This window comes from Heliobacterium mobile (assembly GCF_009720735.1).
GTDB lineage: Bacteria > Bacillota > Desulfitobacteriia > Heliobacteriales > Heliobacteriaceae > Heliobacterium > Heliobacterium mobile.
Genome location: NZ_WNKU01000001.1, coordinates 403,701 through 461,371, shown reverse-complemented (window position 1 = coordinate 461,371; position 57,671 = coordinate 403,701). Strand labels below are relative to the sequence as shown.

Here is a 57,671-nt window from a genome sequence, read left to right as displayed (position 1 = left end):
TGCTCTAACGTAGCTCGGGGGTCCCGCGTGTCTGTGTTGCACATGGATTGGACCGATACAGGCGCTCCGTCTCCGATGGGAACATTGCCGATGTAGATGCGGCGAGTCGACCGGCGAGGCAAGGTAATTTCCACTTTCTAATCCCCTCCTCCCATCAATTTCAAGACATCCAAGTAAGCGACGATGAGCATAAGACCGAGCAGCAAAGCGAACCCGACAAGGTGAATCATGCTTTCTTTCGAGGGATCGAGCGGACGGCCCCGTAAAGCTTCGAGCCCTAAGAAAACGAGACGACTGCCATCCAGGGCTGGAATCGGGAAGAGGTTGATGATGCCCAAGTTGATGGACAAGACAGCGGCCAACATGAGCAGCGAATTGAGTCCCACTTGTGCAGCCTTACCGATTTCGTTGACGATCATGACTGGTCCGCCTACTTCCGGTGGCGCTGCTCCGGTGATCATCTGGATGATGGATTGCAGGATCAAGCCCGTAATCGCAAAGGTGTTGGCCGTACCCAGCTTCAACGACTCAAATAATCCCTTTTTCTCATAGATCATACTTTTGTCGTCGACGGTAATACCCAACTGGCCTACGTTGCGTTCCGGATCGAGTGCCGGCGTAACCGTCACTTCCTGAGTTTCCCCTTGCCGCTCAATGCGTAGATTCAATGGTTGATTGGCATTCGGGTGAATTTGACTGATCATCTCAGGCCAGTTTTTCACCGGTTGATCATTTACGGCTAGCACACGGTCTCCCGGTTGAATCCCAGCCATTTGGGCCGGCTTTCCAGCGAGTACATTACCGATGACATTCGAGTAAGTGGGAACGCCGATGATCATGTAGATATAGAGAAAGAGGAGAAAGGCCAAGATGAAATTCATGAAGGATCCAGCAAAGATCACTGCTGCCCGCTGCAGGACTGTTTTGTTGTTAAAGTTACCTGGATCATAGCCTATTGCAACGGCATTCTCTTCCGGGTCCATCCCGGCCATCCGAACGAACCCTCCGATAGGCAACAAACGTAAGGCGTATAGGGTCGGACCGCTCCGAATACCTGCCAGTTTCGGTCCCATGCCAAGACTAAACTCCAGAACTCGGACACCAGTAAATTTAGCGACGGCGAAATGCCCTAGTTCGTGAAAGAAAATCATCAGGCCGAAGACGAACACGGAGGCTAAAAAGGTGAGCAATCCGAGACCTCCCTTCCATGGTTGACACGCATTTCAGCAAAAGTACGAGCCCATTCATCAGCCCTGCGGATGGTCAGCAAATCAGGTTCCCTCATCCATTCATGGGCCTCCATAGCGTCCTCGACGATCTTCGGGATATCCATGAACCCGATCTTTCGATCTAAAAAGGCGTGGACAGCGATTTCGTTGGCAGCGTTCATGACAGCCGGTAAGGTCCCTCCGGCCCGTCCTGCCCGTATAGCCAGTTTCAAGCAAGGAAATCTTTGCAGATCAGGCGCTTGGAAAGTGAGCGAAGACATCTTGGTCAAGTTCAGACGAGGCCAATTCGTCGTCCAGCGGTCCGGATAGGATAGGGCGTATTGGATGGGCAGGCGCATGTCAGGTAAACCCAGTTGGGCGATGACTGAACTGTCGGTGAACTCTACCATGGAGTGAATGATGCTTTGAGGGTGAACAAGCACCTCGATGTCATCAAAATCCGTATCAAAGAGCCAACGAGCCTCGATCACTTCCAAACCTTTGTTCATGAGGGTCGCTGAATCGATGGTGATTTTGGGACCCATGCGCCAGTTCGGGTGCCGAAGGGCGTCGTCAGCGGTGACATGGTAGAGTTCCTCGACACTTTTATCGCGGAAAGGACCACCCGATGCGGTCAAGATGAGCCGGGCATGGCGTCGATCCTGTCCTTGCAGGCACTGAAAGATCGCTGAGTGTTCACTGTCTACGGGCAGTATGGAGATTCCCTTGTTTCGTGCTGCCGCCATGACGAGGGCTCCAGCGGCCACGAGGGTTTCTTTGTTCGCCAAGGCGATATGTTTGCCCGCCTCGATCGCTTGCATCGTCGGTCCCAATCCGATGGCACCACTGACGGCAGTTACCACCGTATCCACCTCGGGATGACAGGCAGCTTTCACCAGTCCGTCCTCGCCGGTGCAGACGGGGATATGGATGTCCTCTTTCTGTAGTGCATCGGCCAGTTTCTCCGCAGCGACTGAGTCCATCATGGCGACGAGACGAGGTCGGTAGCGACGAACCTGCTCCAATACTCCTTGCCAGTTGGTTCCCGCTGCAACAGTGCCCACTTCTAAGCGGCCTTCACTTTGATCTACCACATCTAAGGTCTGCCGTCCGATAGAACCAGTAGATCCCAATATGGCTAGCCTTTTGGTCAATCTGTTCACCTCGTTTGGATGTTCTTAAATACGCCAGCCCGGTACATGGATATGAGCAGTAAAACGATGGTCGGCCCTATAATGGCCCCGATCACTCCAAAAGCTTTCAGACCCACATAAAGGGCCGTTAAGGTGGCTAAGGGATGAAGGCCGATCGAATCGGCTACAATTTTCGGCTCAATGAATTGGCGATTGAGAACAAGTACCCCGTAAAGAATGCTCAAGTTAGCGGCGAGTGTGTATTGACCAGTGATCAGTTCCCAGATGATCCAAGGCAGAAAAACGAGACCGGGCCCCAAAATAGGCAGAAGATCCATTAACCCTGTCAGAATCCCTACCGTAAAGGCGTATTCGTTGCCCAAGAAGTACAATCCGATGATCGTCAGCAAACCTGTAATGGATACAAGAATCACTTGGGCACGAACAAAGCCGATAAAAGCTTCCCCCAGTTCCATGATGATCTGTCGAGCTTGACTGGCCCTGGCATCAGGAAGGACACCGTACAAGAGATCCAGAATGGCTCGCTTGTCCCGGCTGAAAAAAAAGCTGGCTACCAAGGTGAAGATCAGGATGGTAAAGAAGGACGGCAAGGAGGTGATCGTGTCTAGGAGATAGTTTGACCCAGAAACGGCCAAATTTTTAACAACGATTAAGCCTTCTGCAGCAATTCGCTCCACCGTGGCGTATACTTCCGGTGAGGAATGGAGCGCGGCGTAATAGGGCGCAGCCATCTGCACGAGATTGGCAAAATATTGTGTCATAAACTGTGGTGAAGGCAAACTGGAAGCGATCTTGACCATTTCAATGACGAGACGGCTGATGATGACTACAAGGCTGACACTGACAAAACCCAAGAAGACGATAAGAGTAAAGAATGTTGACAGTCCTCTCGTCAAGTTCATCCGCTTGGTCACATACTCTACGACCGGCTCGATGAGCAAGGCGATCATGATTCCCAGCAGAAAAGGCAAAAAGTACGTAGTCAATCGCCCAAATACGTCGATGGTCATCGGCAGCGCATATTCAATTGTAAAATAGGCCAAGGCCAGCGCAAGAGTGATGACAGCCAAACGCAGAAATATCGCCAGCCAGTATTGCCAATCTCTCATCGTAGAAACCTCTCACAAAACAGGAGAAAGTAATAGGTCGACGGCGCTGTCCAGAGAATGCTGTCAAAGCGGTCCAGAACGCCGCCGTGGCCTGGGATGAGATTGCCCGAGTCTTTGACCCCGGCTAGACGTTTGAGCGCCGATTCGGCCAAGTCTCCAAACTGTCCCAGAGCAGAAATCAGCAAGGTCACCCCGATCCATAGCCCGAAAGGGATATGGGGAAACCAGAGGGGACCTAAATAAGCGCCGACCACGGCCGCTGCGACCAGCCCGCCCATAGAACCTTCCAGCGTCTTTTTGGGGCTGAGCTTCGCAGCTAATGGGCGCTTTCCCAAGGCTCGGCCCACAAAATAGGCGCCTGTATCGGTGGACCAAGTGATCAGGAAGGTGAGCAGGACCGCTTCGATCCCGGCGGGAAGCTGGCGCAAGAGGATCAAGTGGCCCATCAGCCACGTGATCGTCAGGGCTCCGGTGATCGCTGCAGCACTTTCCTGAGGTTTACCGTTAGGGTAGGCAAAAACGAGATGAGCCAGCATGGCTAGACTTGCCGCTGTAAGGACCCAGCTTACCTGTTGCCCGCCATAATGAGCCGCTAAAACAACGGCAATAACTAGAGGATAACTTATCCACGCCGGCGGCTCCGTCTCTAATTGTAAAAGCATTTGCCGGTACTCGTAGATACCTCCCAAGGCAAGGAGGCCTACGGCCACGGTCATGATCCATCCGCCATAGTAGATGATGGCGACAGCCAGAGGAATTCCTATCATTGCGCTTATCACACGTTTCCAGAGCATGATGGATACTTCCTCCTAGACTTTCACTCCACCGAACCGGCGGTCCCGTCCTTGATAATCGACAATCGCCTGGACCATTTCTTTTCGACCGAAATCGGGCCAGAGGGTAGGCGTAACCCAGATCTCCGTGTAGGCCGATTGCCAAAGCAAAAAGTTAGATAGTCGCAGTTCTCCAGAAGGACGAATCAATAAGTCCGGATCAGGCACATCGGCTGTGTACAAGTACTGACTCATATATTTTTCATCGATTTGATCGGGATTGACCTTACCTTCCGCTGCCAGGCGAGCAATCGATTTGACGGCTTCGACGATCTCGAAACGCCCTCCATAGTTGAGTGCCACGTTCAGAACTAGTCTTGTATTGTTGGCCGTTTTCGCGATGGCTTTTTCTAATTCCCGGCGAGGTCCTCCCGGCAGGTCTTCGATTTTGCCGATGGCGCGAATTCGCACCCCTTTCGAATGGAGTGTGTTGAGTTCGCGATGCAGGTATTCGACCAGTAAGTCAAAGAGTGCGTTGACTTCATCGGCAGGCCGCTTCCAGTTTTCCGTGGAGAAAGCGTAGACCGTCAGATAGGCTATGTTGTAATCTTCACAGACTTCAAGGACGCGACGGAGCGATTCGACACCTGCTCGGTGTCCGGCCACTCGGGGCAAACCTCTGCGCTTGGCCCAGCGCCCGTTGCCGTCCATGATGATGGCAATATGTTTAGGGATGCGGTGGGGGTCAATTTGCTCGCTCAATGCCTGCTCGTCGGCAGATGTTTTTGTTTGGCCGAAGGGCCATAAACGTCGTGGCAATCAGACCCCTCCTGTCTGTTCCGCTTTTTTACGCTAAGAGTGATGAACCCCCTCGGGGCTCCGAGGGGGTAAATTGTGTTTTAGTGGTAGCGGGGAAAATGCGCGTACACGATAATCATCGGTTTACCGCTTCGGATTTGGAGCACTCTTGGTTCTGTCGGGGTGGATTCCCCTGTCCTTCCGACGGGCTGAGTCAGAAAATCTATGCCGGAGTGCTTACAGTAATCAACTGTCTCCTGCAAGGTTTTACCAACCCATGCCTGTTCTACGTTGTCTAGACTCGGTGTTGACAACGGTTACACTTCCATAATTTCGGCTTCTTTGCGTTCAGCCACTTGATCGATTTCTTTGATGAATTTATCGGTCAGTTTCTGCACCTCATCTTGTGCCCGTTTCGCTTCGTCTTCAGATATAATGTGATCCTTTTGCAAGGCTTTGATGTCATCGTTCGCTTCACGGCGATGGTTACGCAAGATGACCCGATATTCTTCTGCCCGTTTCTTCACTTGCTTGACCAGCTCGTTCCGCCGCTCTTGTGTCAGTTGGGGAATGATGAGTCGAATAACACTTCCGTCGTTCGATGGCGTCAGACCCAGGTCAGACTTGAGGATAGCTTTTTCGATCGCCGAGAGCAGCGACTTCTCCCAGGGCTGAATCATGAGTAGACGTGGTTCTGGTGCCGAGATGTTGCCCACTTGGTTGAGGGGAGTCGGAACACCATAGTACTCCACCATGACCTTATCTAGGATAGCGGGGTTGGCTCGGCCGGCACGAATAGACTGGTATTCTTTGCGTAGAGCTTCGATGGATTTCTTCATCTTGTCTTCGGTTTCATTTTTGATTTCTTTAATCACTTTCTTTCCTCCCAACCACCGTGCCGATCTTTTCTCCCATGACGGCACGTTCGATGTTTCCCGGTGTCTCTAGGCCAAATACGATGAGGGGAATATGGTTATCCATGCACAAGGACGTCGCTGTAGAATCCATGACGCCGAGGCCCTGATTCAGTACATCGATATATGTTAACTCGTTGATTTTTTTCGCTTCTGGATTTTTGCGGGGGTCTGAGTCATACACTCCATCGACACCCCGTTTGGCCATGAGGATCACGTCTGCCTCGATCTCAGCCGCCCGGAGGGCAGCTGTCGTGTCGGTTGAAAAATAGGGGTTGCCTGTTCCGGCGGCGAAGATGACCACACGGCCTTTTTCTAGATGGCGAATGGCGCGGCGACGGATGTAAGGTTCAGCCACCTGCCGCATTTCAATCGCCGTTTGTACCCGAGTATCTACATCCCGCTTTTCCAATGCGTCTTGTATGGCGAGGGAGTTCATGATTGTGGCCAACATCCCCATGTAGTCGGCAGTGGCCCGGTCCATCCCTTTGGCGGAACCGGCAACGCCACGCCAGATGTTTCCACCCCCAACGACGACGGCAACTTCGACACCGATTTTTTTAACATCTTGGATCTGGTCGGCGATGGAGTTCACCACATCCGGATCGATACCGTAGCCCTTGGTGCCGGCCAAGGCCTCACCGCTTAGTTTCAGAATCACTCGTTTATATTTTGGCTGCAATGGGGTCCTACCTCCCCTTATCTCTTTATCCCTTTTCTACAAGCGGGAAGAAAATCCTTTTCCTATAAAAAAGAGAACACCCATGTGTCCCCTTTTTTCGTCTTTCGATACGCACCGAAATGTCTATTATTTATTGATTTCAGCCATGACTTCGGCAGCAAAATCGTCTTGTTTTTTGGCTAAGCCTTCGCCCAGTTCAAAACGGACAAAACGGCGAACGCTGATGTTTTCTCCGATTTTCGCGACCGCTTCGGTGAGCAGTTGTTGAACAGTGACGTCCGGGTTTTTGATGAACGGTTGCTCCAGCAAGCAGGTTTCTTTATAGTACTTTTCAACGCGGCCTTCCACCATTTTATCGACGATCTTTTCAGGTTTGCCTTCGTTGAGGGCTTGGTTGCGGAGGATTTCTTTTTCTTTTTCGATGACTTCCGCCGGAACTTCTTCGCGACGGACGTATTCCGGTTTGGAAGCGGCGATTTGCATGGCGATGTCGCGGCAAAGGGTTTTATAAGCATCGGTTTTGGCCACGAAATCGGTTTCGCAGTTTACTTCGACGAGAACACCGATACGGCCGCCACCATGAATGTACGATTCAACGAGACCTTCCGCGGCGATCCGGCTGGCCTTCTTAGCAGCGGCAGCGAGGCCTTTTTCACGCAGGTAATCAACGGCCTTTTCCATATCACCGTTCGTCTCACCGAGAGCCTTCTTGCACTCCATCATGCCGGCGCCAGTGCGCTCGCGCAGTTCTTTCACCATGGCTGCTGTAACCACGTTGATACTCCTCCTATCATATGACCTCATTCGGGTAGTATATCCGTATGTTCTGGGGGCTAATCAAAAAAGGGTGACAGCGGGGTCTCCCCCGGTCACCCCTGTTGGACTATTGGGCGTCCGATTGTCCTTGGTTGCCTTCCAGCACACCATCAGCCATTTTCGCCGTCAACAGCTTGACAGCACGGATGGCATCGTCGTTGCCAGGGATAACATAGTCGATTTCATCGGGATCACAGTTGGTATCCACGATGCCGACGAGGGGAATCCCCAGGCGACGGGCTTCAGCAACAGCAATCCGCTCTTTCCGCGGGTCGATGACAAAGATGGCTCCCGGCAGGTCTTTCATGTCTTTGATACCGCCGAGGAAGCGCTCCAACTTTTCCTTCTCGTGCAGGAGCTTGGAGACTTCTTTTTTCGGCAGAACATCAAAGGTACCGTTGGCTTCCATCTTCTCAAGCTCACGCAGACGAGCGATACGCTTTTGAATCGTTTGGAAGTTGGTGAGCATGCCGCCCAGCCAACGCTGATTGACGTAGTACATGCCGCAACGCTCAGCTTCTTCTTTAACAGAATCTTGAGCTTGCTTCTTCGTCCCTACAAAGAGAATTTTCTTCCCTTGGGCTGCAACCTCGCGAATGAAGTTGTAAGCCTCATCGACTTTACGAACGGTCTTTTGCAGGTCAATGATGTAAATTCCGTTCCGTTCAGTGAAGATGTAGGGGGCCATCTTGGGGTTCCAGCGCCGGGTTTGGTGTCCGAAATGTACACCTGCTTCCAGCAGTTGCTTCATAGAGATAACCGCCACAACATCCACCTCCTCTCAGGTTTTTGTTCCTCCGGTTGAATCATCCCGGCCCGTTACCCTGGCCATGCCAGGGAACCGAACGTTTCGGTCTTCAACCGTGTGTACTTAACACACCGATGAAAATGATATCATATTACGGCGGATTATGACAAGATCTAAATGAAAAAATTATGGTGCTGTCACAAGTATTTTGGCGATAGCCTCAGCATCCATTCCTTTCGATAGGATTTTCTCACCGTTCTGAAGCCGCCTAGCGTAGCCCTGATTGATCAAGAAGTCGTTAAAATGATTTGCATCTTCGATCAGACCGACTGCTTGCAGTTTCTTTGCCACCGTTTCGGACGTGTCACCGCCGTTTATCCAAATCGTCCTGCTATTGATATCTGAATCAGTTGGGGCGGCAGGAGTTTTATTGTCGCTGCTTTGTCCGCTTTCTGCGTTGTCTATTGGTGATTTTTCGTTGGGAACAGAGGGAACGAACTCAGGGGGATTGCTAGGTGTTACTGGGTTGACCGGCTCATCCGGTTTAGCCGTCTCCATGGGTTCTTGTACTATCGATACAGGTGGATTCTTCAGGGAGATTCCTTGAAGAATCAATCCAGCACCAAAGAATATCACGCCCAAAGTAAAAAGAACCCTTCCATCGCTCACCCATCGGATAGCTATAGAAAAGGCTCCTTTCGCTTCAGGTGAACGCTCTTTGTTCACCCTTTACGCCCTCCTGCGAAGCTGGCATACAAGTTGGACTTCACCTTTGCCGATGTGTAAGAACTGGGCGACCTCCTCGTCCGATAATCCGAATTCATACAATACCGGTACTTGTTCGTACCGTTTGCTTTTGCTCCATTGTTTCGGCTCGCCTTCTCCGAGGGCTTTAATATAGGCTTCAGCCCGTGTGATCGGCGAAACCGGAATCGGGGGAACGGACGAATTCGGGGAAGTGGTTGAGGGTGCTGGTCTTTTTCCCCTCACTTCATTATTTCGCAGGTATTCCTGAATATAAAAGGGACGAGGCGGTTTCGGCTGTTCAACAAGTTGGCTATCTCGGTCCATTGATTCTGCCATAGTCCCTACCATAGCTGCTATACGTTGAGTCTCCAATTGTTTCAGGATTTTTTGCGCTTGAACAACTTCCTGCCGCAGATCGTTGACGATTTCTTCGCCCGTCTTCGCTGCTACCGTCAGTATGGCTTCCATATCCTCTTTGACTAAACGGGCATCCGCGACTTGTCCTTTGATATCATCCATTTCGATTCGTTCCTGTTGCTGCTGTCTCCGCTGCCATAATGAAGAAGCAAGCCCTGCCCCCATCAGCAGGCATCCAATTCCTGTGAGCAATGTTCCCGAGTCCAAGGCGGTTCCTCCTTGATTGGGTCAAATTTTTATATCTAGTAATCTCCCACGAAGTGGATCCTGCGGTACCGATTCCTCTTGTTCGTCCTGTTCGCTACGGCCCGATTTGCTCTTTTCACGATGGCTGCCTTGTTTGTTTTGCTGTCGTTCTCTGATTCGTCCTTCTTCTGATTGCGGCGATGACTGGACCGTCTTTTGCCGATGGTCGGCCTCTACTTGGCCTTGTTGGCCTAAAAAGTGCTGTTGCTGGTCAGGCGCCAGATTTTGTACCTGCTGCTGCTTACTGACTTCCGTCACTTTTGGCACGATCACCTGCATGTCGACGGGACGTAATGTCATGGTCATCCCCCCCTATGTCACCTGGGAAAGTATACTTTTTTAGGAATAGGGGCCAAAACGGAATTCTCCATTGTCAATATAGACGGTAGTAAAATCGATCGGATCGCGTACTCTAGTGCTAAACTGGCCGATGCGGATATTGACACCAGGATATATTCTCAATGAAACACGGATTCGACCATTACCAATCTGTACAAATTCAGCATCCATAGATTCTTTTTCCCGGTTGAGTGACTCTACATCTTTTTGGATTTGAATTTGGGCTTGTGCCAGTTTGAACAGAAGAATCTGTTTTTCGGAGGGTAATTTCCCCTGTCGTCGTTCCCATTCTTTGAGAACATTCACCGCTTTCTCTGTTTTATCGAGATTGACGGTAGCCTCATTTAGCTTTTTCACGAGTTCGTTATAGATTTGACGTTTTTCCGGCCGAATTCCTACTTCTAACTCCGTCAAGGTGGAGTGAGGAGAACCGATATTTTTGGCCATAATCTCTTCGCCGGAACGGCATTGGCCGCCAACGATCAATCCCTTTTTTCCACCCACAGCGATAGATCGTCCAGCATCGATATTCGAATGCATGATGCCTTCACCGACGATGACATCACCGCCGGACTTGACGGTAGCATTTTCGATAAAACGCGTGATCACATTACCCTTGACATCAATGACGGATTTTTGTTGGCCTTGAATTCCCTGACGTACAGTAAGATTTCCGCCGACAAAGACGGAACCGCCGTCAATCGATCCCATCACTTCCAAGTCTCCGTCGCATTTGACCTGAAAGCCGTAGGTGATGGAACCGCGAACAATGATCGTTCCTAGAAAGTTAAGATTGCCGGAGGAAAAATCGACATCGCCTTTACGTTCAAAGACGGGGTCAATCATGATTTTTTCGTTGACAATGTGAACATGACCCGCAGTGGAAGCCATCAAAATCGATCCATCTTCACTTATCGATGTATTCTTCCCTGCTGGGATGCGTATATCCCTGCCTGGTTTCGGACGAAGCTCTCGTCCTGTCACGGTTTTTCCGGGAACACCTTCTGTAGGGGGTGTGCGAATCGCCAAGATCTCTCCCGGTTGAACGTTTTTGATTAAGTTTAAATTGTAAAAATCGACCCGTCCATTTTCAAGCTCAGCAGGTCGAATACGCGTGTCTGTGTTAAATCTATATTCGATTTTGGCGTTTATACCGTCCTTAGCAGGTTGTCCTTCGGCGACCATCACTCGTTGGCCCGGTTGAACATTATTTAGTGCGATCTGAACGAGTTGTTCATTGATCCCATGGACGACTCCAGCCTGTTCCAATGCCGTCATAGCCACATCAAATGTGACTGCCTGACCCCCTCGAGGCGGAAAAACGATCAGATAAGCCTTCATTCCATCTCGGTCTGTTTCGACTTTAACTTGTCCGTCTCGGATGACTTCTTGCTGAGGTTCGGCGATGAGTATGTTCTGTTCTTGCCGGAGCACGATGTGACGGATATGGTTTTGATCAAAGCCTCGGACTTCCCGATCTAAAAGCTCAGCGAGTACTGTTTCTGCGGTAACAACACGTCCGGAACCTACTGGTGCAAAAACGGATAAAAAAACACCATCTGTTCTGTATTCAATGCGATAAAACCCGTCCCGGTTACCCATTTCTGAGTTGATGTCACTCACAGTATCACCTCCGTTTTTACAAATCACACTTTTAGAAGATTTTTTTCTTCTGTCTGGCTAGCTGGCCTCGAAGCCGTAAGATGGCTTTTGTATGCAGTTGTGATATACGGGACTCAGAGACGCCGAGGATAGTGCCAATTTCCTTTAAGGTAAGTCCTTCATAATAGTATAAAGCGATTACGGTACGTTCTTTTTCAGGAAGCTTATCGATAGCACCAGCCAAAAGCTGCTTCGTCTCTTCAAATTCTAAACCGGCTGTCGGTTCTTCATTTTGTTCGTCAACCAATGTATCGAGGAGTCGTACAGACTCAGACTTATCATTTTCCGCTAACCAGTATTCGTCGAGAGACATGATCGTGGTCGCCCGAACATCCTGCAATGTTTTTTGGAAATCGGTTTCGCTCACGCCTAACGCCTGGGCAACCTCTTCATCGGTCGCTTCCCTGCCCAATTGTTGAGCCAGTGCTAAGTATGTCTTTTCAATCTCTTTCGCCTTTTGGCGAATCGACGCCGGTACCCAGTCCATCGCCCGCAGTCCGTCGAGAATGGAACCGCGGATTCTCGAAATGGCATAGGTTTCAAATTTGAGGCCACGACTGAGGTCAAACTTTTCCAAGGCATCCATGAGGCCAAAAACTCCGTAACTGAGAAGGTCATCTCTATCAACATTGGGCGGTAGGCTGATGGCCAACCGTCCCGCTACGAACTTTACCAATGGGGTATATAAAAGGATTAGCTCTTCGCGGGCTGAGGAATCCTTGTGCTCTTTATACCGTTCCCAGAGTATGCCTGCTCTGGCGATATCTTTTGCTGATATAATTATTTTCGCCACCTACCCCGCGATCCCGTAGTTTGCGAACCCTAAAGGCGCATTAACTCTCTAACTGCATTTTCCGCATAATTTCGGCTGCCCTCGTCGGATCTGACGCCAGAAGTTCTTCGATGTCTGCTTCGATTTGTCCTGGGACAAAAGGGCTCGCAGCAGGTACTTTTACGTCGAATTGGCTTCCCTTGTGGGCCTCATTTCCAAAATCGCTTCGAGCGATGTTCCGATGGTTCTCGTTTTGCGTCAATAGTTTATCGAGATAGAATAGGGTAACACAAGTGAGTCCGCCAACAACAGAGGCGGCAGAGAAACTGCGGATGAATAATGCGCCCCAAGAGACCGATGCGTTTAAGGCAACAACCGCGGTGATGAGCCAGGTAAATGAAGCCAAAGCAAGGGGAACCCAAATTTTGACACGGCCCAATTTGTCTCCTCCCTATAGCACCTTTTCACCACGGTCTATGGTACGTATGAGTAATTTTCCATTGGTTGAGTCCAACTCGATGGTCCTTCCGTAATTACCACCTGTTTCCTTCACCAGGAGGGGGATGTTTTCTTCTCTCAACTTGAGAACTACAGCCTCAGCATTTCGTTCTCCAATACGCATCACGTCAGATGCGCCGGGAAACGAAAACATTTGCGCCCCTCCAGCGATCTTGGCGACAAGCCGGCTTTTTACAGCACCTAATCGAATCATATCGTCTAATAGAACAGGAATCGCCGTATCGGCGAATTTGGCTTTGTTTTCCGAACTACGAGCCTGGGCGGAATGGGGCAGCATGATATGGGCCAAACCACCGACTTTGGCAACGGCATCGTAAAGACAAATACCTATACAAGAACCAAGACCTGACGTCATCAAGTTGTTTGGTGCTTTGGTCGCTTTCAAGTCGGCCATGCCCACCTTGATCAGCATGCCTGCATCATCCCTTCACTCCCAGCGCTACCATTTTAGTCAATTCAAGGCCTAGGTCTGGCAGCGAAAAAGAAATGCTCCTTGGCCCACTCGAGTTCTCTATTCCTCTTCGGCGAGCGCTTCCAAATCGATCACTTTCTCGATGTTGATGAGGATTAATAAGCGGTCATCCATCTTGCCGACACCACGAATGTAATCAAGATCAACACTTCCATAGAGCCCCGGAGGCGGCTCAACGGCAGAAGATTGTATGCGGATGACTTCAGATACACCATCAACGATGATGCCTACCGTAATATCCTTAACCTTTATGATGATGATGCGCGTCCGATCGGTTGTTTCCCGTGGTGGAAGTGAAAAGCGTTTCCGTAAATCGATGACTGGGACCACATTTCCCCGAAGATTGATGACCCCTTCTACGTAATAAGGAGCCTTCGGTACTCGGGTGATGTTCAACAGACGATTGATTTCCTGTACATAGTGAATATCTACGGCATATTCTTCGCCAGCCAGCGAAAAAGCCACCAACTGCAATTCATCGGAGAAATCGACCTTTTCCACTACCCACACCTCCTAGAAAAGTGTTCCAACGTCGAGAATTAAAGAAACGTGGCCGTTGCCAAGGATGGCCGCTCCGGCGATACCACTGATCCCTTGGAGTAATTTTCCGGGCGACTTGATCACGATTTCCTGTTGCCCGATCAAGGAATCGACGATTAAACCTGCCTTTTTCTCACCCTTACGCACGACAACTACATAGAGTTCTTCCGACTCTTCGATGGTTTTGGGAACTTCAAGCACATTATCCAGGCGTACGAGAGGCAGCACATTGCCACGGAGCAGTACCACTTCTTGATTTTGAACTTTTTTGATATGGGAGGGAATGATACTTGTTGTTTCGTCGATCGTACCTAAGGGAATCGCGTAGATTTCTTCGCCCACATTCACTAATAAGGCCTGAATAATCGCCAAGGTCAATGGCAGGCGAATTTTGAACTTCGTACCCTGATTGATGCGGGTTTCAATTTCTACGGAACCGCTCAAGGATTCAATCTTTGTCCGAACAGCATCCAGGCCGACTCCGCGTCCCGATACATCAGAGACTTTTTCCGCAGTGGAGAAGCCAGCCATGAAAATTAGGTTGATCGCAGCTTGATCATCCATCTGTTCGGCTTCCCTTGCGCTGATTACGCCTTTTTGAACGGCTTTGTTCTTTAAAGCCTGAGGGTCCAGTCCCCTACCATCATCTTCCACTTCGATGACGACGTTGTTACCTTCATGTTTGGCTACCAGACGAACGACCGATTCCAACGGTTTGCCTTTTTGGCGGCGAATCTCAGGCATCTCAACGCCATGATCGATGGCATTCCGAATTAAGTGGACGAGGGGATCGCCGATTTCGTCGATCACGGTCCGGTCTAGTTCTGTTTCTTTTCCTTCCACGATGAGGTTGATTTCCTTGCCCAATTCCTTCGCAAGATCCCGAACCATTCGTGGGAATCGGTTGAAAACTTGTTCAATGGGAACCATGCGAACTTTCATCACCACGTTTTGTAAATCCGTGGTGATTCGGTCGATATGTTCAATCGTTTCGTTCAGTTCGGTCACACTATTGGTGGTGGAGATCTGTTCCAGCCTTGTCTTGTTGATGACCAGTTCTCCCACCAGGTTCATCAAATTGTCCAGACGTTCAATATCAACCCGAACGGTCTGGCTTCCTTTTATTTTGCTTTTTGCTTCTGTAGTCGTCCGATTTTTTAATAAAGCTGCATTCTCATTTATTGGTTCGCTCGGCTCTTTTACTGCTTGCGGAACATCGTTATCTTGCGCTTCCTGTGCTTTTACCTCTTTTAGGTTTACCGGCGTAATCGACTTGACACGGACTTCAGCGATCGAATCGACAGCATGTAAAACTCGTTCTTGCTCTTCCTTGGTCACTACAACGACTTCAAAAGACAGATCAAATTTCTCATCTTCCAATTCCTGCGAAGACGGAACGGATTTAATGATCTCACCGAACTCCTCAAGGTTGCGAAATACCATATAAGCTCGGGCCGACTTCATGACGCAACCGGGATCGAGTTCAACTTGAATATGATATGCGTCGTATCTTTTCCGTTGTGCTTCTTGAAGCAATGTCAGATCGTATTGATTGATTTCAAAAGATCTTAATACCTCGATTCCATCGACAACCGTGGGAAGATCGGGTTGAACAGGTTCGCTCACTTTGCTCGCCTCCCGGATCGATTCTTTGGGTTTATCGGCGGCAACCAATTCACCTTGGCCAGCTTTACGCAACAGCGTGGTCAGCTCGCTCACATCGGCATTCCCTGTATCACCGCTGCTGATCGAATCGACCATGCTTTCCAGGGAATCTAGGCATCGAAAGAGGAGATCTACGACGGCTGTGTTCACAGCTACTTGAGCACCGCGCAGTACGGAGAGGACGTTTTCCATCTCATGGGTCAATTCGGCGATGCGTTCAAAACCCATGGTGGCCGACATCCCTTTCAAGGTATGGGCCGAACGAAAGATTTCGTCTAAGATTCCCAAGTCATGAGGATTGTCTTCCAGCTCTAAAATTTTTTGATTTAGTGCTTGCAAATGTTCTCTTGACTCTTCCATAAACATGTCCATATATTGGGACATATCCATCTTAATCACACCTCCGCAGTTGCCAGACTATCGGTCCTGCAGTAATTTTACAATTTCATCTGCCACACCGGTTATGGGAACCACCTTATCGACACATCCCGACTCGATTGCTACTTTCGGCATACCGAATACTACACAGGAGGATGCATCTTCCGCGATCGTGCGGCCTTGGAGTTTCTTTATGAGTTTAATGCCTTCCGTTCCGTCACTGCCCATTCCTGTGAGAACGACACCCACCATAGAAGACCAGTACTGCTGTGCAGCCGACGTCATCATGACATCAACAGCCGGCCTGTGTCCGCCTACCGGTGGATCTTGGGTCAGCTTTACCCACATTTGTTTTCCTGCTCCTGGTTTATCGGTTACAGTCACTTTAAAGTGATAATCGCCAGGTGCAATATAGACAGTACCGGTGACGATTTCTTCTCCGTCTTGAGCTTCCTTCACTTTGAGGGCAGAAGCCGCATCCAATCGTTCTGCCAGGGATCGGGTAAACCCAGGGGGCATATGTTGGACAATGAGCACAGCTGCTCCAAGATCGGCTGGTAATTTAGGAATGACTTCGTATAGCGCCTTCGGTCCACCTGTGGAGGTACCAATGAGTACTAAACGATTGAGTCGACTTGAACCTGGGGAAGAAATGTTAGTTCGTTTCGGTAATTCCGGTAGCGTTGCCACCGCTGGTTGCGGGGCTGGAGAGGTAACTGGTCGCGTAAAGGAACGGATCTCACTGATTCTGGGTCTGATTTTGGCAATAGCGGCTACTCTCAGCTTGCTGATGAGTTGCTCGCGAACCTTATGAATGTCCAAGGATATAGATCCGGATGGCTTAGGGACAAAGTCGACAGCGCCCTTTTGCAAGGCCTGCATGGTCGCATCGGCACCTTGCTGGGTTAAGCTGGAGAGCATAACCACCGGCAATGGGTTTGTCGACATTATTCGTTCCAACGTCGTCAGTCCGTCCATCACAGGCATCTCAACATCGAGTGTAATCACATCTGGTTTCAGTTGAGAGATTTTTTCCATGGCGTCCTGACCGTTGCGGGCTGTTCCTATAACAACCATTCCGGGTTCCGATGCGATCATATCCGATATGACTTTTCGCATAAATGCGGAATCATCTACAACGAGCACTTTCATTTGCGGCATATTTATCACTCCCGGACGGCTTTAGGCCTTTTTGCCCGCCCTATAGCATTCTTCCACGTGGTATGGACTTTTTCCTGCCTATGCTTTTTCTGCTTATCCAAAAAAGCGTTTCATTCGACTGAACAGGCGGGAAATTCCTCCAACAGGTTCTTCTTTAGGCGGTAAATTACATAAAGTAGCTGCCAATTGAGAGACAGCCTGAGAGGCGGAAGATCGATCATTCTGCAAATAGAAGGGTCTTTGTGCTTTTACTGCCTTCGCCACTTGTAAATCCTCCGGAATGTAACCGAGAACAAGTATTTCACGGTGCAAGAATTGGCGAATAGCCATTTTTAATTTTTGCGAGACGCTGTCTCCCTCACTACTGCTCTCCACTCGGTTGATGACGACAGATATCGCCTTACCGGGCTGCATGGCTTCGACCGATTTGATCAATCCATAAGCATCGGTGATGGCCGTCGGTTCCGGAGTCGTGACCACGAGCAGTTCATCAGCGGCATATACAAAGGAAAGAACGTTTCTGGAAATCCCAGCGCCCGTATCAATTAGCAAAATATCGACGGTACCGTCGAGCATTGAAAAACCTGTGATAAATTCATCTAAAGCTTCTTTACTCAAGTTGGCTAGTTCGGCAATCCCTGAACCACCGGATATAATCTGTAATCCTTTCGGCCCTTCGTAGATGACATCAGCCAGTTTTTTCTGTCCGCCGATGACATGATACAAATTATATGGGGGAGCCTTCCCCAAAACGACATCGATATTGGCCATCCCCATATCCGCATCGAGCAAAAGAACCCGCATACCATAATCCCGTAAGGACAAGCCCAAGCTTAGAGTGATATTGGTCTTTCCAACGCCCCCTTTTCCACTGGAGACACAGATCACTCGAGTAGGCGGAAGGTGCCCCATGATTTCACGTTCCATTGTTTGCCGCATATTTTGCATCATCAGGCGGAGCTTTTCTGCTTGATCTTTCATAAGCTTGTCTCTCCATAGATCAGATTGGCTAATTTCTCTGGATTTGCAGTTTCAATATCATCTGGCACATTCTGACCTGTGGTGATATATGAAAGAGGTTTTCCGGTGGCACAAAGGATATTTAGAATCGATCCGTATTGATTTGTTTCATCGAGCTTGGTGAGCAAAAACTGGTTGATTTCAAATTTAGAAAAGGAATCGACGATTTGAATCAAGTCCTTATATTTGGTGGTTGCCGAGAGCACAAGGATGATCCTGCTTGGCTGGCTCGCTTCTACAAAAGCAGACAATTCCTCTAACTGAAGTTCATTTTTATAACTTCTACCGGCTGTATCGACAAGCAGCAGGTCCTTGTCTCGGTTTCGTTCAATCGCTTCTTGTAAAGCCGGCGGGGTAAAAACCACTTCTACCGGTACTCCGATGATATCGCCAAAGGTTTTTAGTTGCTCTACGGCGGCAATTCGATAGGTATCGGCAGTGATCAAGCCTACTTTACGGCGATTGACAATAGAAAATGTAGCTGCTAACTTGGCAATGGTTGTAGTTTTTCCCACACCGGTGGGTCCGACCATGAGGAAAACTTCCGGTCCTTGATTGCCCTCAGATATCATGACAGATTGAGGCGACCCTACCATTAATTGGATCTTTTGCAGGACCAAATCTTTGACGACGGTAGGATTCCAATCGGTTCGATCCTTATGCTCATCATATACATCTTCGACAATTTTTCGAGCGACGCTTTCATCGACATCATTGTCAATCAAGCGCTTATAAGCGGCAATCAGATCATAAGGGAGTTTTGCATCCATTTCTTGAAGACGCCCTAAGATCTGCCCCATAAGTGTTTTCATTTGATTCAGTTCATCACCGATGGCGTTGTTTGTGGGAGAACTAACGTTCATACTTAGGGTCGATGGGGATGGTTTCTCCGGCAAAGGGGATGGCACCTTTGCCACGTTCCGAGGCGACTCTTCCATGATGAAGCTTTTGTTTTCCAATGGCTCTCCGTCAATCGACAGGGGATGATTAACTCGAATATCTAATTTCTCACCGTTATTGGGAGCTACATCAACCTTTTTCGTCTTTGGCAATGAGACTGTTTTCTCTTTGCCTTGGTCTTTCGGAAGAACTAAGGCATCTTCTACAGCACCGGTGATCTCCACCTTCTCTCTGGCAAAAAAACCGAAGAAGCCACCTTCTTTTATTTTACGGGTGTGGAGGATAATTGCGTCTTTCCCCATCTCAGACTTCATCTTGTTCATGGCTTCTTGTACGGTTGGAGCGACAAAACGTTTGACCCGCAAATTTATCTCACCATCCCTATCGTTTGAACCTCTAGTTGAGTTCCAATTTCATTATAAGAGAGAACTACCAACTGAGGTACAGCCCTTTCGGTTAATCGTTTGAAATACAACCGTACTATTGGTGCACATAATATGACTGGTTGATATCCCATTTGTGAAACCCGTTCCACTTCTTTCACTAAAGCGGCGATCACTTTTTGGGCTTCCATCGGATCCATCGCGAGATAGGTGCCGTGTTCCGTTTGTTGAATCGCTTCTCGAATATTATTTTCTAAGCCCGGATCTAATGAGATGACTGGCAGTTGATTCGTTCCCGGCAGGAGATAGGATTTCACGATTTGTCGAGCTAGGGCTTGACGGGCGTATTCGATCAAAACATCCGTGTCTTTAGTCATTCGAGCATGGTCAGCCAGGGTTTCCATAATCGTAACCAGGTCTCGTATAGGTACCCGCTCTTTGAGCAATCCGGCGAGGACTTTTTGTAAATCACCAAGGGACAATAGATCCGGTATGAGTTCAGAAATAACAGCAGGGTGAGTTTGCTTCACATGATCGACAAGACCTTGAACATCTTGTCGACCCAGTATTTCGTAAGCGTGAGTTTTAATCACTTCTGTCAAGTGAGTTGCCACTACGCTCGGTGGATCTACAACGGTGTAACCGGCCAATTCTGCTTGGTCTCTTAGTTGTGGTGTAATCCACTTCGCCGGGAGACCGAAAGCAGGCTCTTTCGTATCAATACCCGCTATTGAGCCATCATCAAAGCCCGGTGCCATCGCCATATAGTGATCGATCATGATTTCCCCATTGGTCACTTCGACGCCTTTAATTTTGATGGAATAGGCGTTCGGTTTTAACTGCATATTGTCACGCAGCCGGATCGGTGGTACGACCAAGCCTAATTCCAAAGCACACTGACGACGAATCATGATCACACGGTCGAGAAGATCGCCGCCTTGTTGTACATCGACCAGAGGAATTAGTGCGTAACCCATTTCCAATTCCAACGGATCCACATTGAGCAAAGATACGACATTTTCCGGTTTCTTTATTTCTTCGATCTCTTGTTCTTGGGCTTTTTCAATTTCAGCGATGGCAGTCTCTTTGTTGGTTCTATCCATGCGGTATCCGACAAAGCCAAGAACGGCTGCCATTGTAAGCAAAGGGATAGGCGGCAGTCCGATGATGCCGAGTACCACAAGTACACCGGAGGCGATATAAAGGGTACGGGGATAGCCAAATAATTGGGACAAAAGATCCTGACCTAAGTTGGCTTCCGAAGCAGCCCGGGTGACAATGACACCTGTCGCCGTTGATATGAGCAAGGCAGGAATTTGCGTGACCAAACCATCGCCAACCGTTAAAATCGTGTATTTCATAGCAGCTTGAGTTACTGTCAAATTCTTCTGTAAAAGGCCAATAAAGAATCCGCCGAAAATATTGACAAACAAGATAATAATGCCGGCAATAGCATCTCCCTTGACGAACTTGACCGCACCGTCCATAGCACCATAAAAATCTGCTTCCCGTTGGATGTCTTTCCGGCGCTTCTTAGCTTCGCTTTCATTAATTAAACCTGTATTTAAGTCAGCATCAATAGCCATCTGCTTACCAGGCATGGCATCCAATGTAAAACGAGCGGCTACTTCGGCGACACGTTCGGCACCTTTGGTAATCACAATAAACTGAATGATCACCAATATTAAAAACACGATAAATCCGACAACAGGACTTCCACCAAGTACAAAGGTTCCGAATTTCTCAATCACTTGTCCTGCATATCCATCGAGCAGCACCAATCGCGTCGTCGAAACGTTTAAGGCTAAACGAAACAGTGTGGTGATTAAGAGCAACGTTGGAAAAATTGAGATCTCTAAGGCGCCTTCAATGAACATAGTTACTAACAATACCAAAATTGCAATCGAGATGTTAAAAATCAAAAGCATATCCAGAAAAATAGGTTTTAAGGGGACAATCATCATGACCACAGTGGCCAGCACTGCAATGGCTACAGCGATGCCTGCAAGGTTATTTGAATCGCTTTTTGCTTGGGACTGTGGTAAAGCCATGATGACACATCCTTTCAGCGTAAATTGTCCTGTTTACTAGATTAGGCCTTCTTTTTTTTAAGTCGGTACACAAAGGCAAAAACCTCTGCTACTGCCTGGAACAGTTCCGCTGGTATCTCTTGACCGATCTCTACCGTACGGTAGAGAGCCTGCGCCAATGGTCTATCTTCTACAGTCGGAATACCATGGGATTGAGCAATTTCCTTGATTTTTAAAGCTACATAATCTTGCCCTTTAGCGATTACGACTGGTGCAGTCATCAGAGCCCCTTCATATTTTAAAGCAATGGCAAAGTGGGTAGGGTTTGTAATGACGACATCAGCCTTAGGCAATTCCTGCATCATCCTACGCATCGCCACTTCACGCATGCGTTGACGGATTTTTCCTTTAATTTGCGGGTCCCCTTCAGACTGTTTGTGTTCCTCTTTGACTTCTTGTTTAGACATTTTTAATGACTCTTCATGGCTATACCACTGAAACCAGTAGTCCAATGCTGCGACAGCAATGAGCAACAATGCCACTCGAAAACCAACATCGTAAGCGATCTCTGAAATAGAAGCTATTGCCGTCTGTATATCGGCACCTATTAAAGTTGGGAATATATAAAGATGTTTAATAATCGCTGAATAGGCTACATAGCCTATGATCGTTACTTTTCCCAAAGACTTGACTAATTCTACTAACGCTTGTTTCGAGAAAATACGGCCTAAACCATTTAAAGGGTTTAACTTGCCCCAGTTCATTTTTAAACCTTCTAAAGAAAATAAAAAGCCTACTTGCAGGTAACTGGCCAAAATACCAGCGGTTAACGCCACTAGCAAAAAGGGTGCTACCATTAGTAAAGCCCGAATGGCAACTTCGAGTCCAGTCGTCATTACGGCCACGGGACTCAGATTTTCCTGTGATGATGTACTTAAATAGTACACCATTATTCGTTCAAATCCATCAAATGTTTGAAGCCCAAAATATTTAAGCGCTACAAATGAGAATAATAAAGAAAGAGCAGTATTTATCTCGGAGCTTCTAGCAACTTGACCTTTTTTCCGCGCCTCTGAGCGCCGTTTCCCCGTCGGCTTTTCTGTTTTCTCACCGGAAAACCATTGTAAATCCCATTTCAGCACCGGCTTCATTCCTTTGTCAGCCTTAAGGGCTAAGGAGTTTAAGAAAACCAAGGACATTGGAAAAACTAATTTCGTAAAGGCGGTTCATACTATCAATATAAAAAGGAAGAATAATCCATAGAAAAGCGACACCTACAAGAATTTTTACAGGAATACCGATGACGAAGAGGTTCATTTGTGGTACCGTACGAGATACGATTCCCATAGCGATATCGTTAATTAAGATGACCCCAATAATAGGCATTGCCAATTGTACACCTGTCAAAAAAACACCGGAAACCAAACGGATGATAAAATCAGCCAATTGACCTGAAGAAGCCAGCGAGAACGAGGCACCTCCGACGGGGACTAAGTTAAAACTATCCATTAAAGTTTTTACTAGTAATAGATGTCCATCGTATGTGACAAAAAGCAATAACGCCAGGATTTGCATGAATGTAGCCGTCATCGGAACCTGAGTTCCCCACATGGGGTCCATAATATTAATGATACCAAAGCCAAGTTGGATATCAATGATCTGTCCGGCTGTCAATATGGCTGCAAATACGAGTTGAAGAATGAATCCGATAGAAATTCCAATGATGATTTCCTTAAGCAAAATTAACACATAACTGACTAGATCTATAGGTGGAACGAATAAAGAGCCCTTTGGGAGTGATAACATTACAAGCAAAGCAAAAAGAAAAGAAAGTCCAACTTTGACCGTTGTATTGAGCCCGTTGAAATTAAATATTGGTGCCAAGACGAAAATTCCGGCAACGCGACTCATCATCAGCAACAAAAGATCCAACTGATTTAGCCAACTATTGATGACGGTTTCCACCGTTCTTTTCCTCTCTTTACTGTTTCACAATTTAACGTATAAAAGTGTATTGATTCAAAGCACCTAATAAGTGGTCTGTGTAACGCATCAGTTCTTGCAACATCCATGGACCGAAAAGCATAATGACTATTAAGACAGCAATGATCTTCGGTACAAAAGTCAATGTTGCTTCTTGTATCTGCGTGGTTGCCTGAAAAACACTGATAATCAAACCAATAAGCAAACTAGCTCCGAGAAGTGGTGCAGATATCAGTAGAACTGCTATTAAAGCATCTCGTCCGAGTTGTATTATCAATTCAGGGGTCACAAAGATCCTCCTCTTCTATTACTGGTAGCTTTGGATCAGCGACTTCAAAATAAGATACCACCCATCCACCAGCACAAATAGAAGAATTTTAAAGGGTAGTGAAACCATCGCAGGCGGAAGCATCATCATACCCATCGACATGAGTACGGAACCGACGATCATATCTATGACGATAAAGGGTAAGTATATCACAGCTCCAATTTGAAAGGATGTTTTTAATTCACTGAGAATAAAAGCAGGAATAATGGCTCGGGTAGGGATATCACCGTAAGTTTTCGGTTGTTCTACATTCGACATATTGACAAATAGCGCCAAATCTTTTTCCCGAGTTTGTTTTAACATAAACTCCCGCAAAGGATAAAGAGCCTTATCCAACGCTTGTTCTTGGGAAATCTGACCGTTTAAATAAGGTTGAAGAGCTTGGTCATTAATGTTTCCCCAGGTAGGAGCCATGATGAAAAATGTCAAAAATAAGGATAAACCAATCAATATTTGGTTCGGTGGCATCGTCTGTAAAGCTAATGCGGTTCGCGTAAAATGAAGAACAACTAAAATCCGAGTAAAGCTGGTCATCATGACCAAAATCGACGGCGCCAAGGACAGTACGGTGAGCAGAAACAAGACTTGCAAACTCTTTGACATTTCCGTAGGATTGTTAGTCGAATCCACCCCAATGCTCACTGTGGGAATAGGAATGGGAGCAGCAACTGCTTCTGAAACGATGCCTGTCCAACAAATCAGTAACAGGATAGCCGTCAATATAATGAAGCCTCGGCGCTTCGAGGACTTCACAAGCGGTTCTCCCCTTCCCTGTTTCCGTCTTGATTTGGAAATTGTTCTCCTCGAAGCCTATTTAATTTATCGATCTGTTGCATCATTTCGAGATGAAAAGATTGTTCAGACGTTTCAGAACTCCCTTTCCCCGTCGTTTTTCTGAACAGACCGATTACCTCTTCGAGGACTGATTTTTGTTGTGCTTCCGTTTGGGATTGGCGTATCGAATCGATCATATTTCCGTCGGTAATTTCCATGATCGGTTGAATCGCATGGTCTGTAGCACCGATGACAAAAACCTTGCCGGCTATTTCGGTAACATAGATGTTTTTATTCGGTCCGAGACTGACTTGGTCCAACACGGCAAGCCAATTTCCTCGGCTCGATACTTGAAAGCTTCGCTTCCAAATACGGACGACTCCCCATCCGACACCACCAAGTACAACCAACGTGAGGAATAGGCGAAAGAGCAAATCACCAGTCCCAGGCATTGTACCTGACTTATCGGACGCAGCCACCGGTTGGGGTCCGTACTCCTTATGTTGAATATCGCCGTTATTGGCGTCATCGGCAAGTGCCAAGTAAGGAGTACTCAGTAATGCAAAAAGTAGACCAAAAAACGCCAGGCCGCCGAGCATCCGGCGGCCAATACGCCGATAAACGTTCATAAGCACCTCCCCTTCCCGGGTATAGGGGGAGCAGGGCAACATTAACCCGGGTTTATCCTAAGGCTTTTCTCACTGCTTCTAAAACGCGATCCGGTTGAAATGGCTTAACGATAAAGTCTTTCGCTCCCGCTTGAATCGCGTCAATAACCATGGCTTGCTGACCCATAGCACTGCACATGATAATACGGGCGCCAGGGTCAACACCACGAATCGCACGGACTGCATTAATACCGTCCATCTCAGGCATAGTGATATCCATCGTTGTCAAGTCGGGCCGAAATTCTTTCCACTTTTCCACGGCGATAGCACCGTTTTCAGCTTCACCGACGACTTGAAAGCCATTCTTCGTCAGAATGTCTTTGATCATCATGCGCATGAAAGCGGCGTCGTCTACAATCAAAATCCGGTTTGACATTACTCTCATCCTCCGTTTATTGTAAATTACCTAATCTTTCGATGGGGCTTACAATGTCCGTAATGCGTACACCAAAGTTTTCGTCGATAACCACAACTTCTCCTTTGGCTACCAATTTACCGTTCACCAGTATGTCTACCGGTTCTCCGGCAAGTTTATCGAGTTCGATTACAGAACCGGGCCCTAAATCCAAAATATCTCGAATGGTTTTTTTAGACTTGCCTAGCTCAACGGTAACCTGAAGAGGAACATCCATGATCAGATTCAAGTTGGTCATATCTTTGCCGACCCGTTGAGGTTGCAAAGGGGCAAATTGAACTGGATTAACAGGCACCGGCGGTGTTTGCGGGGGAGGTGCATAATTAACGGGCTGTTGTGGGTACATGCCTGGAGGCGGTCCATAATAGGCCGGTGGCTGCGTTGGATATCCGTATCCAGGTGGTGGGCTTCCATAGCCAGTCGGTGCTGCGGCAGCCATCGGTTCGGCATTTGGAGGCGGATATGAAGCCAACGGGGGAGCTGCTGGTGGAGCCGAAGGGGCCGGAGGCGGTGGTGGCGGAGAATAGGCAGTTGACGGAGGTGGTGCCGCTGGTGGCGGCGGAGCGCTGGAAGATGGCGACTCATTCATGTCTCCCATCAATCCTTGTACCAATGCTTTGGCGAAGGGAATGGGATAAATCTGCATCAGTTCGCTATCGATGAGTCCTTCAATGACCATGCGAAAAGATACTTTTACGATCGGATCTGCTTCTGGCTGGGGCAATTTTTCGCTTGCTAAATCAATGGTATTCAACGAAGGGGGAGAGATATCGATCTTTTTTGAAAGCATCGTAGCCATCGATGTGGATGCAGAACCCATCATCTGGTTCATTGCTTCTGATATGGCACTGAAATGGATCTCATTCAGTTCCGTCGGAGGCGCCATACCGTCGCCGCCCATCATCAGGTCAACGATAACGGCCACGTCCGATTCTCGAATGATTAAAACGTTATTTCCTTCCAGACCTTGCGTATAATGAACATCTACGACCACAAAAGGAGCAGGATAGTCCTTCTGAATGGCTGCCTTGGTAGTCACAGTCACCCGAGGAGTGGTTATGTCCACTTTTTTCCCGAGTAATGTGGAGAGCGTTGTAGCTGCCGTTCCCATAGAGATATTGGAGATTTCTCCGATAACGTCTCTATCTAAATCACTAAATTCCGAAGTGACTTCTGGAAAAGGTGGCGGCGCCTCTGGCTCACTGGGGATATCTGCTCCTCTAAGCAGTGCATCGATTTCCTCTTGGGAAAGGACGCCGCTACTCATCATCTATCTCAACTCCTTTGTCGAAGGTCGAGGTAATTTGGATTCCCACTTTGGATCCCATGGTTCCCGGACGTCCGAAATACTTTGTCCGTTGGCCGATGAGAACTTCCAGTTCGTAGGAAGCTTTGTTTTCCAGTTGAATGACGTCACCCATTTGTAAATCGAGAAGTTCGCTGACCGTAAGGGTTGTACGTCCCAGCAAAACACTGATCGGAATTAAAGCTCGTTCTAGGCGGGTGCGTAGAGCCGCCAGTTGTTCTGCCGTTCGTTCTTTTGAAGCATTGGAAAACCAAAAATGAGCACTGAGTTTACTGATAATCGGTTCCAGTAATATATAAGGAAGGCAGATGTTGATCATTCCCTCAACCTCACCGATTTTGCAAGACAAGGTAATGACAACGACCATTTCTGTTGGAGCTACGATCTGAATAAACTGTGGGTTTGTTTCAATCATTTCTAACCGCGCTTTTACTTGCGCGATGTTATCCCAAGCCTCGGTAAAGCTGTCCAACATACGCCGTGTTGTTCGCTGAAACACTGATTGCTCGATCTCGGTAAGACCTCGAACTTTGTCAGGAGGTTGTCCAGGACCCCCAAAAAGACGGTCGATGACTGAGAAAGCGATATTCGGATGAACCTCCATGATTCCATTACCATTCAATGGATGCATGGTAAATATGTTTACTATCGTTGGATTTGGAATCGAGCGAATGAATTCCTCATAGGTTAATTGGTCTAGAGACTGAACCGATATTTGAACCAGTGTACGTAGGTGAGCCGCAAAAAACGTTGTCAGACTGCGGCAATAGTTCTCGTAGATAACTTGGAGAGTATGGATTTGGTCTTTCGAAAACTTATTCGGTCGCTTAAAATCATAAACGCGAATTTTACTAGCTAAATCGTCTTTGACGTCTTCCGCTGTCACTTGACCGCTGGCAAGGGCAGCCAAGAGAGAATCAATCTCTGCCTGGGACAGAATGTCACTCACGTTCTACCCTCACCTCCAAAATAATAAGTCCCATTTCGGGTAGAACTATTGGTAAACAATATCAGAGAAATAGACATTGCGAAATCTGTCCGCCCCAAACTGTTTGTTGAGCGCAATCAATATTTCCTTTTTCACTTTGTCCCTGCCTTCGTTTGTCTGCAAGTCTTCTACTGTTTTCGAACTGAGTATATTTAGGATCCGGTCACGAATAATCGGCAATTGTTCTTTTAATTCAGCTAGTTTTTTCTCATCTTTCTTTTCTTCATTCAGTTCCATCGTTACCTTCGCTTTTAGAAACCGCTTTCCTCCTGGGTCGGCTAAGTTCGTAGTGAAATCACCGATTTCAAAGAGAACTCCCGGCGTTCGCACAGCCTGCGTTTTTGCAGAGGATGTGCCAGGACTGACAAAATAATAAAAAACCCCCACAGCGATAATGGCAGCGGCTGCCAGAACCGCAACCACGATAACGATCAACTTTACGTTCATGGGTTTCTTTTGGGGGGCGTTTTCGGTTTCAGCCATCCGGAAAAACGCTCCTTCCTCATATCTGAGTGTTACATTGAATCGGACTTACATTCTTCATTACCCATTATATATTGATTCGGGATCTTCTTGCTAGCTCCTTCTTTTTGTCAACATTTACAGTTGCTCTGATGCTTTGTTTCGACACGAACATGCAAGCCGGTAAGCAATGACTTTCGCGATGATTTCGTCGGTATTCTCAAGCACGACCAGTTTTTTTCCTGTCGTCAATGTCACTACGCTGTCAGGGGTCGATTCTATCGTCTCGATCAGTTCTGCGTTGACCACAAGTTCCGTCTGATTTAGACGGCTTAGCTTTATCAATACCCCATCCCCCTCTTTAGAAAAAGGGCGGGTGGGGTTGGTTTACCTAACCCGCCCGCCAGCTATTCTATCGTTTTAAGTTCACCAACTCTTCTAACATACTATCAGATACAGTGATAATACGGCTATTCGCCTGGAACCCCCGCTGAGTAGTGATCATATCTGTGAATTCTTGAGACAAGTCCACGTTAGACATCTCTAATGCTCCTGGTTGTATATCGCCGCGGCTAGCGCTTCCCGGAGTGCCTGTACTTTCTTCACCACAGTTATTTGACTTCGTGTAAAGATTTGAACCCGCCTTCATCAAACCGGCCGGGTTGGAAAAAGAACTAACGGCGACCTGAGCTAATTTCATCGTTTTCCCGTTCGAGAAAACACCGGTCAACGTTCCTGATGAATCAATAGCGTAAGACTTCAACGAACCATCGGCATACCCATTCTGACTTAGTTTATCGGCTGTTGTTTCAGAGGCAAACTGGGTCATTTTCGAGAGGTCTAAATAGAGCTTTTTATCGGTAGTAGAGCTGGGGTATTTATAATTTGCAGAATAAGTAGTTGTAGGCATGGTTAATATATCATCCGTGCCGTTATGAAAACTAAAGGAACTTGCAGATGTCACTGTAAATGATTTAAAAATCCCGTTACTACTAAAAGCTAGAGTACCCTTAATTATACCCGGTAAAACAGTCGTTCCAGAAACAACAACTGCAGATACTATCCATTGGTTAGGTGTTGTAGATCCGTTATTTTTAAAGCTTACTACCAAATTATGCTTTTGACCTTGGGAATCAAAAATTTCTATAGTTTTTGGTATCGGAGTATTTTTACCATCCGTGTTTCCCAAATTTCTATAGAACTCCACACGATTGGTCGCATAGGCTTTCATGTTTTGTTTAGCTTCCAGGCTAATTTCAACAGGAGATTTGGTAGTAGCAATATCTCCGTTCTCATCAGCCATATATCCCATCACTTTCATACCATTGTCTGTTCGTATAAAATTATATTTATTGTCGAGATCAAAGTTCCCCGCACGGGTATAGTATTGAGTTCCCCCATCATTCAGTAAAAAAAATCCGTCTCCATTAATAGCCAAATCAGAATTTTTTCCAGTTCCTTGCACACTGGTCGCCGTCGGTATCATTTCAATGGTCGCCACATTCATACCCAAGCCAACCTGCATGGGGTTTGTACCGCCTCGTCCGCCATCATCACCAGAAGAAGCGCCGCGAATTGTTTGGTTGAGGGTATCGGAAAAGGTAACCCGGCTCTTCTTAAAACCGATCGTGTTCACGTTAGCGATGTTGTTGCCGATGACATCCATACGGGTCTGGTGATTCCGCAAAGCCGTAACCGCGGAAAAGAGTGACCGCATCATAAGTAAAGACCTCCCCCTTTCGGGTAATTGTTCAGATGGCTGTTTCTATCAATCCACAGCCGAGGCTTCCTCATCAGAGGTCCAGCCTGTCAATCCGGTACGATGACTGCACTATCGATATTGGTAAACACATTGTCCTTCATCGCCGACCCATCCACTGCCGTAATGACTGTTCGGTTTTTAATCGAAACGACCAAGGCCATATCCCTCATTAGAATAAGAGATTCTCTAGCCCCTTTTTGACTCGCCTTATCTACTGCCTCGTTCAGTTTGCTAATCTCAGCGTCATCGAGCTTGATGTTGCGCTGTGTAAGCCGCTGTAAAGCATGAGCAGAAAATTTCAGGGCCTTTTTTTCGAGGATTTTTTGAAAAGATTCCTCGGGAGCTTTGGCATTAGGATGGGGAGTAATCCCGGTTACGGGCTTGCCAATTCCGGGCATTAACGGTTGTGGATAGACGATGCGGGTATCCACGGCCGGCGTCCTCCTCATCTGTAAGATGTTTAAGCAATCTGGTTAACTTCACCAAGGTAAACATTGCGGCTCTTCGTTACGCCATCTTGGGTGTATTCCACTTGTAGGATGGGAATACCCTTCTCAATTTTAACGGCTTTAACTGTACCGTGAATGCTTTCCGTAACCTCTTCTCCATCAGCATTTGTGACCGGTTTTCCTGCTTCATCAAGCTTTGCGACGGTGGCATCTACCGTTTTCCCTGTGAAACTGACCGATTGGAAAATGAGATTATCCATCTGTAAGTTCTGTTGTGTAGAAAATAGATTACTCATGTTTTTAAACATTTCTTCTTGAGACGTTTTTAACTCCGTAAACCCCTCAGCCATGTTCTTCATCTGTTCTAAAGCACTGAACTGGGCCATTTGAGCAATAAACTCTTTATCTTCCATCGGTTGCATAGGATCTTGATACTTTAATTGAGTGACGAGAAGTTTCAAAAAGTCATCTTTACCTAAACTGTCATTCGTTTTCCGTTGAGTCGTCGAACTCGTTTGATCCTGGTAGACAGGACCTGTATTTTCGATCGGGCTAGCCAATGGTTTCGCCTCCCTTTTATCGTTTCTTCCATTTACATTCTAGGCTAAGAACTCGACGGTCGTATCATCCCGGTTGTATGTCCCTAGCAGGTTTTGTTTTGATTCATGACCAAGCTCAACCTCTGCCTCTACAGTTCCCGAGTTGGGCGAGTTAGGTCGGCCATATCCGTTTTCCTGACTCCAGCTCGAGGGATTGGAGGACCCACCCTGCTGTTGGGAGTTTAGATTTTGATTTCCTACAGATACGTCAATACGGTCAAACTTTAAGCCCTGTTCTTCAAGGGACTGCTTCAGTTCCGGCAGATTGGATTCAAGCATTTGACGTACTTGCGGATTTTCCGCAGAAAAACGGACCGACACGATACCTGCATCAACAGACAAACTGAGTTGCATTTTTCCTAAGACTTCTGGCTTTAATTGAATTCTTAATTCACTGCCACCGCTTTTTTTCAACAGTTGAGTGTTTTCAACCATTTGGCGAAACATTTCTTGACGAAATGCTTTTACGTCCTCTTTACCTGCTGCTTTGATGAAGGCGGAGAAATCGTTAGCCGTTCTGGAGCTCACACCTTGCCCATCGGGTTGACGTGAAAAAAGGTCTTCTTTCCCTACTATCGCTCCATTTTGGGTCATTTCGTGGAAGAGGTCAGATTGCTTTTGGCCTCCAGAAAAACTGCCTGCCTGCTGTCCGTTACTCGCAACGACAGCAGTGATCCCTGGTAACTGTGATCCTTGACTTTGATTCGTCTGTTGCCCATCAACAGTAAGCTGCATGTCTCTGGGCATCGCCTCACCCAATTTAGTATCATCAGTAGCCGTTTTTCTCAGCTGAGCGATCAAAGACAGTTGATTCGGACTTACATTCACCCGGTTATCTAAAACAACTACCTGGTTATCGGAGGCATCCCTTTGAGCTTCCTTCGACGCAGCGAGGTTTAACTCAGTCATCGATCCTGTTTGTGATGGAACAAATCCTTGTTTTGTCAATGGTGCTTCATCTGCATCAGTTTGGGGGATCGGTTGCTGAACCTGAGAAATAACCTCTATTTGTGCAGCCTGTTTCCCGTTTTCTCCAGCCGTTGTAACCGAAGTAGCGGTCTGTACAGTCGAATCAACAGGATTGACCGAATCCTGTGTAAGATCGCTTTTTTTCACGTCATCGGGAAGCTTGTTGAGAAGTACCAGAAGTTCGCTTGGAATAGAAGAATCATTAGACCCTTCTTTTGTTTTTTCCGGTTGAGAGGAGTCCTGTTCATCGGTCACCGAAACGTCTCGCTTCTCAGAAGTTGCTTTCTCCTTCGACTCTGTTTCTGCTCGATCCATTTTGTTCAACCTGTCCTGCCTTGTCTCTTCCGCTGCGTCCTTTTGGTCTTGTGCATTTTCTTCTGCAGAGACTTTTTGAATATGGTTCTTTTGTTGATTCGATGACTGTGATTTCGTCGATTGGGCTTGCTTCAATTGCCTTTGCGGATCCGTTGCAGATGATTCCGACCTATGGCCTGAAGCATTAGGTTTGGTATTGCTGTTGCTATGCTGCTGTATGTATTTATTCGATTGATAACGGTTGGAATAGCTGGATGCTTCAAAAGCTCGAACAGGATCGAATTTAGCGTTCTGTAATGTTCCGTATCTACCATCGGTGATGGATGGCATGATGTCTTGGAGAAAACTACCAAAGACTTTTCCCGACGTAGTCGAAGTACCCTTCGCTGTAGATTCCGCGGAGGCATTCGATAGAATGGATCGTGTGACCTCAATCGATGAGATATCTGCCATAGCTTCACCTCCCTGAGTTCTCTTTCCATGACCAATTCTGCTTAGGGCTTACTGGCATCCCCCCTTTCGAATGAAACAGAAAGGATATTATACGGTCCGCCCCATTAAAGCAACGAGGCGAGCTGCTCGTTCCGGATTGATGGAAGCCAGTTCGGATAGTATCTTTCCGGTAGCCGTTTGATCCATTTCGCAAAGGATCGAGACGCTGATGTCATCGGGCAGTTGTTCGATGACGGCAGCAGCATCTTCCACCTTCATGGCAGCTAAGGACTTGCCGATGTTTTGATAGTTGGCTTTGGACAGTTGACTTCGCTTTAGATCAGCATCAGCTTTTTGGCGTGTCTCTTGATCTTCACCACCCGTTGGCATCGTCAATCGGGCCGCACGAACAGGATCTAAAGCAGCTGTTATTTTTGCGGCTACGTCTATGTCCATTTGATTGAGTAAGCTGTTCACGGTATCGTCAGGTAAGTTCTCCATAATTTTGGCGGCACTCGCCGGTTTCATAGCAGAAAGGCGCTCAGCTAGTTTTTGTGTGTCTAATTTTACGTGGTTTTCTTTATCAATTTGATTTTTTAAGTCTGCTACTTGTTTCTCCAAATCGGCTTTTTCTTTCAAAACCTGGCTGTCTTGGGGAACCGGGGTTGTTGCTTTAGATTGTACTTCCGTCAATTTCGCATCCAAGTCAGCTTTTTCCGCTTCTAGTCGGGCGATACGAGCTTCTTCCAAGGTTTGCTGGGAACCTTGCTTCGCAGGATCACTCTTAGGTATCATCGTTCCCACAACAGGGATTTGACGGAGGTAAGGGATGATATCGACGGCTCCGACAGTCTGTGCCGCCGCCAAGGCAGCTAGAAGCATAACAGGTACGGCCAAAATGAAAAACAGTTTCAGATTGGACATCCCTTGTTTTTCCTGACTACCTAGCTTTTCAGGCACTTTCTCCCCCCCTATCCCTGTGTATTTTCATTGCGAATGTATCGACTGAGTGCCATTTCATCAAGGAGTTTTTGTTCTTCCCTCAGAAGCTCACGTTGATAATCGGCTAGGTGTTTTTCTCGCAACTTTTCTAGTATTTTGCGTTCGCGCATTGTTTCCATCAATTGCTGCCGTAACTTGGCGAGACTTTCCCGTGCCGATTCAATTTCCGAAATCTGACGGTTCTCTGTTGACTTGAGTTTAAGCCAGAATTGATTAAAAAAAAGCCTCGCTTCTACGTCAAAAACATCTCCAGGAGTGGGGCGAATATTATCGATAGCTTCCGCCATTTTTTTCGCGTTTCCCGCAGCTCATCCTCTAAAGCTTCAATGGCTTTTTGTTGCCGCTGCAAATCTCCCTTGAGTATATCCTCTTGACGCAACTTTAGGCTCAAAGCTGCTTGTAACTTAAATCGAAAGGGTTTCATCGGGCAAAGATATCCTTAATCTGCTGGACCGATTCTCTAAAAGGCACTGATTCATAAATATCCTGACGTAAAAAAGTGCGACAGGCTTCGATCTTATTTAGGGCATAGTCGATTCGCGGGTTGGCCCCTCGTTGATAGGCTCCGATATCGATCAAGTCTTTAGCTTCCCGGTATGTAGCTAATACTTGACGCAATTGGGCGGCCACGTCGCGGTGTTCCGGTTCGATCAACTCGATCATAACACGGCTTACACTACTGAGCACATCGATGGCTGGATAATGGTTTTGGGCGGCCAAATCTCTGGAAAGGATGACATGCCCATCTAAGATCCCACGAACGGCATCGGCAATTGGTTCATTCATGTCATCACCGTCCACCAACACTGTGTACAGCCCCGTGATGGTTCCGTTGTGAGATGTACCGGAACGTTCCAGCAGCTTGGGCAGAAGGGCGAAAACGGAAGGCGTATATCCACGTGTCGCTGGTGGTTCCCCTACGGCCAACCCAACTTCCCGTTGAGCCATGGCAAAGCGAGTCACCGAGTCCATCATCAGCATCACATCTTTGCCTTGATCTCGGAAGTACTCGGCAATAGCGGTCGCCACAAGAGCTCCTTTTAACCGCACGAGCGCTGGTTGATCTGATGTAGCCACGACGATTACTGACCGAGCTAACCCCTCGGGCCCTAGATCTTTTTCGATAAACTCTCGGACTTCTCGCCCCCGTTCACCAATTAAACCGATGACGTTTATGTCGGCCGTCGTGTTCCGGGCGATCATCCCCAATAAAGTACTTTTTCCGACACCCGAACCGGCGAAGATCCCCATCCGCTGACCTTTGCCACAAGTCAAAAGGCCGTCCATCGCTTTTACTCCCAAAGAAAGGGACTGTCGAATCCGCTGACGGGTCAGAGGATTCGGAGGATCTGCTACGAGTGGATAAGTTTCATCGACAGGAACAGGGCCTAATCCATCCATCGGGTTACCCAATCCGTCGAGTATTCGACCGAGCAGGGGATAGCCGACAGGAATTTTTAATTCATCGCCTGTGGCTAAGACTTGAGATCCTGGACCTATACCGGCCATGTTTCCCAGGGGCATAAGCAAGGTCTTTTTTTCCCGAAAGCCAACCACTTCAGCTCGAACCCACTCGGTTTTCGATTGCGTAGAAACGAGGCACAATTCTCCCAAGTTGGCGCTGGGACCATCCGATTGGACGACGAGTCCGATGACTTGGGATACTTTCCCGTTCATGCGCACCGGGTCCATGTTGCGTATCGCTTGCATGTACTTTTGCATTGCGCCATTCCCCTAGCTGTGCATGACTTCACGTATCACTCTTGAGACTTCTTCCAACTGCGCCTCTATCCGTGCGTCTACATAGCCGTGGCTGGTATCGATAATACAGCCGCCGCGATCAACTGTTTCATCCATTTCCACCGTCAACGTACGCAACCCTTTGATCAAGCGCATCAATTCCGGTTTGGCCGTTTGAACGAGTGGATAATCTTGAGGATGAACTTTTAATACAACGGCGCTCATGTCTCGAACTTTGTTAATCGCGTTCATAGCGATATTCAACACTACATCGGGCTTATTGGCAATTTCATATTGCAAGATTTTCTCAGCGATCTGGATAGAAAGTTCGACGATTTCTGGTTCTTTGCTATTTATATAGGTAAGTTTAGCTTGTCTTGCCGTTTCCACCTCATGATGAGCGTCGTTGATGATCGCTTCGGCTTGACTCTGCGCTTGTTCGATTGCTTTTCTGTAACCTTCTTGGTAGCCTTGTTCCGATTTTGAGCGTCGAAGCGTTTCTGCTTCCTGCCCTGCTAAAAAAGTGATTTCTTCCGCTTGTCGATGCGCTTCAGCAAGGATGGAATTAGCCTGCTCTTTTGCCATATTTAAAAGATCTTGAACAGCTAAGCGAGTCTCTTCCATGATACGTTCCGCCTCAGCTTCAGCGAGTTGAACCGGATCGACCGTTTTCTCCGGTTCTATCTCCGGAAGAATCTGCTGAGGTAGGAAAGAAACAGGAAGGATATCGAGTACTTTAGGCGAGTTAGTTCGAAGGATCGATGACTTGATAACCTTAGACAATCAATTCATCTCCTCCGCCGCGAGCAATGACGATTTCACCGGCTTCTTCCAGCTTGCGTATTACGTTAACAATCCGTTGTTGAGCTTCCTCTACGTCACGGAGGCGGACAGGGCCCATGAATTCCATATCTTCACGCAGCATTTCACCAGCTCGTTTGGATACGTTTTTGAAGATTTTCTGAACGACTTCTTCGCTGGAACCTTTGAGGGCGAGAGCCAAATCTTTCGTATCCACTTCCCGCAAGACCTGCTGGATCGAGCGATCATCCAGCATGATAATATCTTCAAAGACAAACATGCGTTTCTTGATCTCTTCTGCCAATTCAGGATCTTGAATCTCCAGTGCTTCCATAATGGATTTTTCTGTACCGCGATCGACCCGGTTGAGCATGTCTACCACAGTGTCGAGACCGCCGGCACTGGTATGCTCTTGAGAAACGAGTGAGGATAATTTCCTCTCTAAAACCATTTCCACCTCGCGGATGACTTCCGGAGAGGTACGGTCCATCAGGGCAATACGACGAGCGATTTCCGCCTGCCGTTCCGGAGGGAGCGCTGACATGATGATCGAAGCTTGATCCGCATTCAAATAAGCTAAAATGAGTGCAATCGTCTGGGAGTGTTCCGATTGGATGAAGTTAAGCAGTTGCCCCGGATCAGTTCGTCGGATAAATTCAAAGGGACGAACTTGGAGCGACTGGGTCAGCCGATTGATGATCTCAACGGCCTTTTGCGGACCCAAAGCCTTCTCCAAGACTTCCTTGGCGTAGTCAATCCCACCAGAGTTTATATACTCCTGCGCCATGAACAACTGGTGAAATTCATCAAAGACTATATCGCGATTTTCAGGTAAAACTTTGCGGATATTGGCGATCTCGAGGGTCATCTGCTCAATTTCTTCTTCCTTGAGATGCTTAAAGATCTTGGCCGACTTCTCAGGGCCTAAGGAAATAAGCAAGATAGCCGCTTTTTGTTTTCCAGACAGTGCCGATTTGGCAGTCACAACATCACCTCGAGTCGTCTGTTAGCCATGTTTTCAATACACGAGCGATAGCTTCCGGATCAGAATCGGTCAATTGCTCGATCTGTTCACGCATTGCCAACTTTTCTTTTTCTTCCGGCGTCAATTCCAACTCCGGCGGAGTAGGAACAGGTGTTTCAAAGGCCAAAGAGGGGATTTCTTCCGGTGCTGAGGCTGGCTTACGACGAGCCATCATCCTGCGGCCGAGTAAGACAGCTCCTATAATGGCAGCCAAGGCCAGAACGGCGGCCCCAATCATCAAATAGCGTTGAAAGGATTTTTCAGACTCTGCCAGGCGATTCATCTCATCAACAGCCGAACGATCGAAAGGTATCCCGACGACGCTGATTTGTTCGACCCGCGCGGGCGGTTGTTGACCTACCGCAACTGGCTCAACAGGGTATTTGATCCCCACAGCTTGGGCTACCGCTTTTTCTAGTTGTTGCGTCTGTTCAGGTTCCAACGTCCGGTTCACCATTACGGAAACACTCAGTCGTTTTACAGAGCCAGGAGGTGTTACTGTATGAGTTTCCGTTTTCGGTATTTCGTTATTGACAATATTATCTGATTTATTATAACTGCTCGTTCCGTTGTTCGTCGTTTGTTGCGTCGGTATATTCGCACTTGTCCCCGGAGTACCCGAAGCGGTAGAGCCTTGCCCGGCTTCCGTCGTCTCACGGGTTGAGACTGGGACCGGTTTGCCTAATCGCGTATCGGTAACCTCTTGTTGAGAAAAGTCTAATTCGGTGGCCACTTTTACGACAGCATTTCCGGCACCCATGGCACGGTTCAGCATATCCTGGGCTTTTTGTTCCAAGTGGGTTTCATAATCCTTTTTGGCCTGCATCTGAGCACGAGTCAGACCGTCTACATTGATTTTATCGGGCCCCGTTGCGGTAAATAATCCCTCCGACAAGACATTGCCCGAATTGTCGACGACAGTCACATTTTCTGGTTTTAATTGTTTTACGCTATGTGAAACCAAATGCACTATGCCTCGGATTTGCTTTTCTTCCAATTCAGTGTACGGTTTCAAAATCAACATGACTGAAGCAGTGGCATCGGTCGCTTTATCTTTGAACAACGAATCCGCTGCCGGAACGATCATCACTCGAGCGTTTTGTACACCCGGTATGTTTTGGAGGGTGCGGGCCAGTTCGGTTTCGGTGGCCACCTTTAGACGAATATCTTTTTCTTTTTCGGTTTCACCAAACCGGCTTTCGTTAAAGGACTCATATCCCCAACCGGTTCCCTTGGGAAGGTTCGCAGCAGCCATTTCGAGTCGAAGATTAGCCTGGTCTTTCGATGGGACCATGATGGTTTTCCCATCGTCAGAAACGGTAAAGTCCGCTTTTGCCTCCTGAAGTTTCGCCCGAATGGCACCTGCATCGGCCGGCTCAAGGTTCGTAAACAGAGGCACATAGTCAGGCCTTCCAGCCAAATAGACAAAAGCAACTAAGGAGATTAGAATAGCTGCAAAAGCGCCCGCCATGATCATCTTTTGCTGGCGAGAAAAGCGACCCATCAACTCATTTAATTGGCTGCGCAACCGTTCTATCATATCATTCATGTTTCAGCAGCCCTTCACCGTTCCTTGCAAATTAGACCTGCATTCTCATAATTTCACGATATGCTTCCATCGCCTGGTTGCGGACTTGAATCGTAAACTGCATGGCGATATTGGCTTTTTCCGTCGCGAGCATGACGGTATGTACATCGGTAGAACGGCCTGCAGCAAATTCCGCTGCCATTTTATCCGCCTCATTTTGAGCGGTATTCACACCTTGTACAGCGTCCTTAAGCATGGCGGAAAAACTTTGTCCGGAAGTATTCGACTCTTCGGTTCCGGCAGCCAACTTCCCTTTATTCGTATTGGTGGAATAAGGAAGCAACTGCTCGAAACGGACCGGTAGTTCCATCATTTTAACGCCTCCGTAAATACACTACCTATCTTAACAGACAAAACGGAAAAAGTGATTAGGTATTTAGTACTAAATTAATTAGGCTTTACCGATTTCCAAAGCTTTCATGGCCATTGATTTAGCTGCGTTGACAGCGGTGACGTTAGCTTCGTAAGCACGGGTAGCCGAGATCATATCGACCATTTCCGTGACGGTGTTCACGTTCGGCATACGCACATAGCCAGCCTGCGGGCCGGTTTTCATCGCATCCGGGTGCTGGGGATCGTAAACAAGTTTAAAGGGAGCTTCATCGTCGACCACTCCGACGACCCGTACGCCGGAGCCGGTCGCCATCTGTCCATCTTGGGCTTTCGATAAGGCAGAAGCAAAGGAATCTACTTCATTCGCCCGAGCAGCAAAAACAGGTACCTGACGGCGGTAGGGAAGTACACCATCAGCATCGGTATTGCCGCTGCGAGTCGTATTCACATTGGCTAAGTTGTTAGATATAATGTCCATGCGAAAACGCTGGGCTGTCAACCCGGAAGCGCTGGTATCAATGGAACTGAGAAAACGCATAGCTTAACGCACCTCCCGGATGGTACTTTTCAGTGTCGACAATTTCTGCGAGGCCAGACTGACCATTCCATCATACCACAGGGTATTCTTTGCCAACAATGCCATTTCTCTGTCAACATCTACGTTGTTTTTATCATTGCGATACTCTTGATCTTCTTGGGTAACCATTTTGGCACTGGCGTTCGAAGAAGAGCTCAAGGGGATATGCTTAGGGTGGGTTAGCTTGCCTTGAAAGCCGTCTCCACGTAAGGCAGAAGCCAATTCGTCCTCAAAAACCACTTCTTTGCGCTTATAACCAGGCGTATCAATATTGGCTAGGTTGTCTGATATAGCCTGATGGCGTAGAGAAGACGCATCAAGGCCACGCTCCAAAATACGAACTGTAGGTAGGTCTAAAAATCCCGCCATGGGCTCACCTCGTTTGATTTTTCCATCCATGTTTGTTCAACTTTTTATCTTCGGTGACCATTGATTCCTTTGTTCGGTCACATGTCCATTACTGCTTCTCTATCTTCGCTGTCACGCAGATAAATCCTCTTTTCCAGCCGCTTTAAATAAGAAAAGCAATTGCCCTTTGGAAAAGACAAAAAAGAAGGCTTCTGTTCGAGACAGATCGCCTTCTTTTTTATTAAAAAATGATTCTTTTAATACTTATCTGCACCTCTATAATCGAAGGATCAATGACGAAGCTTTTCCAGCTCTTCCATCAAATTATCGTTCAAAATTCGAATGTAAGTGCCTTTCATGCCCAAGGATTTGGATTCAATCACACCGGCACTTTCGAACTTGCGCAAGGCGTTGACAATAACCGAACGAGTAATCCCGACACGGTCGGCAATCTTCGACGCCACGAGCAACCCCTCATTGCCTTCCAGTTCAGAGAAGATGTGTTCCACCGCTTCCAACTCACTGTAGGACAATGTGCCGATAGCAATCTGTACGGCTGCTTTTTTCCGGGCCTCTTCTTCCATCCGTTCGGCCTTGGCCCGGAGGATCTCCATACCGACGACCGTAGCGGCATATTCGGCTAGGATGAGGTCTTCGTCGGTAAACTCCTCATTATACTTCGCCAACACGAGCGTGCCTAGGCGCTGACCACCACCGAGAATGGGTGTGACGGTCATGAGTTTGTGACCATAAGAACACTGCTCGCCATAATTAAAAACACAAGCATTAGAAACTTGGCAGAAGTTCGCCTGTGTTTCGCTGATCCGCATCAGATCTTGGTTATAGCTTTCGGGAAATCGTTCTGTATGCTGGACAATATCCACCATGATGTCACAATTGAAATGGGGCATAAAGGAATAACCTAGTATTTTTCCCCGGCGACCGATGATGTAACAATTGGCGGTGATGAGTTCACTGGTGATCTTGGCCATTTCCTCAAAGTTAACCGGATGGCCGGCAGACTTTTGTATGAGCCGATTCACCATTCTAGTTTTTTCTAGTAAGGTTCGCATAACTCCCCCAGTAGCCTCCTTAAGTAATGTGTAAATATATTACGATTCAAACATCGAAAGTAAATCCGAATTGTCCATTCTAGATGTTTATTATAACGCTTTTCACAAAATATATCTACTTAAATCTTCACGTTGTAATATACTTTCCAGTCTTGTCTCTACATACTCTTTGTCAATGACTACATTTTTCTCTGTTAAATTGGGGGCGTCAAAGGAGAGATCTTCCAAGACTTTTTCCAAGATGGTATGCAAACGTCTGGCGCCGATATTCTCCGTCTGTCCATTCACACGGTAGGCGATCGAAGCCATCGCCTCTACAGCGTCAGCAGCGAAGGTCAATTCAATGTTTTCGGTGGACAACAGGGCGACATATTGCTTTAAGAGGGAGTTTTCCGGTTCCGTCAAAATCCGTTGGAAATCCTCTTGACTCAATGCTTCTAATTCAACACGTAGTGGAAAACGGCCCTGCAATTCCGGTATCAAATCGGACGGTTTTGACACATGAAAAGCGCCTGCGGCGATAAAGAGCACATGGTCGGTCTTCACAGGACCATATTTGGTCATCACCGTGGAACCTTCTACAATCGGCAGGATATCCCGCTGAACTCCGCCGCGGGATACATCGGGCCCATGACCGCCTTCCCGTGAGGCGATTTTGTCGATCTCATCCAAAAAAATGATCCCCGTCTGTTCCGCTCTTTCGATGGCTTCCCGATGGACGGCGTCCATGTCGATCAATTTTTGTGCTTCCTGAATCGCCAGGATCCGGCGAGCCTCCCGGACAGTGACGCGGCGTTTCTTTTTGCCTTTGGGGAACATTTGGCCGATCATATTCTGTATATTCATTCCCATTTCGTCCATACCGGATCCGGCAAACATATCGCCAAGAGGTGTCCCGTTGTCTTCTACTTCGACTTCCAACAGGTTATCTTCTAACTCCATTCGTTTGAGCTTTTGCTGGACGATAGCCCGTTTCTCTCGGATATCAGGATCGCTTGTGGAAGTGGTCGCTGGTGTCTGCGTTCCACCGAAGAGCATTTCGAAGGGGTTGTTCATCGTGCGGGTAGGTTTCGGCGCAGGGACCAGCAGTTCGACGAGACGTTCTTCCGCCTCGGCCTCGGCCTTCGTCTGCACTTTCTCCAGTTGCTCCGCTTTTACCATACGGATAGCCGTTTCCACGAGGTCGCGGACCATCGATTCTACATCTCTTCCAACATATCCCACTTCCGTGAATTTTGTCGCTTCTACCTTGACAAAAGGCGCATTGACAAGTCGGGCCAACCGCCGGGCGATTTCCGTTTTGCCCACTCCGGTGGGGCCGATCATGAGGATGTTCTTCGGTGTCACCTCATCGCGCAGGTGTTCCGAAAGCTTCTGCCGGCGGTAGCGGTTGCGAAGGGCAATCGCTACCGCTTTCTTAGCTGCCTTTTGTCCGACAATATACCGATCCAGCTCCTCTACGATTTGCACTGGCGTCAGATTTACCGAACTCATTGCTCACCCGTCCCTTCGATTTCCTCTAAGGTAATCCGGTCATTCGTGTAGACACAGATTTCCGAAGCCACGATCAAGCTGTTCTTCACGATTTCCGCCGGGGTCAGGTTGCCGTGCCGAACAAGAGCGCGCGCCGCCGCCAAAGCGTAGGGGCCTCCAGAACCAATGGCCACCACTCCGTCATCAGGCTCAATAACTTCGCCGTTTCCCGATATGACCAGGAGATGGTCTTGGTCCGCGGCGATGATCATCGCCTCTAACTTCCGTAAATAGCGGTCGGTTCGCCATTCCCGAGCGAGATCGACAGCGGCACGCATCAAGTTACCCCGGAATTCTTGTATCTTCGCTTCCAGTTTATCGAGCAGTGTCAACGCATCGGCGACAGAACCGGCGATGCCTGCGATCACTTTTCCTTGATAGAGACGGCGCACTTTCCGGGCTGTCGCCTTCATGATGGTCCGGTCGCCAAAGGTGATTTGCCCGTCTCCAGCGACGGCCACGTTTTTACCGCGTTTGACTGCCACAATCGTGGTACCCATCAACTTCAATTCGCCCAACCCCTCTCTATAGTACGTGAGCCATTAGCTTTATGCTCTCGGGTGACTTTTTTGATAGATCTGTTTGAGACGTTCTGAAGATACATGGGTGTAAATCTGTGTCGTAGAAAGCTTGCTGTGACCAAGCATCTCCTGAAGAGCCCGCAGGTCGGCACCTCCGTCCAGCAAATGGGTTGCAAATGAATGTCGTAGCATGTGCGGACTGATTCGCTGATCGAGGGCTGTTTTTTTCGCCATCTGAGCCAGAATGTTCTGTATTCCCCGAGTAGTCAATCGACCGCCTTGGCGATTTAAAAAGAGCGCCCTTGTTTTTTGACTCTGCCCGTTCAGGATCGGACGGCTCTTTTCTATGTACGTCGTTATACTTTGGACCGCCATCTCCCCAACGGGGACGATCCGTTCTTTGCCGCCTTTACCGAGGACCCGCACATGGCCCGACAGGAGGTCTACGTCACCGAGGTTCAGCCCGGCCAGTTCGGAGACACGTAAACCGGAGGCGTAGAAAAGTTCGACGATAGCCCGATCACGAACTTCCTTTGGGTCGCTCTCATCTGGCGGGTAGCTTTCCAGCAGCTTCTCCATGCCCGCCTCACTCAACGCCTTCGGCAGGGAACGGCCGATCTTGGGAGACCGAATCCGGCTCATTGGGTTTTGGGACAACTGTCCTTCCCGGATCAGATAGCGAAAAAAGCCGCGCCAGGCGGCTAGTTTTCGGGCGAGGGAAGTACGCTCCATCTTGCTGCGATAGAGTTGATTCAAGCAAAGGCGAAGTACGTTTGCCGTAATCGTTTGGGGGAGGGGAATTTGCTTCACCGTCATCGCCAACAGCTCTAACAATTGGCTTAAATCGCCTGCATAGGCAAAGCGGGTGTGTGGGGAGACATTTTTCTCCGCGGTGAGATAGTCTACATATCGGTCAATCCAGCGATCCCATGCCTGCAGTATATCATCGTCCGCCATTGCCTACGTCCCTCCCCGTTACCTCCTACAAGGTCGATAAGAAGTCATCCAGCCGTCTCAATGCCCGCTGCGCATGAGCCTGTTGCCGCGGACGTTTTCCCTTGATTCTCTCTTCCAAAGAAGGGAACAGTCCATAGTTGACGTTCATCGGCTGAAAGTGCTTCGCTTCGGCAGTCGTAATGTATGCGGGCAATGCTCCCATGGCCGTATCGGGCGGAAACACCACCGGCTCCTGTCCTTTGACGAGACGAGCCGCATTGAGACCCGCTGCCAGACCGGAGGCGGCAGACTCAACATAGCCCTCCACTCCGGTAATTTGACCGGCAAAGAATATGTTCGGGTCCATGCGAAGCTGATAGGTCGGATGCAACAGCGTCGGGCTGTTGATAAAAGTATTGCGGTGCATCACACCGTAACGAACAAATTCGGCTTGTTCTAAACCAGGTATTAAGGAAAAAACCAGTTTCTGGTCGGGCCATTTGAGATGGGTCTGAAAGCCGACCAGATTGTACATGGTGCCTTGGCGGTTTTCCTTGCGCAGTTGAACGACAGCGAAGGGCCGCCGTCCAGTCCGGGGGTCTGTGAGACCGACAGGCTTCAGGGGACCAAAGAGAAGTGTCTCTCTCCCTCGCTTAGCCATAACTTCTACAGGCATGCAGCCTTCAAAATAGATCTCCTTCTCAAACTCCTTTAGGGGATGCACTTCCGCTTCGATCAAAGCTTGATAGAAGCGATCATATTCTTCCTCGTTCATGGGACAGTTTAGGTAATCAGCATCCCCTTTGTCATAACGGGAGGCCCAAAAGGCAACAGACAAGTCGACAGACTCGCAGGCCACAATCGGTGCAGCCGCATCGTAAAAATAGAAGTAATCCTCTCCCGTCAAAGCCTGTATTTGCTGGGACAGGGCCGGCGACGTCAGCGGACCAGAGGCGATGATCAGAGGCCTCTCTTCGGGGATCTGCTGGACTTCTTTTTGCTCGATTTCAATCAAAGGATGCTGGGTCAATCGTTCCGTGATCGCTTCGGCAAAAGCATGGCGGTCGACCGCCAAGGCTCCTCCGGCAGGGACCGAATGTAGGTCAGCCATTTCGATGATGAGCGAACCGATCCGCCGCATCTCTTCTTTTAATAGACCGACGGCGTTTTCCAGTGCCGCTCCGCGCAGGGAATTGGAACAGACCAACTCCGCAAAATCGCCCGTCTTGTGGGCTGGCGTCATCGTGCCGGGGCGCATCTCCATCAATCGTACGGGAATTCCTTGCCGGGCCAGTTGCCAGGCCGCCTCGGAACCGGCCAGACCGGCACCGACAATCGTTACTTTCACTCTGCTGTCACCTGTTCTTCATGGTTTTCTTTAACGTTTTCTAGGGGAGCTTCCGCATGGTTTTCTCTGTGGATCTCTTCACGATTTTCTTCATTATAATGGCTCACTGTTCCGGCAGGTGAACCTTCCGGCAGAACTTCTTCAAAACCGCAACCCTCGGTCGTACAGACGCGGCGGGTACCCATCTTTTTTGATTCTTTCTGAACTAACAATTTACCGCATTGCGGACAGGGCACGTCGGTGGGGCGTTCCCAGGATACGTAATCACATTCAGGGTAGTTGGCACAGCCGAAGAATTTGCGGCCTTTTTTTGTCCGACGCAAAACAACGGAGCCTCCGCATTTCGGGCAGGGCACGCCGATCTCTTCGAGCAAGGGTTTCGTAAAACGACACTCCGGGAACCGGGGACAAGCCAAAAACTTGCCGAAGCGGCCCTGTTTGACGACGAGATTCGTTCCACAGACCTCACAGAGCTGGTCGCTGACTTCATCAGCGATCTCAATCTCACCGATTTCTTCTTCGGCTTCTTCCAAGGTCTCCCGAAAAGGCTCGTAAAAGTCTCGGAGCACCTTCTTCCACTCATACTCTTCCTCTTCGATGGAGTCCAATTTCGATTCCATGCTGGCTGTGAATTCTACATCGATAATGTCTGGAAAATGCTCCTTGAGCAGATCGACGACGACTTCGCCAAGTTCGGTCAAGAAAAACTGTTTCTCCTCGCGGGCTACATATCCCCGAGCGACAATCGTCTCAATGATCGGCGCGTAGGTGGAAGGACGACCAATCCCCTTTTCCTCAAGAGCCTTGACGAGGGTCGCTTCCGTATAGCGCGGTGGCGGTTGGGTGAAATGCTGTTTCGGATCGAGTTTCTTAAGGCCAAGCGTTTCGTCGACGGCTACTTCCGGCAGCAAGCCTTCATCATCAGAGCTTTCCTCGTCTTTGCCCTCGATGTAGACTTTCATGAAACCGGGGAATTTGAGCACCGATCCGGAAGCGCGAAAACCGTAGTTTGCCGCTTTGATATCGATAGTCGTCGTATCGAGAACAGCCGAACTCATCTGACTGGCCACAAAGCGTTCGTAAATCAGCTTATATAACTTAAACTGATCATTTGTGACGATCCCCTTAATTCCCTCAGGCTCTCTCGATACGGCTGTCGGGCGGATGGCCTCATGGGCGTTTTGGATTTTTCCCTTGCTTTCATACTGGCGAGGTTCCGCCGGCACGTATTCAGGGCCAAAGCGACCTAAAATATGGGTACGCACGTCGTCGATGGCCGTTTCTGAGACCCGCACCGAATCGGTACGGATATAGGTGACCAGACCGACGGTACCTTCATCCTTGCCGAGGTCAAGGCCTTCATAGAGCTGTTGAGCGATCATCATCGTTTTGCGGGCTGTAAATCCGAGCTTTCGATAAGCTTCCTGCTGCAACGAACTGGTTGTGAAAGGGGCCGACGGGTTACGTCGCTTCTCCCGGGTCTTCACTTCACTGACGACAAAAGGGTGCCCTTCCAGTTCGGCGAGAATGCGGTTCATTTCGGCTTGACTGTTTACTTCGATCTTTGCGTCATCCTGCCGGGTCAGGCGAGCTTTCAAAGAGCCTTTGGCCGCCTTCATTTCTGCTGTGAGCGTCCAATACTCTTCGGGCTTGAAGTCGTTGATCTCCTCTTCGCGATCATTGATCAAGCGTACAGCAACAGACTGGACCCGGCCAGCCGAGAGACCTTTTTTGATCTTCCGCCACAAGAGAGGGCTTAAATTATACCCCACCAAGCGGTCTAAGATCCGTCGTGCCTGTTGAGCTTCCACCCGCGGGCGTTCGACAGGGCGTGGGTTTTTAACAGCGTTTTGAATCGCCGTCTTTGTGATCTCGTTAAATTCGATACGGCAGGGCTCTTTATCATCGAGCCCCAACACTTGAGCAAGATGCCAGGCGATCGCTTCTCCTTCACGATCCGGGTCAGTGCCGAGCAAGATATGATCGGACTTCTTGGCTGCCGAACGCAATTCTTTTAATAGATCGCCTTTGCCGCGGATAGTGATGTATTTCGGTTCGAAATCGTTTTCCACATCCACGCCGAATTGGCTTTTCGGCAGGTCTCGCACGTGACCCATGGATGCCTTCACCTGATAGCGGCGGCCTAAAAACTTGCTGATGGTCTTCGCTTTGGCAGGTGATTCGACAATGACAAGTACCTTGTTGGACAACCAGGTCACCTCAAATCTCTTCTATAGGAAATCCGCACAGGAAATCTAACGGCTATTATTGCCCGGCTGCAGTGAATACAGTCCCTTCTATTATACAGCGACAAATCGACCGCCTGGAACCGCCTTGGCCATTCCTTTGAGTTCTAACAAGGTCAGCACGGAAGCGACTTCCGAACCGGTCAAGCCTGTCTGTTCGACCAATTGATCGACGCTCTTGGGTTCCCAATCGAGTTGAAAAAAGATGCGTTCTTCGGGCGAAGTCACGGGAGTCCTTTCTTCGTCCATATCGCCTATCGGCAGGGAAAGCTGCTCTGGAACCTCATTTAACACATCATCAATGGATACAATCAACTTGGCCCCTTGCTGGATAAGCCGATGGGGACCTGCGCTCTGTCTCTGTGTAATCGGACCGGGGACAGCAAAAACTTCCCGCCCCTGTTCTAGGGCCTGATCCGCCGTAATCAGCGCCCCGGACTTCTCGCCCGCTTCGACGACGATCACACCAGTTGTCAACCCTGATATGATCCGGTTGCGGGCGGGAAATTGCCCCGGCTCTGGCGGTTTACCGGGAGGGTATTCGCTGACAAGAGCACCCCGTTCCACGATCTGCTCCGCCAAACGGTGATGTTCCGGCGGGTAGATGATGTCAACGCCGCTGGCCAGAACGGCAATAGTCCGTCCACCGCTCTCTAGTGCTTGTCGATGGGCGATGCCGTCGATACCCCGGGCCAAGCCACTGACGACAGTAATGCCCCGTCGCGCCAAATCCCGGCTCAATTGAGAGCAGACTTTCGCCCCATAGGCGGAGGCGTTGCGCGTTCCTACAATCGCGATAGCCTTCTGATCTTCCGGCAACAGTTTTCCTCTGACAAAAAGCACAGGCGGTGGGTCAGGCACGTTTCGCAATAGGGATGGATAGTTTTCATCCAAAAGGGTCAGGGCCTGAATGCTGCCCTGAGAAATTCGTTTGAGCAGATCTTCGGGTTTGCCCTTTCTCCGGGCCAGCAGCGTGCGTAGCCAGCCGTTACGGCTGAGCCCGGCTACACCATCCCAGTCTTGATCACTGGCGTTCCAAGCCCCTTGGGCCGTACCAAAATGATCGAGCAGCATATAAAACCGCCGGGCTCCGATTCCGGGTAAGGCCGAAAGGGCCACCCAGCATTCTCGTTCTCGAAGTGTATTCGATGCCATGATTATCCCTCCGGGTTATTAAAACCCCACCGGGAAGTTTGGATATTCATGCCATAGATTGATTCTAACATTAACGGGTAATGAACCCTGTTGTCAAGGATTCAATCCCTGGTATGTATAGCTTTTCACAACCGGTACTGCAATGCTTCCGCAATATGGGTTTCTGAAATTTGTTCTGAACCATGCAAATCGGCAATCGTCCGGGCCACTTTTAGGGTCCGGTGGAGTCCCCGGCCGCTTAAGTTCAATCGGCGATAAGCTTGCTCTAAAAGCGATTCCGCCTTGTCTGAAATATGGCAAACCTGCTTCATCATCTCTGCATCTAAATGGGCGTTGCACCAAGGACTACGTCTCAACTGCCGTTCCCGAGCAGCGATTACCCGTTCTCTCACTGTCTCCGACGATTCTTCTTTCTCTAAGGAAGAGTTTCGCAACTGTTCATATTTTGGTCGGTAGACCATGACCTGCAAATCCATCCGGTCCCAGAGGGGGCCGGAGATGCGGTTACGATAGCGTTCAATGGCTAAAGGGGAGCAGTTGCATTCTTTCTCCTCATCTCCAAAAAATCCGCACGGACACGCGTGTAGAGAATAACCCAGGAGATATCACGATAAATCGGACATCCCACTTCTCTACCAACCGCCATAGAGGTACCCAACCTGAGGGTAAGTCCACACCGGGTGCACGGCTTTTTCAAGCCCGAAAAGAAATGAATCTTACGGCACAGGAGTTATCTGAAGCCTCTGGTGTAAACAAAGCTACGATAGGTAGTATTGAAAACGACCGACATAAGCCCGAATTGCGGATTCTCAAACTACTCGCTAAACCACTTGGCCTATCTGCTTGGTATTTAGGGTGTTACGACCTTCTTCCGGAAGATACGCTCGGACAGAGGATTAAAAAGATTCGACTCATGAATGAGTGTACATTGGCAGAATTCGCTAAGCTTGTCGGGGTTGACATAAGGACTGTCCGCTTATGGGAAAAGAATATTCATAAACCCCTGTCACGTTTCCTAGAAATAATTACTTCATTAAAAGAATGGAACGAATAGCTGGATTCGATTTTATTCGTTCGACGGATACCATAAGATTCCTTTTTTCAAGACCAAAATTTCTAAATTCTGGACAACAATAACTAAGCCTCAGTTCCCAAATAATGAGAACCGGGGCTTAGTTAGTTACGAAAACGTTCTAGAGGTAGATTTCTTGCACATAATTTGACAGTTTTTTGAATTCGTTAATTACAGAACAGTAGCTTCTATGAGCAATCATGATTATCTTCGAACATTTGATGCCGTAACTGACCTGCAACCGTGCTTGACTTCTTGGAGAGCGTTTTCTTCGTTAACGCTGCGAAGGTACGAGACAGGGACACGGTATTTTCTCGCTTCGGTGATTGCGGGGATGTACATGGTATGACTGAGGTATCCGGTAAAAAAGAATACGATATCGGCGTTAGCTATACCTAGATCAACGTTGTATTGCTCGGGGCCAAAGAATTTCCAGCGTGGGAGCTTTTCTTTCATCTTAACTCTCCACCGGTCATGACCGCCGATAATGACACCGTTAATGGTGGAAAGGTCAATAAGGCCCTCTTCTTCGGTAATTTCAATTGGCTTGTCCAAATTAAAGAAGAGTTCCCGAAGAGATTGAAGCTCTTGTTTGTCGAGTTCTCTTTCAGCTCTTAGTTTTTCGTTCTCCTTTTCGAGGGCACGCAGTTGATCCTGAACTTCTCCGGCAGCTCGGCGGTATTCGCTTTCGACTTTTTTATTTAATTTGTCTATTTTATCTTCATAAGTCTTCAGTATATCTTCAAGGCGTTGTCTTTCCGCTTCCGTGTTCTTCAGTTGCTTTTCGAGGTTTTCCATTTCGAGGTACAGGGTTTCCTGGTTATTACCCCAGTATGTTTCCTTTACGCGTTTATATGCTTTTAAAAGTGCGTATACTAAATATCCCCCAAATAAAAATTGCTCTGCTTCGTTTTCATTTGACTCACCGAAGACATTAAGGTATGTGTATAATATGCTATCTATTTCTTCCAAAGAAAGTTGGTTGCTTTCAACTACAGAATCAGAAACGTGAGCTAATTCTAACAGAAGTCCGTATGCGTCGTTCCAATTAAGTGCGTTTTTATCTTTCGGGCGGGAGAAATGATAGTAATTCCATCTTGTTATCTTAGCACGAGCCTTTATTGTTTCCCTAAGTTTTTGTGCTCTCTCTTTATCTGCTGATTGAGCCGCTTGATAATTTATTCTCATATGTCCATACGAGTGCATTAAGCGACGAAGAGCATTAGCATAAAACATTTTAAGACCTATATCATCCCAATTTATTTCCCGGTTCAATATGTGGGCTAAAAACAATGCAATTATAATTGCACCACTTTTAGTATCATCTCTGTTATAGGACTTACCCAAAATATTATCGATGCTCTTCATATCAAGGATATTTTGATCTTTAACCCGGTAATAAATACGTTTCCATCCATGTTTGATAATATATAGAATTTCCTTCTGTTCCTCTGACAAAAGAATTCCTAACGCCTTTTTATTGTAAAGTTCAATTTCTAATGGGGATGAAGTAACAATATCGTTATCATACCATATCGATTCTCTTGCAAGACGGTAATAACGGAATTTATCTCGTTGGTAAATATCATCAATAGTTTTGTAAACCTCCGAACAGGTACCGAAGGCTTCAGCCACAAGAGGAATAAGGCTAAGTGAGTATATATTTTTTCCTTTTTCCGTACTTCCGTTAGCTGTGATTGTGCGGTTTATGTTATCGAATGAGTTCATAATGGTCCAATATCCTTTCTCCACTGGTTTCTAAGGTCGAAATTACTTCTTTTTAATTTAACGTACAGGAAGGAAAATGTTCTCCTTTTATTTAAAATTCAAAGATTAGTCCCCTGGTTAAACATTCTTTCCCAGACTGCGTAATCAGTTAAGGTAAAAACCCGTGACATTCAATGAGTTTTGTAGATACCGTGCAAACCAAAAAAGACCCCGCTGGAGATTTGCTCCGGGCAAGGTCAATTTTCTTATTATCGTAGGCTTGTTTTTAACTAAATAGTTTTTCGTTGGCTATACAAGTTTTCTAGTTGAGACGCTAGAATAGACACCTGAATCTACTATGGTAACGATATTGCCGTTACCATCTTCGATTGTAATAGGACGTTTACTTCTCATCTGTGTATCAATTCTTCTCATTAGCGACCCAAAAGTGTCTTTCTCAATTTCAACTATTTGCACGATGCTGTTTGGCGTATTTGGATCTTTGCTATAAAAAGTAAGTTCCACTTTCATTAAGTCAGACATTGTTACACCTCCTTCAAAAATATTACTTCATCCAAAAAGTATAATCTGAGCTTTTTTCCAGGCGATATAACCATTCTATGTAATTCTTTGATATCCTCTCAATAAAAGAAATTATTCTGTCGACCGGACTCTCTGTCTCGTCCAGTATCAGGTTTTGTTTACATACGCGGATTTCTCATCGACACTTCCTTTACAGGTTTCTTTCGCCATGACCGTCTCTCCTTCATCCCTTGTGACTACGCGACACCATTCGGCTGGATAGTAGCATTCATTTAATCCTGACTAGCTAAGGTCCTACCAGAGGTCCACTTGAATTTTCAGCACTAATGTCTAGTTGGATCGTTACGTCTAAGGTCAAATACAAAAAGCCCCGACTTCCAGAATAGGAGATCGGGGCTTCTCAATTTAACACGGTATTAAATCGGCGGCGTATCCGAAGGCGCCCCAGCCTGTGCAAATGTAGCCGGTTCCTTCTCTTCCGCTTTTACAACCGGCTTATCAACGATCGGTATAAACTGCTCCGGACTAAACTCAGGCTTACCTACTTGCCATTGATCCCAATTGGTCATCACACCAGTACCCAACAAAGCGATAGACATTAAGTTCAAGAAATCCCGATACAACGTCGGATCCAACTGCACCCCAAACAAAGACGCTCCCCAATACAAGAGAGCGCCAAGAGCGAGCAGCAGTTTGGGATTATTTTTAATCTTGTCTAACCAAGTGTCCCCCTGGACCACTACGGAAGAGTATACCCCATAGCCGAGGATAAACGCACACAGTGTATCCACTGCCAGGTGGTACATGTTTTCATTCACAATCACGCCGGACTTAGCCAGCAGTGAATAGACGAAAGCTGCCAGGGCGCTAATGAACAGCGGATTTTTTACCATGGCTGTGTTCATGCCAATCATCCTTTCGGTCCGTGAATTCGGTGGAGGATAACCGCCAGGTACTCCCGAGTGATGGGCTCTTTGTTGTCGAAGTTCTTGATGTAGCCATTTTTCTTGCACCACTCGATGGCGGCTGCCTGTTCCTTTTCGAAGGCTGTGGGCTCGGGTTTTGCCGGTTCAGGCTCAGGTTCCGGCGCTGGAGGAACAGGATCAGGTATCTCTTTCCCGAACTGTTCTGCAATCCCTCGAGCGATGGCCAATGCAGCTATGTTCTGTTTTTCTTCGTTCGTTAGAATGGCCTCTTCATCCGGATTGGAGATGAAAGCGATCTCCACAAGGGCGGCCGGCATCTGTGTGTAACGTAACACATAGAAATTGGCTTCCTTAACGCCTCTGTCAGCGGTACCCAATGCCTCCGTGAGTCGCTTTTGGATGGCGGCAGCCAATTGCTCTCCCCTCCCGCCTTTTTGGAGGCAATAAGTTTCAGAGCCAAAGGCACGGCCAGTGATGTCGCTATTACCATGATAGCTAACAAAAAGATCGCATCCGGCAGCGTTAGCAATCTTGCACCGGTCATCCAAGCTGACCGTGCTGTCATCTGTCCTGGTTTCAACCACTTCAATATCGACGCTTCGTAGATACTCAGCCGCCTTCTGACCAATGGCTAAAACAACATCAGACTCTTTCGTTTTGTTTGGACCGAGTGCTCCCGAGTCTTTTCCACCGTGGCCATAATCTTGTCCGACTTTAGGCATCTTTCTTTTCCCCCGTTTCTTTACTCCCGAGAATCTTCTCACCGATCTCAGCTTTCTTCCGCTGAATTAAATGCAATAGCGGAGTCATACTGGTGACCCCGCCATCAATCAGGTTCTCAACGACACTTTTAATTTCGATAAGCCAAAGGAATACCACGGCCACGATAAACGACAGCTGGACACTGCTTTTTATCCATTCAATCCCGACCTGGTAGTTAGCCCGAACGAACAGAGAGCTCAGGACCAGAACCAGAAGATAAGCGATAAGCTTATTTACACCTTTTCTCATTCCGATCGACGTGATGACGTTCTGTTGAACAGCTGAGCGCAGCCCTCCGTTTGTGTTGGCCAGCGCCCATATCTTTGTACCAAAGTCGGCGACGACGATTGTCAAAAGGCTGAGAGACAGTAACAAAAGCGATTCCTCTGGGGCAACGAGCCAGCAGAACGTTGAAACAATCGCGGCTAAAAAAGGGTTTACGGTAACGAACGATTTGTGAAGCGCATCCAGTACGCTTAATAAGATGTTACTCTCGCGGTCCACGTTTTCACCTCACTTTGTAATAGTAAAGCCGCCTTAAAACTAGGCGGCTTTTAAATGGGCGGAGTATTTGCTGTTTCACTCGGTTCAGTTGAGACTGGCTTCAGATCAGGACGTTGTTTATAGACTTCATCTAAGATCCGCTGACGCTCTGCTTCCGGGTAAGTTAAGACAAACTCGTCAGGAGTTCCCTCCACTGCTTCCGTCTTGGTAATAATCGCCCGGGCAATCACCCGTACTGTGTAAGTCGGATAGGCCATCTTACACACCTCCTTTCGTCACTAAATCGGCAAACGAAAGCTCCAGGTCGGTTAAACGAGCCTGGATCGTTTCATTTTTTGCAGTTTGGTCGGCCAGGGCCAATTCGAGGTCGGCGATGCGTGTGTTTTCGGTGGGTTGCTCGGCCATCTGAGGGATTTGTGACTCATCCGGTGGTACAGGCGTCCAGATTTCCGCTCCACCAATAACTACGCACTGGAGGACTTGACCGTTTTCTAATGTCTTTGTTTGCATAGTGAGCCCTCCTTATGCGACTAAAGCGTAGTCAGCTGTAGCTTCAATAGTCGGCGTACCCGTAGAAGTACAAGTAACTTCGACTTTCAATGATGACTTGAAATAAATCGGCCCTATATATTCCATCCTAGTTTGCGAATCAGAATAAGTGATAGATCCGTTGCCTGTTGGGGTTGATATATATAACGGCGCCTTTCCGTCTACCGTTATTTTAAGTTGTGCGTATCTTCCTGCAATGCTACTGCTTAAATATACTGATACCCTGTTTAGCATACCTTTACCGTTTTGCACGTCTAGAATCGTGTAATAAGTGTTTTGAATCGCCGTTGTTTGCTGTACTCTAGCAGTCATTGGTACATTTGGCTGTATCAAATTTAAGTCCCCCTCCCATGTGATACTTGGATTACTTACTGTTGGCGACGTGTCACTGGTGCTGTTTCGGGTGAGTGTCCAGCGTAATGTAAGCGATGGGTATGTAGTAATGCTTAAATCTGACAAGTCAGCGATTGACGTTATATTGGATTTAAGTACTGTCATGTCTTGGTACATTTCAATCTCGCCAACTCTTGTATAAGTCGCATCTCCATTATTTGCAGTAATATCTACGCGGTAGTACGTATAGTTACCCGGAGTATCTACGACAAAGGTTCGTTTCTCGTAATCTGCCCATCCCGTACTATTCGTTACCGTGTCGATAACCGTAAAGTTTGTGCCGTCGTTACTGCCTTTAAGCGTCCAGTTTTTCGGAGCCGACGTACTGCCCGCTGAGTTTGAGGCGATAGTGTAAGTTGTAATTCTTTTAGCGGTCTGGAATTGATACTGTATCCACCCAGTTAATACGCCGGAGGGGAAAGTAAATCCGTTAGCAACTCCTGTTGTCCAATTGCCGTCAAATACATAAAAAGCAACGGAACTGTTTGAACTCGCACTAGCTACTCCACTAGGCGTAGTTGGTCCGGTCATGATTGGTATGCAATTTACCAATGAGACAGGGTCGAGTACGTCACAAACAACATTCGTATTCGTCGGCTTTGTCTGCGTCCATTTGAGATTGCCCCATTTTTTGATATCGGAGGGCGTTACTGTTTTTGTGACAGTGCCCGATGTGACGGACTTTATAATTGTGATACTTTTTATGGCATATATAGTGGTGTTATTGGTGCCATTTCCGCTATAGCCAGCGACTACCACTATGTCCGAGGCACTAGGCATGGTCGTATTCGTCAGATATCCACAGGTGTATCCGGCTCCATTGCCGTCTACTACGATCCTGTAAACTACATTCGCCTGTAATGACACCGACACGGTAACAGATCCGCCATTTGACACTGATGATATATCTGTAGTGCTTAATACTGCACCCGTCGAGTCGTTTATTACGTATAACGATTTTAGACCAGTATTATTCGCCCCTAGTTGTACCGTTATTGCGCTACAGTCTACAGTCGGCTTAACATTTAAGCCGTACTTATAAGCCGACGATGGGTTTAGACTTGATGCTAGATCAGGTAAAGTAATGCTGCTTAACGCGCCTAAACTTACGGCTTCTCCATTTTGAATGCAGTTTTTTAAATCTGGAGTACCGAAACCAAAATCAGATTGATAACGCCCGTTATTCGCGTCCACGCCTGTGCCCCATTGGGCTTCACCATCTCCCGCCCATACAAGGGCTTGACCGACTGCCCCGCCTGCCGGTACGTGCTTAAATCCCGGCGTGTTTTGGTGGGTGATCGTTCGGTCCTGTTTCAAGTCACCGCCGCCAGTGAGTGCCCCGGACGTGGCAATTTGTCTGGAAGTCGGCGGCGCTCCTACTTCTGAGGCTGTCGTTCCGTGAGGGTTATCTTTGTCCGCGATGTGACTGGCTAGGTTCTGGGCAACCTGGTCGGCCAACGCCTTAATAAACTCATCGTTGTTAATCAACCGCTTAAATAACGGGTTGAAGGTGTCGGCATGGGCCGGGTCTGTAGTTTCCAATTGCCGTAAAACGGCACTGTAGGTCTTGGGATCATCGATCGTTTGATTCGCCAATGCTCACACCTCCTTAAAACTCTTCATCCCAATCGATTTCCATGACTGTTTCGTCGTCTTTGGCCTTGGGTCGAAAGGTCTTCAGTGCCACCAGCGTTCCCGCACTGTCGTAAAGGCCAACAGCGGAGACGTTTTGCCCGTTGCCTTCGGTCAGTCCTAGGCTCCCGGTAATGCGGAGCGTTGTCGCAACCGGGAAGCTATGACCGTCGATATTTTTAACAAGAAACTCACCGGGTACCTGAGTGGCTGCCGGATCGGGAGCAATGGGTTCGCTAGTTGCCGGGTTATGTCCACCATTCCCCCACCCGATTTGAGTTATGGCAGGGAGTGCTGCACTTCCTCCATGGGCCTGGGCAAACTTAGCCCTGGCTGCATTCGTTGTCACACTGTTGGCCATCAGCTTCCACCTCCGTTAGTTCACCTTTTTTATAGACCCTGAGTTCCGCTGAGTATTGAGAATCGGCCATTTAGACAGCGACCTCCTCGGTTAA

At 47.9% G+C, this 57,671-nt stretch carries 65 protein-coding genes (2 of these 65 cut by a window edge); 1 reads left to right on the top strand and 64 read right to left on the bottom strand.

What is annotated here, in order from left to right; genetic code table 11:
* From ispG to GJ688_RS02130, 54 genes are all read right to left on the bottom strand, one after another.
* Nucleotides 1-134: the start of a flavodoxin-dependent (E)-4-hydroxy-3-methylbut-2-enyl-diphosphate synthase gene (gene ispG, locus GJ688_RS02395; RefSeq protein WP_407928927.1), read on the bottom strand. 934 nt of this gene lie to the left of the window's left edge; 134 of the gene's 1,068 nt are visible here — the first part of the coding sequence; it begins with the start codon at nt 132-134; the stop codon falls past the left edge of the window.
* A gap of 3 nt (nt 135-137) precedes the next feature.
* Nucleotides 138-1,190 carry an RIP metalloprotease RseP gene (rseP, locus tag GJ688_RS02390; protein WP_155474894.1) on the bottom strand — a complete coding sequence of 351 codons (1,053 nt, stop codon included), beginning with the start codon at nt 1,188-1,190 and terminating at the stop codon, nt 138-140.
* Nucleotides 1,175-2,362, bottom strand: coding sequence for a 1-deoxy-D-xylulose-5-phosphate reductoisomerase (locus tag GJ688_RS02385; RefSeq protein WP_155474893.1), 1,188 nt, complete (start codon nt 2,360-2,362; stop codon nt 1,175-1,177). Before GJ688_RS02385 ends, rseP begins: the two co-directional genes overlap by 16 nt.
* Nucleotides 2,363-2,367: 5 nt before the next feature.
* Nucleotides 2,368-3,471, bottom strand: coding sequence for a sporulation integral membrane protein YtvI (gene ytvI, locus GJ688_RS02380; protein ID WP_155474892.1), 1,104 nt, complete (start codon nt 3,469-3,471; stop codon nt 2,368-2,370).
* Nucleotides 3,468-4,265 (bottom strand): phosphatidate cytidylyltransferase, encoded by a 798-nt coding sequence (locus tag GJ688_RS02375; protein WP_155474891.1) that lies wholly within the window; start codon nt 4,263-4,265, stop codon nt 3,468-3,470. Before GJ688_RS02375 ends, ytvI begins: the two co-directional genes overlap by 4 nt.
* Before the next feature lie 15 nt (nt 4,266-4,280).
* Nucleotides 4,281-5,063 (bottom strand): isoprenyl transferase, encoded by a 783-nt coding sequence (locus tag GJ688_RS02370; protein ID WP_155474890.1) that lies wholly within the window; start codon nt 5,061-5,063, stop codon nt 4,281-4,283.
* A 296-nt stretch (nt 5,064-5,359) separates the two neighbouring features.
* Nucleotides 5,360-5,881: a ribosome recycling factor gene (gene frr / locus GJ688_RS02365; RefSeq protein WP_155474968.1), complete on the bottom strand. Its 522-nt coding sequence runs from the start codon at nt 5,879-5,881 to the stop codon at nt 5,360-5,362.
* A gap of 28 nt (nt 5,882-5,909) precedes the next feature.
* On the bottom strand, nt 5,910-6,638 hold the full coding sequence (pyrH, locus tag GJ688_RS02360; protein WP_155474889.1) for a UMP kinase: 729 nt from the start codon (nt 6,636-6,638) through the stop codon (nt 5,910-5,912).
* Between the two features lie 126 nt (nt 6,639-6,764).
* The gene (gene tsf / locus GJ688_RS02355) at nt 6,765-7,442 is read right to left on the bottom strand and encodes a translation elongation factor Ts (RefSeq protein WP_155474888.1); all 678 of its coding nucleotides are present in this window, start codon (nt 7,440-7,442) and stop codon (nt 6,765-6,767) included.
* Nucleotides 7,443-7,521: 79 nt separating this feature from the next.
* The gene (gene rpsB, locus GJ688_RS02350; RefSeq protein WP_170291576.1) at nt 7,522-8,220 is read right to left on the bottom strand and encodes a 30S ribosomal protein S2; all 699 of its coding nucleotides are present in this window, start codon (nt 8,218-8,220) and stop codon (nt 7,522-7,524) included.
* Between the two features lie 168 nt (nt 8,221-8,388).
* Nucleotides 8,389-8,928 carry an MltG/YceG/YrrL family protein gene (locus tag GJ688_RS02345; RefSeq protein WP_155474887.1) on the bottom strand — a complete coding sequence of 180 codons (540 nt, stop codon included), beginning with the start codon at nt 8,926-8,928 and terminating at the stop codon, nt 8,389-8,391.
* A 3-nt stretch (nt 8,929-8,931) separates the two neighbouring features.
* Nucleotides 8,932-9,573, bottom strand: coding sequence for a hypothetical protein (locus GJ688_RS02340; RefSeq protein ID WP_155474886.1), 642 nt, complete (start codon nt 9,571-9,573; stop codon nt 8,932-8,934).
* 21 nt (nt 9,574-9,594) lie between these two features.
* Nucleotides 9,595-9,912: a hypothetical protein gene (locus tag GJ688_RS02335; RefSeq protein WP_155474885.1), complete on the bottom strand. Its 318-nt coding sequence runs from the start codon at nt 9,910-9,912 to the stop codon at nt 9,595-9,597.
* A gap of 39 nt (nt 9,913-9,951) precedes the next feature.
* Nucleotides 9,952-11,574, bottom strand: coding sequence for a DUF342 domain-containing protein (locus tag GJ688_RS02330; protein WP_155474884.1), 1,623 nt, complete (start codon nt 11,572-11,574; stop codon nt 9,952-9,954).
* Between the two features lie 31 nt (nt 11,575-11,605).
* Nucleotides 11,606-12,406 carry an RNA polymerase sigma factor WhiG gene (gene whiG, locus GJ688_RS02325; protein ID WP_170291575.1) on the bottom strand — a complete coding sequence of 267 codons (801 nt, stop codon included), beginning with the start codon at nt 12,404-12,406 and terminating at the stop codon, nt 11,606-11,608.
* A gap of 40 nt (nt 12,407-12,446) precedes the next feature.
* A complete protein-coding gene (locus GJ688_RS02320; RefSeq protein WP_155474883.1) occupies nt 12,447-12,824 on the bottom strand; it encodes a hypothetical protein in 378 nt (125 codons plus the stop codon).
* Between the two features lie 12 nt (nt 12,825-12,836).
* A complete protein-coding gene (locus tag GJ688_RS02315; RefSeq protein WP_155474882.1) occupies nt 12,837-13,316 on the bottom strand; it encodes a chemotaxis protein CheD in 480 nt (159 codons plus the stop codon).
* 99 nt (nt 13,317-13,415) lie between these two features.
* A complete protein-coding gene (locus tag GJ688_RS02310) occupies nt 13,416-13,877 on the bottom strand; it encodes a chemotaxis protein CheW (protein WP_170291574.1) in 462 nt (153 codons plus the stop codon).
* A 12-nt stretch (nt 13,878-13,889) separates the two neighbouring features.
* Nucleotides 13,890-15,971, bottom strand: coding sequence for a chemotaxis protein CheA (locus tag GJ688_RS02305; protein ID WP_155474881.1), 2,082 nt, complete (start codon nt 15,969-15,971; stop codon nt 13,890-13,892).
* Nucleotides 15,972-15,998: 27 nt separating this feature from the next.
* Nucleotides 15,999-17,120, bottom strand: coding sequence for a protein-glutamate methylesterase/protein-glutamine glutaminase (locus GJ688_RS02300; RefSeq protein ID WP_155474880.1), 1,122 nt, complete (start codon nt 17,118-17,120; stop codon nt 15,999-16,001).
* 93 nt (nt 17,121-17,213) lie between these two features.
* The gene (locus tag GJ688_RS02295) at nt 17,214-18,101 is read right to left on the bottom strand and encodes a MinD/ParA family protein (protein ID WP_155474879.1); all 888 of its coding nucleotides are present in this window, start codon (nt 18,099-18,101) and stop codon (nt 17,214-17,216) included.
* Complete coding sequence (gene flhF, locus GJ688_RS02290; protein ID WP_170291573.1) at nt 18,098-19,405, bottom strand: flagellar biosynthesis protein FlhF; 1,308 nt, start codon at nt 19,403-19,405, stop codon at nt 18,098-18,100. The genes GJ688_RS02295 and flhF overlap by 4 nt, the downstream gene beginning before the upstream one ends.
* 2 nt (nt 19,406-19,407) lie before the next feature.
* Nucleotides 19,408-21,474: a flagellar biosynthesis protein FlhA gene (gene flhA / locus GJ688_RS02285; protein ID WP_155474877.1), complete on the bottom strand. Its 2,067-nt coding sequence runs from the start codon at nt 21,472-21,474 to the stop codon at nt 19,408-19,410.
* A gap of 41 nt (nt 21,475-21,515) precedes the next feature.
* Nucleotides 21,516-22,604 (bottom strand): flagellar biosynthesis protein FlhB, encoded by a 1,089-nt coding sequence (flhB, locus tag GJ688_RS02280; protein WP_155474876.1) that lies wholly within the window; start codon nt 22,602-22,604, stop codon nt 21,516-21,518.
* A gap of 13 nt (nt 22,605-22,617) precedes the next feature.
* Nucleotides 22,618-23,418: a flagellar biosynthetic protein FliR gene (fliR, locus tag GJ688_RS02275; RefSeq protein WP_155474875.1), complete on the bottom strand. Its 801-nt coding sequence runs from the start codon at nt 23,416-23,418 to the stop codon at nt 22,618-22,620.
* A 31-nt stretch (nt 23,419-23,449) separates the two neighbouring features.
* Nucleotides 23,450-23,725, bottom strand: coding sequence for a flagellar biosynthesis protein FliQ (fliQ, locus tag GJ688_RS02270; protein ID WP_170291572.1), 276 nt, complete (start codon nt 23,723-23,725; stop codon nt 23,450-23,452).
* Between the two features lie 18 nt (nt 23,726-23,743).
* On the bottom strand, nt 23,744-24,367 hold the full coding sequence (fliP, locus tag GJ688_RS02265; protein WP_207708733.1) for a flagellar type III secretion system pore protein FliP: 624 nt from the start codon (nt 24,365-24,367) through the stop codon (nt 23,744-23,746).
* A 146-nt stretch (nt 24,368-24,513) separates the two neighbouring features.
* Entirely contained in the window at nt 24,514-25,167 is a 654-nt protein-coding gene (locus tag GJ688_RS02260) for a flagellar biosynthetic protein FliO (protein ID WP_170291571.1), read from the bottom strand.
* A gap of 52 nt (nt 25,168-25,219) precedes the next feature.
* Nucleotides 25,220-25,582, bottom strand: a complete 363-nt coding sequence (locus GJ688_RS02255; RefSeq protein WP_155474873.1) for a response regulator — start codon at nt 25,580-25,582, stop codon at nt 25,220-25,222.
* 16 nt (nt 25,583-25,598) lie between these two features.
* Nucleotides 25,599-26,891, bottom strand: coding sequence for a flagellar motor switch phosphatase FliY (fliY, locus tag GJ688_RS02250; protein ID WP_328597291.1), 1,293 nt, complete (start codon nt 26,889-26,891; stop codon nt 25,599-25,601).
* On the bottom strand, nt 26,881-27,876 hold the full coding sequence (gene fliM, locus GJ688_RS02245; RefSeq protein WP_170291570.1) for a flagellar motor switch protein FliM: 996 nt from the start codon (nt 27,874-27,876) through the stop codon (nt 26,881-26,883). Before fliM ends, fliY begins: the two co-directional genes overlap by 11 nt.
* Before the next feature lie 45 nt (nt 27,877-27,921).
* Complete coding sequence (locus tag GJ688_RS02240) at nt 27,922-28,398, bottom strand: flagellar basal body-associated FliL family protein (RefSeq protein ID WP_155474871.1); 477 nt, start codon at nt 28,396-28,398, stop codon at nt 27,922-27,924.
* Between the two features lie 117 nt (nt 28,399-28,515).
* Nucleotides 28,516-28,722 (bottom strand): flagellar FlbD family protein, encoded by a 207-nt coding sequence (locus tag GJ688_RS02235; protein ID WP_155474870.1) that lies wholly within the window; start codon nt 28,720-28,722, stop codon nt 28,516-28,518.
* Between the two features lie 67 nt (nt 28,723-28,789).
* Nucleotides 28,790-30,097, bottom strand: a complete 1,308-nt coding sequence (locus GJ688_RS02230; protein WP_155474869.1) for a flagellar hook protein FlgE — start codon at nt 30,095-30,097, stop codon at nt 28,790-28,792.
* Nucleotides 30,098-30,186: 89 nt separating this feature from the next.
* A complete protein-coding gene (locus GJ688_RS02225; protein ID WP_328597290.1) occupies nt 30,187-30,570 on the bottom strand; it encodes a TIGR02530 family flagellar biosynthesis protein in 384 nt (127 codons plus the stop codon).
* 29 nt (nt 30,571-30,599) lie between these two features.
* Nucleotides 30,600-31,148, bottom strand: a complete 549-nt coding sequence (locus GJ688_RS02220; protein ID WP_155474868.1) for a flagellar hook capping FlgD N-terminal domain-containing protein — start codon at nt 31,146-31,148, stop codon at nt 30,600-30,602.
* 39 nt (nt 31,149-31,187) lie between these two features.
* A complete protein-coding gene (locus tag GJ688_RS02215) occupies nt 31,188-32,924 on the bottom strand; it encodes a flagellar hook-length control protein FliK (RefSeq protein ID WP_155474867.1) in 1,737 nt (578 codons plus the stop codon).
* Nucleotides 32,925-33,011: 87 nt separating this feature from the next.
* Nucleotides 33,012-33,863 carry a magnesium transporter MgtE N-terminal domain-containing protein gene (locus GJ688_RS02210; protein WP_155474866.1) on the bottom strand — a complete coding sequence of 284 codons (852 nt, stop codon included), beginning with the start codon at nt 33,861-33,863 and terminating at the stop codon, nt 33,012-33,014.
* A gap of 11 nt (nt 33,864-33,874) precedes the next feature.
* A complete protein-coding gene (gene fliJ / locus GJ688_RS02205) occupies nt 33,875-34,192 on the bottom strand; it encodes a flagellar export protein FliJ (protein WP_155474865.1) in 318 nt (105 codons plus the stop codon).
* A 133-nt stretch (nt 34,193-34,325) separates the two neighbouring features.
* Nucleotides 34,326-35,627: a flagellar protein export ATPase FliI gene (gene fliI / locus GJ688_RS02200; RefSeq protein ID WP_155474864.1), complete on the bottom strand. Its 1,302-nt coding sequence runs from the start codon at nt 35,625-35,627 to the stop codon at nt 34,326-34,328.
* A gap of 12 nt (nt 35,628-35,639) precedes the next feature.
* A complete protein-coding gene (locus GJ688_RS02195; RefSeq protein WP_155474863.1) occupies nt 35,640-36,428 on the bottom strand; it encodes a FliH/SctL family protein in 789 nt (262 codons plus the stop codon).
* Nucleotides 36,421-37,431 carry a flagellar motor switch protein FliG gene (gene fliG, locus GJ688_RS02190; protein WP_170291569.1) on the bottom strand — a complete coding sequence of 337 codons (1,011 nt, stop codon included), beginning with the start codon at nt 37,429-37,431 and terminating at the stop codon, nt 36,421-36,423. Before fliG ends, GJ688_RS02195 begins: the two co-directional genes overlap by 8 nt.
* A gap of 4 nt (nt 37,432-37,435) precedes the next feature.
* Nucleotides 37,436-39,019: a flagellar basal-body MS-ring/collar protein FliF gene (gene fliF, locus GJ688_RS02185; protein WP_155474862.1), complete on the bottom strand. Its 1,584-nt coding sequence runs from the start codon at nt 39,017-39,019 to the stop codon at nt 37,436-37,438.
* 31 nt (nt 39,020-39,050) lie between these two features.
* Complete coding sequence (fliE, locus tag GJ688_RS02180; protein WP_235910661.1) at nt 39,051-39,371, bottom strand: flagellar hook-basal body complex protein FliE; 321 nt, start codon at nt 39,369-39,371, stop codon at nt 39,051-39,053.
* 78 nt (nt 39,372-39,449) lie between these two features.
* Nucleotides 39,450-39,929 carry a flagellar basal body rod protein FlgC gene (flgC, locus tag GJ688_RS02175; protein ID WP_155474861.1) on the bottom strand — a complete coding sequence of 160 codons (480 nt, stop codon included), beginning with the start codon at nt 39,927-39,929 and terminating at the stop codon, nt 39,450-39,452.
* 3 nt (nt 39,930-39,932) lie between these two features.
* A complete protein-coding gene (flgB, locus tag GJ688_RS02170; RefSeq protein ID WP_155474860.1) occupies nt 39,933-40,367 on the bottom strand; it encodes a flagellar basal body rod protein FlgB in 435 nt (144 codons plus the stop codon).
* A gap of 239 nt (nt 40,368-40,606) precedes the next feature.
* Nucleotides 40,607-41,389, bottom strand: a complete 783-nt coding sequence (gene codY / locus GJ688_RS02165) for a GTP-sensing pleiotropic transcriptional regulator CodY (RefSeq protein ID WP_155474859.1) — start codon at nt 41,387-41,389, stop codon at nt 40,607-40,609.
* Nucleotides 41,390-41,491: 102 nt separating this feature from the next.
* Nucleotides 41,492-42,883: an ATP-dependent protease ATPase subunit HslU gene (gene hslU / locus GJ688_RS02160; protein ID WP_155474858.1), complete on the bottom strand. Its 1,392-nt coding sequence runs from the start codon at nt 42,881-42,883 to the stop codon at nt 41,492-41,494.
* Nucleotides 42,880-43,422 (bottom strand): ATP-dependent protease subunit HslV, encoded by a 543-nt coding sequence (gene hslV, locus GJ688_RS02155; RefSeq protein WP_155474959.1) that lies wholly within the window; start codon nt 43,420-43,422, stop codon nt 42,880-42,882. Before hslV ends, hslU begins: the two co-directional genes overlap by 4 nt.
* A gap of 48 nt (nt 43,423-43,470) precedes the next feature.
* Complete coding sequence (gene xerC, locus GJ688_RS02150) at nt 43,471-44,400, bottom strand: tyrosine recombinase XerC (RefSeq protein WP_155474857.1); 930 nt, start codon at nt 44,398-44,400, stop codon at nt 43,471-43,473.
* A 25-nt stretch (nt 44,401-44,425) separates the two neighbouring features.
* The gene (gene trmFO, locus GJ688_RS02145) at nt 44,426-45,727 is read right to left on the bottom strand and encodes a methylenetetrahydrofolate--tRNA-(uracil(54)-C(5))-methyltransferase (FADH(2)-oxidizing) TrmFO (RefSeq protein ID WP_170291568.1); all 1,302 of its coding nucleotides are present in this window, start codon (nt 45,725-45,727) and stop codon (nt 44,426-44,428) included.
* A complete protein-coding gene (gene topA, locus GJ688_RS02140; protein WP_155474957.1) occupies nt 45,724-47,937 on the bottom strand; it encodes a type I DNA topoisomerase in 2,214 nt (737 codons plus the stop codon). Before topA ends, trmFO begins: the two co-directional genes overlap by 4 nt.
* A 90-nt stretch (nt 47,938-48,027) precedes the next feature.
* Entirely contained in the window at nt 48,028-49,128 is a 1,101-nt protein-coding gene (dprA, locus tag GJ688_RS02135; RefSeq protein WP_155474856.1) for a DNA-processing protein DprA, read from the bottom strand.
* A 125-nt stretch (nt 49,129-49,253) separates the two neighbouring features.
* A complete protein-coding gene (locus tag GJ688_RS02130) occupies nt 49,254-49,727 on the bottom strand; it encodes a magnesium chelatase subunit ChlI family protein (RefSeq protein ID WP_155474855.1) in 474 nt (157 codons plus the stop codon).
* Between GJ688_RS02130 and GJ688_RS21495 the strand changes: the two genes are divergently transcribed.
* On the top strand, nt 49,670-50,182 hold the full coding sequence (locus GJ688_RS21495; RefSeq protein WP_456237460.1) for a helix-turn-helix domain-containing protein: 513 nt from the start codon (nt 49,670-49,672) through the stop codon (nt 50,180-50,182). The two genes, GJ688_RS02130 and GJ688_RS21495, sit on opposite strands and share 58 nt — an antisense overlap.
* Nucleotides 50,183-50,404: 222 nt before the next feature.
* On the opposite strand, the gene GJ688_RS02120 is transcribed toward GJ688_RS21495, so the two are convergent.
* The 10 genes from GJ688_RS02120 to GJ688_RS02075 all read right to left on the bottom strand — a co-directional run.
* Entirely contained in the window at nt 50,405-51,928 is a 1,524-nt protein-coding gene (locus tag GJ688_RS02120) for a DUF2325 domain-containing protein (RefSeq protein ID WP_170291567.1), read from the bottom strand.
* A 288-nt stretch (nt 51,929-52,216) separates the two neighbouring features.
* Nucleotides 52,217-52,450, bottom strand: a complete 234-nt coding sequence (locus tag GJ688_RS02115; protein WP_155474852.1) for a hypothetical protein — start codon at nt 52,448-52,450, stop codon at nt 52,217-52,219.
* A 416-nt stretch (nt 52,451-52,866) separates the two neighbouring features.
* Nucleotides 52,867-53,355: a hypothetical protein gene (locus GJ688_RS02110; RefSeq protein ID WP_155474851.1), complete on the bottom strand. Its 489-nt coding sequence runs from the start codon at nt 53,353-53,355 to the stop codon at nt 52,867-52,869.
* Between the two features lie 5 nt (nt 53,356-53,360).
* Nucleotides 53,361-54,098: an N-acetylmuramoyl-L-alanine amidase family protein gene (locus GJ688_RS02105; RefSeq protein WP_155474850.1), complete on the bottom strand. Its 738-nt coding sequence runs from the start codon at nt 54,096-54,098 to the stop codon at nt 53,361-53,363.
* Complete coding sequence (locus GJ688_RS02100; RefSeq protein WP_155474849.1) at nt 54,091-54,642, bottom strand: hypothetical protein; 552 nt, start codon at nt 54,640-54,642, stop codon at nt 54,091-54,093. Before GJ688_RS02100 ends, GJ688_RS02105 begins: the two co-directional genes overlap by 8 nt.
* A 50-nt stretch (nt 54,643-54,692) precedes the next feature.
* Nucleotides 54,693-54,899 (bottom strand): hypothetical protein, encoded by a 207-nt coding sequence (locus GJ688_RS02095; RefSeq protein WP_155474848.1) that lies wholly within the window; start codon nt 54,897-54,899, stop codon nt 54,693-54,695.
* Nucleotide 54,900: 1 nt separating this feature from the next.
* Complete coding sequence (locus GJ688_RS02090; RefSeq protein WP_155474847.1) at nt 54,901-55,152, bottom strand: hypothetical protein; 252 nt, start codon at nt 55,150-55,152, stop codon at nt 54,901-54,903.
* Nucleotides 55,153-55,164: 12 nt separating this feature from the next.
* On the bottom strand, nt 55,165-57,180 hold the full coding sequence (locus GJ688_RS02085) for a discoidin domain-containing protein (protein ID WP_155474846.1): 2,016 nt from the start codon (nt 57,178-57,180) through the stop codon (nt 55,165-55,167).
* A gap of 13 nt (nt 57,181-57,193) precedes the next feature.
* A complete protein-coding gene (locus tag GJ688_RS02080; protein ID WP_155474845.1) occupies nt 57,194-57,577 on the bottom strand; it encodes a phage tail protein in 384 nt (127 codons plus the stop codon).
* A 70-nt stretch (nt 57,578-57,647) separates the two neighbouring features.
* Nucleotides 57,648-57,671, bottom strand: partial view of a putative phage tail protein gene (locus GJ688_RS02075; protein ID WP_155474844.1) — the final stretch only. 996 nt of this gene lie beyond the right edge of the window; the window shows 24 of its 1,020 coding nt (coding positions 997-1,020); its start codon lies off the right edge, out of view — the gene reads right to left on this strand; its stop codon occupies nt 57,648-57,650.

What these genes read in the sequence shown, in the direction of transcription:
- GJ688_RS02110 (WP_155474851.1), bottom strand. Translation starts at nt 53,355, where the DNA reads ATGAACACAGCCATGGTAAAAAATCCGCTGTTCATTAGCGCCCTGGCA.
- GJ688_RS02260 (WP_170291571.1), bottom strand. Translation starts at nt 25,167, where the DNA reads ATGAACGTTTATCGGCGTATTGGCCGCCGGATGCTCGGCGGCCTGGCG.
- flhA (WP_155474877.1), bottom strand. Translation starts at nt 21,474, where the DNA reads ATGGCTTTACCACAGTCCCAAGCAAAAAGCGATTCAAATAACCTTGCA.
- fliJ (WP_155474865.1), bottom strand. Translation starts at nt 34,192, where the DNA reads ATGGCGGAAGCTATCGATAATATTCGCCCCACTCCTGGAGATGTTTTT.
- GJ688_RS02215 (WP_155474867.1), bottom strand. Translation starts at nt 32,924, where the DNA reads ATGGCAGATATCTCATCGATTGAGGTCACACGATCCATTCTATCGAAT.
- GJ688_RS02090 (WP_155474847.1), bottom strand. Translation starts at nt 55,152, where the DNA reads ATGCAAACAAAGACATTAGAAAACGGTCAAGTCCTCCAGTGCGTAGTT.
- GJ688_RS02105 (WP_155474850.1), bottom strand. Translation starts at nt 54,098, where the DNA reads ATGCCTAAAGTCGGACAAGATTATGGCCACGGTGGAAAAGACTCGGGA.
- codY (WP_155474859.1), bottom strand. Translation starts at nt 41,389, where the DNA reads ATGCGAACCTTACTAGAAAAAACTAGAATGGTGAATCGGCTCATACAA.
- GJ688_RS02115 (WP_155474852.1), bottom strand. Translation starts at nt 52,450, where the DNA reads ATGTCTGACTTAATGAAAGTGGAACTTACTTTTTATAGCAAAGATCCA.
- hslV (WP_155474959.1), bottom strand. Translation starts at nt 43,422, where the DNA reads ATGGGTACCACGATTGTGGCAGTCAAACGCGGTAAAAACGTGGCCGTC.
- GJ688_RS02335 (WP_155474885.1), bottom strand. Translation starts at nt 9,912, where the DNA reads ATGACATTACGTCCCGTCGACATGCAGGTGATCGTGCCAAAAGTGACG.
- dprA (WP_155474856.1), bottom strand. Translation starts at nt 49,128, where the DNA reads ATGGCATCGAATACACTTCGAGAACGAGAATGCTGGGTGGCCCTTTCG.
- GJ688_RS02375 (WP_155474891.1), bottom strand. Translation starts at nt 4,265, where the DNA reads ATGCTCTGGAAACGTGTGATAAGCGCAATGATAGGAATTCCTCTGGCT.
- GJ688_RS02305 (WP_155474881.1), bottom strand. Translation starts at nt 15,971, where the DNA reads ATGGATATGTCCCAATATATGGACATGTTTATGGAAGAGTCAAGAGAA.
- flhB (WP_155474876.1), bottom strand. Translation starts at nt 22,604, where the DNA reads ATGAAGCCGGTGCTGAAATGGGATTTACAATGGTTTTCCGGTGAGAAA.
- fliP (WP_207708733.1), bottom strand. Translation starts at nt 24,367, where the DNA reads ATGTCAAAGAGTTTGCAAGTCTTGTTTCTGCTCACCGTACTGTCCTTG.
- ytvI (WP_155474892.1), bottom strand. Translation starts at nt 3,471, where the DNA reads ATGAGAGATTGGCAATACTGGCTGGCGATATTTCTGCGTTTGGCTGTC.
- tsf (WP_155474888.1), bottom strand. Translation starts at nt 7,442, where the DNA reads ATGAGGTCATATGATAGGAGGAGTATCAACGTGGTTACAGCAGCCATG.
- GJ688_RS02240 (WP_155474871.1), bottom strand. Translation starts at nt 28,398, where the DNA reads ATGGCTGAAACCGAAAACGCCCCCCAAAAGAAACCCATGAACGTAAAG.
- xerC (WP_155474857.1), bottom strand. Translation starts at nt 44,400, where the DNA reads ATGGCGGACGATGATATACTGCAGGCATGGGATCGCTGGATTGACCGA.
- fliY (WP_328597291.1), bottom strand. Translation starts at nt 26,891, where the DNA reads ATGATGAGTAGCGGCGTCCTTTCCCAAGAGGAAATCGATGCACTGCTT.
- flgC (WP_155474861.1), bottom strand. Translation starts at nt 39,929, where the DNA reads ATGCGTTTTCTCAGTTCCATTGATACCAGCGCTTCCGGGTTGACAGCC.
- GJ688_RS02300 (WP_155474880.1), bottom strand. Translation starts at nt 17,120, where the DNA reads ATGCCGCAAATGAAAGTGCTCGTTGTAGATGATTCCGCATTTATGCGA.
- GJ688_RS02120 (WP_170291567.1), bottom strand. Translation starts at nt 51,928, where the DNA reads ATGAACTCATTCGATAACATAAACCGCACAATCACAGCTAACGGAAGT.
- GJ688_RS02095 (WP_155474848.1), bottom strand. Translation starts at nt 54,899, where the DNA reads ATGGCCTATCCGACTTACACAGTACGGGTGATTGCCCGGGCGATTATT.
- fliE (WP_235910661.1), bottom strand. Translation starts at nt 39,371, where the DNA reads ATGATGGAACTACCGGTCCGTTTCGAGCAGTTGCTTCCTTATTCCACC.
- GJ688_RS02295 (WP_155474879.1), bottom strand. Translation starts at nt 18,101, where the DNA reads ATGAAAGATCAAGCAGAAAAGCTCCGCCTGATGATGCAAAATATGCGG.
- GJ688_RS02255 (WP_155474873.1), bottom strand. Translation starts at nt 25,582, where the DNA reads ATGTCAAACCGGATTTTGATTGTAGACGACGCCGCTTTCATGCGCATG.
- fliI (WP_155474864.1), bottom strand. Translation starts at nt 35,627, where the DNA reads ATGCAAAAGTACATGCAAGCGATACGCAACATGGACCCGGTGCGCATG.
- fliF (WP_155474862.1), bottom strand. Translation starts at nt 39,019, where the DNA reads ATGAATGATATGATAGAACGGTTGCGCAGCCAATTAAATGAGTTGATG.
- frr (WP_155474968.1), bottom strand. Translation starts at nt 5,881, where the DNA reads ATGAAGAAATCCATCGAAGCTCTACGCAAAGAATACCAGTCTATTCGT.
- GJ688_RS02315 (WP_155474882.1), bottom strand. Translation starts at nt 13,316, where the DNA reads ATGCTGATCAAGGTGGGCATGGCCGACTTGAAAGCGACCAAAGCACCA.
- flgB (WP_155474860.1), bottom strand. Translation starts at nt 40,367, where the DNA reads ATGGATGGAAAAATCAAACGAGGTGAGCCCATGGCGGGATTTTTAGAC.
- GJ688_RS02080 (WP_155474845.1), bottom strand. Translation starts at nt 57,577, where the DNA reads ATGGCCAACAGTGTGACAACGAATGCAGCCAGGGCTAAGTTTGCCCAG.
- GJ688_RS02230 (WP_155474869.1), bottom strand. Translation starts at nt 30,097, where the DNA reads ATGATGCGGTCACTCTTTTCCGCGGTTACGGCTTTGCGGAATCACCAG.
- hslU (WP_155474858.1), bottom strand. Translation starts at nt 42,883, where the DNA reads ATGAGTTCGGTAAATCTGACGCCAGTGCAAATCGTAGAGGAGCTGGAT.